55 protein-coding genes (1 of these 55 running past the window's edge) are annotated in these 55,664 nt (G+C 64.4%); 33 read left to right on the plus strand and 22 right to left on the minus strand.

The genetic code is table 11. From position 1 onward, the window contains the following. Positions 1–176 precede the first annotated feature (176 nt). Both AC0L3C_RS21115 and AC0L3C_RS21120 read left to right on the plus strand, forming a co-directional pair. The gene (locus tag AC0L3C_RS21115) at positions 177–341 is read left to right on the plus strand and encodes a DUF3309 family protein (RefSeq protein WP_007596187.1); all 165 of its coding nucleotides are present in this window, start codon (positions 177–179) and stop codon (positions 339–341) included. A 212-nt stretch (positions 342–553) separates the two neighbouring features. After that, complete coding sequence (locus AC0L3C_RS21120; RefSeq protein ID WP_007596188.1) at positions 554–847, plus strand: hypothetical protein; 294 nt, start codon at positions 554–556, stop codon at positions 845–847. A 77-nt stretch (positions 848–924) separates the two neighbouring features. Here AC0L3C_RS21120 and AC0L3C_RS21125 read toward each other — a convergent pair whose 3' ends face one another. Beyond that, positions 925–1,482: a DUF4112 domain-containing protein gene (locus AC0L3C_RS21125; protein ID WP_473264834.1), complete on the minus strand. Its 558-nt coding sequence runs from the start codon at positions 1,480–1,482 to the stop codon at positions 925–927. A gap of 61 nt (positions 1,483–1,543) precedes the next feature. Then, positions 1,544–1,969, minus strand: coding sequence for a DUF5413 family protein (locus tag AC0L3C_RS21130; protein ID WP_027519939.1), 426 nt, complete (start codon positions 1,967–1,969; stop codon positions 1,544–1,546). A gap of 133 nt (positions 1,970–2,102) precedes the next feature. Here AC0L3C_RS21130 and AC0L3C_RS21135 point away from each other — a divergent pair, with 133 nt between their 5' ends. From AC0L3C_RS21135 to AC0L3C_RS21145, 3 genes are all read left to right on the plus strand, one after another. Continuing rightward, positions 2,103–2,348, plus strand: coding sequence for a hypothetical protein (locus tag AC0L3C_RS21135; protein WP_473347590.1), 246 nt, complete (start codon positions 2,103–2,105; stop codon positions 2,346–2,348). A 37-nt stretch (positions 2,349–2,385) separates the two neighbouring features. Further along, positions 2,386–2,613, plus strand: coding sequence for a hypothetical protein (locus AC0L3C_RS21140; protein WP_007614124.1), 228 nt, complete (start codon positions 2,386–2,388; stop codon positions 2,611–2,613). A gap of 260 nt (positions 2,614–2,873) precedes the next feature. Continuing rightward, positions 2,874–3,146, plus strand: coding sequence for a hypothetical protein (locus AC0L3C_RS21145; protein ID WP_473264837.1), 273 nt, complete (start codon positions 2,874–2,876; stop codon positions 3,144–3,146). A 159-nt stretch (positions 3,147–3,305) separates the two neighbouring features. Here AC0L3C_RS21145 and AC0L3C_RS21150 read toward each other — a convergent pair whose 3' ends face one another. Then, the gene (locus AC0L3C_RS21150) at positions 3,306–4,931 is read right to left on the minus strand and encodes a hypothetical protein (RefSeq protein ID WP_473408883.1); all 1,626 of its coding nucleotides are present in this window, start codon (positions 4,929–4,931) and stop codon (positions 3,306–3,308) included. A 37-nt stretch (positions 4,932–4,968) separates the two neighbouring features. Then, the gene (locus AC0L3C_RS21155) at positions 4,969–6,261 is read right to left on the minus strand and encodes an adenylosuccinate synthase (RefSeq protein ID WP_473264839.1); all 1,293 of its coding nucleotides are present in this window, start codon (positions 6,259–6,261) and stop codon (positions 4,969–4,971) included. Positions 6,262–6,665: 404 nt separating this feature from the next. Between AC0L3C_RS21155 and mgtA the strand changes: the two genes are divergently transcribed. Together mgtA and AC0L3C_RS21165 are read left to right on the plus strand one after the other, a co-directional pair. Further along, positions 6,666–9,164 (plus strand): magnesium-translocating P-type ATPase, encoded by a 2,499-nt coding sequence (gene mgtA / locus AC0L3C_RS21160; RefSeq protein ID WP_473408884.1) that lies wholly within the window; start codon positions 6,666–6,668, stop codon positions 9,162–9,164. Positions 9,165–9,317: 153 nt separating this feature from the next. Further along, positions 9,318–10,250, plus strand: coding sequence for a DMT family transporter (locus AC0L3C_RS21165; protein WP_473264887.1), 933 nt, complete (start codon positions 9,318–9,320; stop codon positions 10,248–10,250). Between the two features lie 49 nt (positions 10,251–10,299). On the opposite strand, the gene AC0L3C_RS21170 is transcribed toward AC0L3C_RS21165, so the two are convergent. Further along, positions 10,300–10,683, minus strand: coding sequence for a DUF1330 domain-containing protein (locus AC0L3C_RS21170; protein WP_473408885.1), 384 nt, complete (start codon positions 10,681–10,683; stop codon positions 10,300–10,302). Between the two features lie 105 nt (positions 10,684–10,788). Between AC0L3C_RS21170 and AC0L3C_RS21175 the strand changes: the two genes are divergently transcribed. Then, a complete protein-coding gene (locus AC0L3C_RS21175; protein WP_473264841.1) occupies positions 10,789–11,724 on the plus strand; it encodes a DMT family transporter in 936 nt (311 codons plus the stop codon). 97 nt (positions 11,725–11,821) lie between these two features. Beyond that, positions 11,822–12,799: a Bug family tripartite tricarboxylate transporter substrate binding protein gene (locus tag AC0L3C_RS21180; RefSeq protein WP_473408886.1), complete on the plus strand. Its 978-nt coding sequence runs from the start codon at positions 11,822–11,824 to the stop codon at positions 12,797–12,799. Between the two features lie 140 nt (positions 12,800–12,939). Here AC0L3C_RS21180 and AC0L3C_RS21185 read toward each other — a convergent pair whose 3' ends face one another. Further along, a complete protein-coding gene (locus AC0L3C_RS21185) occupies positions 12,940–14,625 on the minus strand; it encodes a methyl-accepting chemotaxis protein (RefSeq protein WP_473408887.1) in 1,686 nt (561 codons plus the stop codon). A gap of 245 nt (positions 14,626–14,870) precedes the next feature. Here AC0L3C_RS21185 and AC0L3C_RS21190 point away from each other — a divergent pair, with 245 nt between their 5' ends. The 8 genes from AC0L3C_RS21190 (at position 14,871) to AC0L3C_RS21225 (ending at position 23,400) form a co-directional block, all read left to right on the plus strand. Then, positions 14,871–15,914 carry a C-terminal binding protein gene (locus tag AC0L3C_RS21190; protein WP_473408888.1) on the plus strand — a complete coding sequence of 348 codons (1,044 nt, stop codon included), beginning with the start codon at positions 14,871–14,873 and terminating at the stop codon, positions 15,912–15,914. A gap of 88 nt (positions 15,915–16,002) precedes the next feature. Beyond that, positions 16,003–17,346 carry an ABC transporter substrate-binding protein gene (locus AC0L3C_RS21195; RefSeq protein ID WP_473408889.1) on the plus strand — a complete coding sequence of 448 codons (1,344 nt, stop codon included), beginning with the start codon at positions 16,003–16,005 and terminating at the stop codon, positions 17,344–17,346. Positions 17,347–17,486: 140 nt separating this feature from the next. After that, on the plus strand, positions 17,487–18,443 hold the full coding sequence (locus AC0L3C_RS21200; RefSeq protein ID WP_027570394.1) for a carbohydrate ABC transporter permease: 957 nt from the start codon (positions 17,487–17,489) through the stop codon (positions 18,441–18,443). Beyond that, positions 18,436–19,335: a carbohydrate ABC transporter permease gene (locus tag AC0L3C_RS21205; RefSeq protein WP_473408890.1), complete on the plus strand. Its 900-nt coding sequence runs from the start codon at positions 18,436–18,438 to the stop codon at positions 19,333–19,335. The genes AC0L3C_RS21200 and AC0L3C_RS21205 overlap by 8 nt, the downstream gene beginning before the upstream one ends. 133 nt (positions 19,336–19,468) lie before the next feature. Continuing rightward, entirely contained in the window at positions 19,469–20,437 is a 969-nt protein-coding gene (locus AC0L3C_RS21210; protein WP_473408891.1) for an MBL fold metallo-hydrolase, read from the plus strand. 50 nt (positions 20,438–20,487) lie between these two features. After that, complete coding sequence (locus AC0L3C_RS21215; RefSeq protein WP_473408892.1) at positions 20,488–21,492, plus strand: alpha/beta fold hydrolase; 1,005 nt, start codon at positions 20,488–20,490, stop codon at positions 21,490–21,492. A gap of 21 nt (positions 21,493–21,513) precedes the next feature. Then, positions 21,514–21,960, plus strand: coding sequence for a DUF6130 family protein (locus tag AC0L3C_RS21220; protein WP_473264849.1), 447 nt, complete (start codon positions 21,514–21,516; stop codon positions 21,958–21,960). Positions 21,961–22,044: 84 nt separating this feature from the next. After that, positions 22,045–23,400 (plus strand): esterase-like activity of phytase family protein, encoded by a 1,356-nt coding sequence (locus AC0L3C_RS21225; protein WP_473284444.1) that lies wholly within the window; start codon positions 22,045–22,047, stop codon positions 23,398–23,400. Between the two features lie 158 nt (positions 23,401–23,558). On the opposite strand, the gene AC0L3C_RS21230 is transcribed toward AC0L3C_RS21225, so the two are convergent. Both AC0L3C_RS21230 and AC0L3C_RS21235 read right to left on the minus strand, forming a co-directional pair. Then, the gene (locus AC0L3C_RS21230; RefSeq protein WP_473408893.1) at positions 23,559–25,235 is read right to left on the minus strand and encodes a mucoidy inhibitor MuiA family protein; all 1,677 of its coding nucleotides are present in this window, start codon (positions 25,233–25,235) and stop codon (positions 23,559–23,561) included. A gap of 168 nt (positions 25,236–25,403) precedes the next feature. Next, positions 25,404–26,024 carry a response regulator transcription factor gene (locus tag AC0L3C_RS21235; protein WP_473408894.1) on the minus strand — a complete coding sequence of 207 codons (621 nt, stop codon included), beginning with the start codon at positions 26,022–26,024 and terminating at the stop codon, positions 25,404–25,406. 203 nt (positions 26,025–26,227) lie between these two features. On the opposite strand from AC0L3C_RS21235, the gene AC0L3C_RS21240 reads away from it, so the two are divergent. Continuing rightward, on the plus strand, positions 26,228–27,256 hold the full coding sequence (locus tag AC0L3C_RS21240) for an AraC family transcriptional regulator (RefSeq protein WP_473284450.1): 1,029 nt from the start codon (positions 26,228–26,230) through the stop codon (positions 27,254–27,256). A gap of 2 nt (positions 27,257–27,258) precedes the next feature. Here the strand turns inward: AC0L3C_RS21240 and AC0L3C_RS21245 are convergent, their stop codons facing one another. Next, complete coding sequence (locus tag AC0L3C_RS21245; RefSeq protein WP_473284452.1) at positions 27,259–28,470, minus strand: NnrS family protein; 1,212 nt, start codon at positions 28,468–28,470, stop codon at positions 27,259–27,261. Between the two features lie 128 nt (positions 28,471–28,598). Between AC0L3C_RS21245 and AC0L3C_RS21250 the strand changes: the two genes are divergently transcribed. Then, the gene (locus tag AC0L3C_RS21250) at positions 28,599–29,309 is read left to right on the plus strand and encodes a Crp/Fnr family transcriptional regulator (RefSeq protein ID WP_027570385.1); all 711 of its coding nucleotides are present in this window, start codon (positions 28,599–28,601) and stop codon (positions 29,307–29,309) included. Positions 29,310–29,396: 87 nt separating this feature from the next. Here the strand turns inward: AC0L3C_RS21250 and AC0L3C_RS21255 are convergent, their stop codons facing one another. Next, positions 29,397–29,594 (minus strand): DUF1858 domain-containing protein, encoded by a 198-nt coding sequence (locus AC0L3C_RS21255; protein ID WP_007596228.1) that lies wholly within the window; start codon positions 29,592–29,594, stop codon positions 29,397–29,399. Positions 29,595–29,782: 188 nt separating this feature from the next. Continuing rightward, complete coding sequence (gene hemN / locus AC0L3C_RS21260; protein WP_473408895.1) at positions 29,783–31,135, minus strand: oxygen-independent coproporphyrinogen III oxidase; 1,353 nt, start codon at positions 31,133–31,135, stop codon at positions 29,783–29,785. A 159-nt stretch (positions 31,136–31,294) separates the two neighbouring features. Between hemN and AC0L3C_RS21265 the strand changes: the two genes are divergently transcribed. The 3 genes from AC0L3C_RS21265 to AC0L3C_RS21275 all read left to right on the plus strand — a co-directional run bounded on the left by AC0L3C_RS21265 (position 31,295) and on the right by AC0L3C_RS21275 (position 33,749). After that, on the plus strand, positions 31,295–31,501 hold the full coding sequence (locus AC0L3C_RS21265) for a hypothetical protein (RefSeq protein WP_473264857.1): 207 nt from the start codon (positions 31,295–31,297) through the stop codon (positions 31,499–31,501). 236 nt (positions 31,502–31,737) lie between these two features. Next, positions 31,738–32,835 carry a copper-containing nitrite reductase gene (nirK, locus tag AC0L3C_RS21270; RefSeq protein ID WP_473408896.1) on the plus strand — a complete coding sequence of 366 codons (1,098 nt, stop codon included), beginning with the start codon at positions 31,738–31,740 and terminating at the stop codon, positions 32,833–32,835. A 50-nt stretch (positions 32,836–32,885) separates the two neighbouring features. Then, positions 32,886–33,749 carry an SUMF1/EgtB/PvdO family nonheme iron enzyme gene (locus tag AC0L3C_RS21275; protein ID WP_473408897.1) on the plus strand — a complete coding sequence of 288 codons (864 nt, stop codon included), beginning with the start codon at positions 32,886–32,888 and terminating at the stop codon, positions 33,747–33,749. A gap of 274 nt (positions 33,750–34,023) precedes the next feature. On the opposite strand, the gene AC0L3C_RS21280 is transcribed toward AC0L3C_RS21275, so the two are convergent. Beyond that, positions 34,024–34,674: a CoA transferase subunit B gene (locus AC0L3C_RS21280; protein ID WP_007596236.1), complete on the minus strand. Its 651-nt coding sequence runs from the start codon at positions 34,672–34,674 to the stop codon at positions 34,024–34,026. Between the two features lie 18 nt (positions 34,675–34,692). Then, positions 34,693–35,400 carry a CoA transferase subunit A gene (locus tag AC0L3C_RS21285; RefSeq protein WP_007596238.1) on the minus strand — a complete coding sequence of 236 codons (708 nt, stop codon included), beginning with the start codon at positions 35,398–35,400 and terminating at the stop codon, positions 34,693–34,695. A 288-nt stretch (positions 35,401–35,688) separates the two neighbouring features. Here AC0L3C_RS21285 and AC0L3C_RS21290 point away from each other — a divergent pair, with 288 nt between their 5' ends. The 5 genes from AC0L3C_RS21290 (at position 35,689) to AC0L3C_RS21310 (ending at position 42,115) form a co-directional block, all read left to right on the plus strand. Next, positions 35,689–37,617: an AsmA family protein gene (locus tag AC0L3C_RS21290; protein WP_473408945.1), complete on the plus strand. Its 1,929-nt coding sequence runs from the start codon at positions 35,689–35,691 to the stop codon at positions 37,615–37,617. 209 nt (positions 37,618–37,826) lie between these two features. Next, entirely contained in the window at positions 37,827–39,212 is a 1,386-nt protein-coding gene (locus tag AC0L3C_RS21295; RefSeq protein WP_473264860.1) for an ABC transporter substrate-binding protein, read from the plus strand. Positions 39,213–39,288: 76 nt separating this feature from the next. Then, positions 39,289–40,161 carry a carbohydrate ABC transporter permease gene (locus AC0L3C_RS21300; RefSeq protein ID WP_473264861.1) on the plus strand — a complete coding sequence of 291 codons (873 nt, stop codon included), beginning with the start codon at positions 39,289–39,291 and terminating at the stop codon, positions 40,159–40,161. Continuing rightward, entirely contained in the window at positions 40,158–41,009 is an 852-nt protein-coding gene (locus AC0L3C_RS21305) for a carbohydrate ABC transporter permease (RefSeq protein WP_106942006.1), read from the plus strand. Before AC0L3C_RS21300 ends, AC0L3C_RS21305 begins: the two co-directional genes overlap by 4 nt. Positions 41,010–41,122: 113 nt before the next feature. Continuing rightward, positions 41,123–42,115 carry a hypothetical protein gene (locus tag AC0L3C_RS21310; protein ID WP_473408898.1) on the plus strand — a complete coding sequence of 331 codons (993 nt, stop codon included), beginning with the start codon at positions 41,123–41,125 and terminating at the stop codon, positions 42,113–42,115. Here AC0L3C_RS21310 and AC0L3C_RS21315 read toward each other — a convergent pair whose 3' ends face one another. The 6 genes from AC0L3C_RS21315 to AC0L3C_RS21340 form a co-directional block, all read right to left on the minus strand. Next, entirely contained in the window at positions 42,116–42,613 is a 498-nt protein-coding gene (locus AC0L3C_RS21315; protein WP_473281124.1) for a DUF6622 family protein, read from the minus strand. Positions 42,614–42,627: 14 nt separating this feature from the next. Further along, positions 42,628–43,440: an ABC transporter permease subunit gene (locus AC0L3C_RS21320; protein WP_473408899.1), complete on the minus strand. Its 813-nt coding sequence runs from the start codon at positions 43,438–43,440 to the stop codon at positions 42,628–42,630. 4 nt (positions 43,441–43,444) lie between these two features. Then, on the minus strand, positions 43,445–44,359 hold the full coding sequence (locus AC0L3C_RS21325) for an ABC transporter permease (protein WP_063994799.1): 915 nt from the start codon (positions 44,357–44,359) through the stop codon (positions 43,445–43,447). Then, positions 44,356–45,525, minus strand: coding sequence for an ABC transporter ATP-binding protein (locus AC0L3C_RS21330; RefSeq protein ID WP_473264865.1), 1,170 nt, complete (start codon positions 45,523–45,525; stop codon positions 44,356–44,358). Before AC0L3C_RS21330 ends, AC0L3C_RS21325 begins: the two co-directional genes overlap by 4 nt. Positions 45,526–45,600: 75 nt before the next feature. After that, a complete protein-coding gene (locus AC0L3C_RS21335) occupies positions 45,601–47,061 on the minus strand; it encodes a glycerol-3-phosphate dehydrogenase (protein WP_473408900.1) in 1,461 nt (486 codons plus the stop codon). A gap of 140 nt (positions 47,062–47,201) precedes the next feature. Continuing rightward, positions 47,202–49,889, minus strand: coding sequence for a sensor domain-containing protein (locus tag AC0L3C_RS21340; RefSeq protein WP_473408901.1), 2,688 nt, complete (start codon positions 49,887–49,889; stop codon positions 47,202–47,204). Positions 49,890–50,091: 202 nt separating this feature from the next. Here AC0L3C_RS21340 and AC0L3C_RS21345 point away from each other — a divergent pair, with 202 nt between their 5' ends. Then, a complete protein-coding gene (locus AC0L3C_RS21345; RefSeq protein WP_473264868.1) occupies positions 50,092–51,195 on the plus strand; it encodes an NAD(P)/FAD-dependent oxidoreductase in 1,104 nt (367 codons plus the stop codon). Positions 51,196–51,361: 166 nt separating this feature from the next. On the opposite strand, the gene AC0L3C_RS21350 is transcribed toward AC0L3C_RS21345, so the two are convergent. Continuing rightward, positions 51,362–51,541 (minus strand): YdcH family protein, encoded by a 180-nt coding sequence (locus AC0L3C_RS21350; protein WP_247319677.1) that lies wholly within the window; start codon positions 51,539–51,541, stop codon positions 51,362–51,364. Between the two features lie 327 nt (positions 51,542–51,868). On the opposite strand from AC0L3C_RS21350, the gene AC0L3C_RS21355 reads away from it, so the two are divergent. The 3 genes from AC0L3C_RS21355 (at position 51,869) to AC0L3C_RS21365 (ending at position 52,689) form a co-directional block, all read left to right on the plus strand. Then, positions 51,869–52,075 (plus strand): YdcH family protein, encoded by a 207-nt coding sequence (locus tag AC0L3C_RS21355; RefSeq protein ID WP_007596255.1) that lies wholly within the window; start codon positions 51,869–51,871, stop codon positions 52,073–52,075. Between the two features lie 120 nt (positions 52,076–52,195). Continuing rightward, positions 52,196–52,414, plus strand: coding sequence for a hypothetical protein (locus AC0L3C_RS21360; protein WP_106941998.1), 219 nt, complete (start codon positions 52,196–52,198; stop codon positions 52,412–52,414). A gap of 23 nt (positions 52,415–52,437) precedes the next feature. Then, complete coding sequence (locus AC0L3C_RS21365) at positions 52,438–52,689, plus strand: hypothetical protein (protein WP_007596257.1); 252 nt, start codon at positions 52,438–52,440, stop codon at positions 52,687–52,689. Here the strand turns inward: AC0L3C_RS21365 and AC0L3C_RS21370 are convergent, their stop codons facing one another. Continuing rightward, entirely contained in the window at positions 52,690–53,451 is a 762-nt protein-coding gene (locus AC0L3C_RS21370; protein WP_473408902.1) for a GGDEF domain-containing protein, read from the minus strand. Positions 53,452–53,592: 141 nt separating this feature from the next. On the opposite strand from AC0L3C_RS21370, the gene purE reads away from it, so the two are divergent. Both purE and AC0L3C_RS21380 read left to right on the plus strand, forming a co-directional pair. After that, on the plus strand, positions 53,593–54,081 hold the full coding sequence (purE, locus tag AC0L3C_RS21375) for a 5-(carboxyamino)imidazole ribonucleotide mutase (RefSeq protein WP_473264871.1): 489 nt from the start codon (positions 53,593–53,595) through the stop codon (positions 54,079–54,081). Continuing rightward, positions 54,078–55,184, plus strand: a complete 1,107-nt coding sequence (locus AC0L3C_RS21380; protein ID WP_473408903.1) for a 5-(carboxyamino)imidazole ribonucleotide synthase — start codon at positions 54,078–54,080, stop codon at positions 55,182–55,184. Before purE ends, AC0L3C_RS21380 begins: the two co-directional genes overlap by 4 nt. 36 nt (positions 55,185–55,220) lie before the next feature. On the opposite strand, the gene aqpZ is transcribed toward AC0L3C_RS21380, so the two are convergent. Beyond that, a protein-coding gene (gene aqpZ / locus AC0L3C_RS21385; protein ID WP_018453820.1) for an aquaporin Z crosses the window boundary here: on the minus strand, positions 55,221–55,664 show its 3' portion. Its footprint extends 279 nt past the window's final position; only the last 444 of its 723 coding nucleotides appear in the window; its start codon lies off the right edge, out of view; it ends in the stop codon at positions 55,221–55,223.

Genomic DNA, 55,664 nt, shown 5'->3' on the forward strand with positions numbered 1-55,664 from the left:
CCGGGGGGCGCGGGGGCGGGCCCGCCTCCCCCCCCCCCCCCCGCCGCCCCCTCCCCACCAAAACCGCCCGGGGGGGCGGGGGGGCGCCCCCCCCCCCCCCGGGGGGCCGCGATGTGCTTTGCTTACCTGGTGGTGCGGCCGGCCATGGCGTTGCGGCGGCCGCCAGGGAGGATGCCATGACGCTTGGGACCATCCTGATCATCCTGGTGATCATTTATCTCGTGGGCGGCCTGTCGGGCCGCATCGGCGGCTACGGCTACGGAATGGGTCATTCCGGTATGGGGATCGGCGGCCTCGTCCTGGTGGTGCTGCTCGTGCTGCTGCTCCTTGGCAAGCTATAAACCATTCAAACCATTGATATCATTACAAATTTCTGAGTTGCGGAGCTGCCATGCGCGGATTCATCATCTCGCATCGCGGGGGTCGCAATTTTGTCAAAACGGGCTATATTAGAGGACGAAAATGACATGTGCGGCGCCCACTCCAATGGTGGCCTCTGCCCGTCCCAACCCCACGCGCTTAAAGCCCCAGAGAGATCACGAGGTCTTTGACCATGCGTCCACTGCGTCCGTTCAACTTCAACACTTCCGCCGAGCTCTTCCCCGCTGCGATCCGCAAGAAGAAGCGTGCAGGATTCACCTATCGCCGGTTCGGCACCGCGGCCGAAGCCGTCCAGTTCGCGATGGAACAGTTGCCGACGGACTCGCTGAACGGCGCCTATCTCCAGGTCGAGGAAGCGCGCTTCGACCAGAACGGCATCCGCTCGCTCTACGAGAGCGAAGCCTTCCCGCTGCCCCGTCACCGCAAGCCGGTGGAAGCCAGCACCGACGCCGCCGACGCGGCATAAGTTTTCGCGAAGCACTCCGATGTGCGCTGAGGGCGCGATGGTCGAAAGACCGTCGCGCTTTTTGCGTTTGGGGCGTGTCAGATGCGCGGCTGCTTGTCGAGCCAGCGGCGGAGCAGGCGCACGTTGCGCATGTTGGCACGGAACATGACGTCAAAGGCGTCGCCCGCGAACGGGACGATGCCGACGACGCCATCGAGGGCGACATTGCCGAGCATGCGCGCGGTGATGTACCAGGGTGCCCCGAGCGCCCTCGCCTCTCGCACCAGCCAAAGCGAGATCGCGGTGGTGATGATGTCACCGACGACCGGGATCAACCCGATCAAGCCGTCGATGCCATAGCGGATATTGGTTCCGGGCAGCACGAAGGCGACGTCGAGCAGCTTTGCGATCGCCTCGATCCGCGCGATCCGCTGCTCGCGCGTCAGATTGCCAAACGGGTTGCCCGCGAAGGGACTGTCCTTCCCGAACTCGAAGCGAAACTCGCGAAAGCCCTGCTCCAGCGTTTCGGGCCGGATCTCGTGGCCGTCCTGATCGATGATCGGCCCACGCCCCTCGGTACCCGAAGAGGCCGCACCCGAGCGGCTTCCCGGACGGGATCGACGCGGAGCAAGAATGTCGTCATCGGGCATGGTCATGGCCTGTAGGGAACGCACCAGCGCGGCGGAGGTTGCTGCGGCGTGATCGAAGGTCGCGCCTTCAAGTCTGTGCCGCCGCCGGCTGCGGCTCCGCGACATATCTATGCACGAGCCAGGATGAAATCACCGCCGGCACGAAGCCGACGAGGCCGTACAGGATGAACTGCACCGCGCCCGAGTCCGGCCCGCGCGAGCTGTAGGTCAGCGAGGCCAGGATGAAGGCGAACACGCCGACCAGCAGCATCCGCAGCACCGGGCCGATCCGGCGGATGTGGACCAGGATGTCATCGACCGCACCGATCATCAGCGAGGGTAGGAAGCCGAACAGATAACTGTATTGCAGGGATTTGAAGAACACTGCGAACAGCTTGCCGACCTCAGCGAGACTGGTCTGGGTCCAATAGCCGGACTGATAGGTCGTCGTCAGCAGCAGCAGGAATCCGCCCACGAACGGGCCAACCAGCGCAAACACGAGATAGCGTTTCATCAGGCACCCTCATCCTTCGCCCCGTTATAGCAGTGCCGCGGGAACCTTGAATAGCGGGAGGTGCGGGCTCCGCGCTGGGAACAAGCGGCATAGCGACGGACTTGAAACTCACCTGTCAGATCTGGAGCCGCCGATGTCCCGCAAACTGTTCTTCCTGGCGACGATCGCGCTGACGGCCGTCAGCGGCCTGTCGAACGCGCCCGCTTTCGCGCAAGGCCATATGGGTACGCCGCAGGAGCAGAAGGCCTGTTCGCGGGACGCCTCGCGCTTCTGCCGCAAGGACCTCGGCAACGACATGGCCGTACAAGGCTGCTTGCAAGCCAACAGGGCCAAGCTGTCGCGGTCTTGCAGCAAGGTGTTTCAGAGCCACGGCATGTGAGGACCGGAACCATCCCCCGCGAACGGAGAGTGAAGCCATGTTGCGCGACGAACAGCTCTCGATCCTCAGGGACATCAGCCAATCCATCGCCTTTGCCGACGACCGGCACGGCAAGATAGGCGAGCTGATCGCCGACGGTTACGTGATGAAGGACGGCGATCTGTTCGAGCTCACGGCAAAGGGCGTTACGGCTGTCGAAGAGCACGCAGCCCTTGGCGCAAGCGATGCGGAACAAGCGAGCGTATCCTCCGATCGATTGATCTGATCGCACGCCAGTCGCATTGTGCGTGACGTGCGCGCAACAATTGCGAATTCCTTTTCGCTTGCCATTGCGGCCGCGCGACAATGGCGCATACTTGATTCGGGCGGCGCAGCACTTTTCGATTCGAACATCACGAGAGATCGAGCAACCACATGCGGGATTGAGGTCCCGGCGTGATGGCTGAGACATGCGGCAGGTCAAGCCGCGTGCGGCGCCCCAAAATCAAGTGGCTCAAGCCCACGGAACTCGGGGACGCATTCTGCATGACACGCAATCAGACCATCGCAACTCTCTTCGCCCTCGCCACCACCGCCATCGCAATCCCGACATCGCCCGGCTTCGCGTTCTCGTCCGAAGCACAGCAGATGTGCTCGGGCGATGCGATGCGGCTGTGCTCCAGTGAGATCCCCGACATCCCCAGGATCAGGGCCTGCATGGTGCAGAAGAAAGCTCAGGTCAGCCCCGGCTGCCGCGCCGTAATGGACCGCGAGCACGCCGCCGCGACATCGCGCAAGCGGGAAGCCACGGCGCAGTAGAGAGAGCGTACCTGCGGCCATCCTTCGAGACGCCCGCCCAAGGGGCGGGCCCTCAGGATGAGGTCTCGTTTCGCGGCGAGATATCAAACCCTCATGGTGAGGAGCCCGCCAAGGCGGGCGTCTCGAGCCATGCAGGCCGAGGTCTCACGGAGTAGAGATCTAGTCGCCCCACTGCGCGAAGGCGTCGTTGAAGGCGCGCTCGCCGGGAGCGCCCTTCTCGATGGCGATGATGGCGCGGCGCTGGTTGGCGTAGACCAGGGGCACGTCGAACCAGGAGCGCTCCTTCAGGAGCTGGACGTTGCGGCTGCGGTCGGCGTCGACGTTGGAGAGGCCGACCAGGAAGAAGCCGTCGGTGACCTTGACCGCGAGGCCTGCGAGCGGCGTGCCGCGTGCCTGCTCGTTCGACTTCATCAGGATGCCCGGCACGTTGGCGACGCCGCCGCCCGAAAAGTCCGCCGGCAGGACGAAGGTCAGCTCCGCGGTGTGGCTCGCCGGCAGGGAGGAGTCGGTGTTGCGGCGGAACGACATCGTCATCTTGAACTTGCGGTCGGGGATCTCGATGTCGGCCCGCACGGCTACGTCGGCCTTCTGGTTGCCCGACGCCTTGATCGGCTCGAGCCGCCACACCACCGAGCCGACATATTGCTTGCCCTTCGGATCGGATGGATCCTCGTCGTAGAGCACGACCTTCTGCGCCACCGGCGCGACCGGCTGGTCGCTGGCCGAGGGCTGGCCGACGCGATCCGGAATCTTGGGCTTGCTCTGCGGCTGAGACGAATCCCTGGGCGCTTCCACCACCTGCGTCGGCGAAGACTTCAACAGGTTGGTCGCGGTCTGAACCAGCTGCTTGCCCCAGAGGATGCCGGCACCGACCAGGATCAGCACGATGCCGACGGCGATCGCGCTCTTAAACGGAAAGGCGGAGCCAGTGCGGGCGCGCTTCCTCTTAGGTTCGCGGTCGAGAACCGGGATGTGTGGACGTTGCGACGGCGGCTGCGACTGCGGCGCGTAGCGCTCGGCTTCCTCGATCGATTCGTCGTAGGAGTAGGGCGCGTCCGTCCCGGCGGCGCGATTCTCCAGGCTCGGCTCGAGCCGGTCGAATTCCGGCGAGGGCGAGGGCACGTTGGCGTAGGTGCGGCGCGCCGCGCGGTTGGCCTGCGCGGCGGCGCCGCCGAGATCGTTGGCGTCGGCTGTGATGTCGCGGAAGCCGCGCACGCCCGGTGCCGGCGGCAGCGGCGGCGGAGGTCCCATGTCCGGCGGACGGCGCCCACTGGCGCGATCACGTCCGGCCGGCGGAGGCTCCGGCATCCCCGGCGGTGCCGACGGACCCGGCTGCCGCGGCGCGTCGAAACGCGGAGCCCGTGGCGCACGCGGGGCGTCGCCCTGGTCATCGACGTTGAAGGAGGGCCGGTCGGCGCGCGGCGGCGGCGGAGCCGGACGGGCGCGCGGCGGGGCAGCGCTTTGGGGCGCGGGCGCGTTGCCCTCGGTGGCGCGGGTGCTGGCGCGGCGGAAGGCATCGCCGCTGCCGCTGCTGCGGGCGCCGCCACCGGGGCGCGAGGCCTCGCGGGCACGCTGGGCAGCCTCCGATTCGACCTTGCGGACAGCCTCTTCCAGCGAGAGGCGCTCGCGGGTGATCTCGGATTCGGAGAGCGGCGGCTGCACGCTGCGGAGCTGCGCGATCAGCGCCGTGCGCGCCCGCTCGTAGAGCGCGCGACGGCTCTCGCCGGGAGCGTTGGGGTCCAGGGCGGCAATAGCGCGGGCGATCAGCGGATAGTAATCAGCCATTTCTACTCAATTATACGCGCGTCCCGGTAAGAGATCGTTAAGCCTCAAACGGATTTTGTACCAGGATAGTATCCTCGCGTTCGGGGCTGGTGGAAAGCAGTGCGACCGGGCACCCCACCAATTCCTCGATCCGGCGGACATATTTGATCGCCTGGGCCGGCAGCTGGGCCCAGGACCGCGCATTGGCGGTCGGCTCCTTCCAGCCTTCGATGGTCTCGTAAATCGGCTCGACCCGGGCTTGGGCGCCTTCGCCCGCCGGGAAGTGGTCGATCTCCTTGCCGTCCAGCTTATAGCCGGTGCAGACCTCGATCGTATCGAAGCCGTCCAGAATGTCGAGCTTGGTCAGCGCCAGACCGTTGATGCCGCAGGTCCGGACCGCCTGGCGAACCAGAACCGCATCGAACCAGCCGCAGCGGCGGGGCCGTCCGGTATTGGTGCCGAACTCGCGGCCGCGTTCGCCGATCTTGCGGCCGGTCGGGTTGTCCTGCTCGGTCGGGAACGGGCCCTGGCCGACGCGGGTCGTGTAGGCCTTGCAGAGGCCGAGCACATAGCCGACCGCGGCGGGGCCGAGACCCGATCCGGTGGCGGCCTGCGCCGCCACCGTGTTGGACGAAGTGACGTAAGGGTATGTGCCGTGATCCACGTCGAGCAGCGCACCTTGCGCGCCTTCGAACAGCATGCGCTTGCCTTCGCGCCGCTTGATGTCGAGCAGCCGCCACACCGTCTCGGCATAGGGCAGGAGCTGCGGCGCGAGCGCGGTCAATTCCTTCAGGATCTCCTTGCCGTCGAACTCCGGCAGGGCGAGGCCGCGGCGCAATGCATTGTGATGCGCCAGCAGCCGGTCGATCTTGTGCGGCAGCGTGTCGAGATCGGCGAGGTCCATCAGGCGGATGGCGCGGCGGCCGACCTTGTCCTCGTAGGCCGGGCCAATGCCGCGGCGGGTGGTGCCGATCGCGGTCGCCGCATTGGCGGATTCGCGATGCGCGTCGAGTTCGCGGTGCAGCGGCAGGATGAGCGTGACGTTCTCGGCGACCCGCAGATTGTCCGGGCTGACCGCGACACCCTGCGACCGCAGCTTCGTGACCTCGTCGAGGAAGGCGGCGGGATCGAACACGACGCCGTTGCCGATCACCGACAGCTTCTGCTCGCGCAGCACGCCCGAGGGCAGCAGCGCCAGCTTGTAGGTCTTGCCGTTGATCACCAGCGTGTGGCCGGCGTTATGGCCGCCCTGGAAACGGACGACGATATCCGCCTGCTCCGACAACCAGTCGACGATCTTGCCCTTTCCTTCGTCGCCCCACTGGGCGCCGACGACGACAACATTGGCCATTCGCGGGTAATCCCTATGCAATCTGTTAGATGCGCCCAGCCCAATCACGGCCGAGGCCGCTCGAACGCGAGGCAGCCAACCGGATAAAGGATGCAGCCTCTGTAAGCAAGCAAGAACGGGGCTTTTTCGGGGCCCAATGCGCTATCCAAGCCCTTGATATCCCCTAAAAATCCGCTTTGTCGGATGGGCTTGACGACGTTAGGCCCGGATGCGGCCATCGACCACTTCGATGATGCGGCCGCAGCAATGGTCGAGCTCGAGATCAATGCGATGCAGCACCTCGTTTCAGTCGGCAGATGTCGGCGAAGCCAGGGCGCGCGGCCATCCAAATTGCGGTAGGTCAACAGGTTACGCCGAATTTCGAGGCATTTGCCTGAGGAGACATTTTGAAACGGGAGCCTTGCTTGTCGGACAGTCCAGCGCACGCCGACAACCGCTTCTGGCATCTTTCACCCGATCAATTATGCAAGCGACTGGGCTGCGGCCTCACAGGCCTGACCGCCGCAGACGCCTCCGAACGCCTCGATGGCTTTGGGCCGAACAGCGATGCGCGGCCGCGCGTCGAGGGGGCGGCGCGCGCGATCATGCGCCGGCTGCTGGAGCCGCTGTCGCTGATCCTGCTGGTTGCCGGCATCGTCTCGATGCTCACCGGCGACGATATCGGCGGGCTCATCATTGTCCTAATACTCGCGCTCTCGATCGGGCTCGACACCGTCCAGGAAGGCCAGGCGCTGCAGGCCGCGGAAGTGCTCCGCCGATCAGTGGCGCTCAAGGCCGAAGTCAGACGCGACAACGACTTCCGCGAGATCGACGTCGATCGGCTGGTGCCCGGCGACATCCTGCGCGTCCGTTCAGGCGACATCATTCCCGCGGACGCGCTCATCCTGGAGAGCACAGCCTTCACCGCGGGCGAAGCGGCGCTCACCGGCGAACCCTATCCGGTCCAGAAGCGCGCCGGCGCCACCACCGACCCAGACGACACGTCGAATGCACTGTTTCGCGGCGCCGTCGCGCAAACCGGCGAGGCGATCGCGCTCGTCGTCAGGACCGGACGCGACACGGTGTTCGGAGCGGCGGCCTCCGCGCTCGCCGAGGCCCAGATGGCTTCACCGTTCGAGCGCGACTTGCGCGAGTTCGGCCTCGTGATCGCGCGCGCCACGCTCGCGTTGGTGCTGGTCGTGCTCACCGTCCGCGTGGTGTTCGGCCGCCCGGTGATGGACTCGCTGCTGTTCGCCGTCGCGCTCGCGGTCGGACTGACGCCGGAACTGCTGCCGATGATCATCACGGTGACGCTCTCGCGCGGCGCGCTGCGCATGGCCGGCCGCAAGGTGATCGTCAAGCGCCTCGCCGCGATCCACGATCTTGGCGCCATGACCGTCTTGTGCACGGACAAGACGGGCACGCTGACCTCGGCCGAGATCACGCTGGCCAGGAGCCTCGATGCCGCCGGCGGGGACGATGCCCGCGCCGCCCGGCTCGGCGCCATCGCCGCGAAACTCGGCGGCGATCGCGGCTCGCTCGACGCGGCGCTGGTTGCCGGCCACTCGAATGCCGCACAGGGCTGGACCCTTGCCGGCAGGCAGGCGTTCGACTTTTCACGGCGGCTGGGATCCGTGCTCGCGACCGGCCCCGAAGGCGCGCTGCTCATCGTCAAGGGCGCGCCGGAGGCGGTGCTGGAGCTGTGCGTGATGGATGACGGCGCCCGGGCCCGCGCGATCGCCCGCGTGCACGAGCTCGCGAGCGAAGGGCTACGCAGCATCGCGATCGCCTCGCGGCCGTGGACCGGCGCAGCGCGTGAGGTCGAGACCGCCGACGAGACCGATCTCGTCTTCGAAGGTTTTTGCGCCTTCGCCGACCCGCCCAAGCTGACGGCCGCGGCCGCCATCGCACGGCTCGCGGCAACCGGCATCACGCTGAAGATCCTGTCGGGCGACGATCCGGTGGTGGTGAAGCGGCTCGCCGGCCTGGTCGGGCTGAATGCCGACCGCGTCCTATCGGGAGCCGACATCGCCGAGCTCAGCGACGAAGCACTGGCAGTCCAGGTTCAATCGACCGACGCCTACGGCCGGCTAGCGCCCGATCAGAAGTCGCGCATCGTGAAGGCACTCCAGGCCGGCGGCGCGGTGGTCGGCTTTCTCGGCGACGGCATCAACGACGCTCCGGCGCTGAAGGCCGCCGATATCGGCCTGTCGGTCGAAGGCGCGACCGGCGTGGCGCAGGCCGCCGCCGACATCATCCTGCTCGCCTCGGATCTCGAAGTCGTCGCCGACGGCGTCGAAGAAGGCCGGCACACCTTCGCCAACATCATGAAATATGTCCGGATGGGCGCGAGCTCGAATTTCGGCAACATGCTGTCGATGGCGATCGCCTCGATGGCGCTGCCGTTCCTGCCGATGCTGCCGACGCAGATCCTGCTCAACAACCTGCTCTACGATCTCTCCGAGCTCGGCATCCCCTTCGACCAGGTCTCGCGCGCGGCTACCGCGCAGCCGCAGGTCTGGAGCATGACGCGGCTGGTGCGTTTCGCCGCGATCATGGGACCGTTGTCCTCGGTCTTCGACTTCCTGACCTTCGGCGCCCTCATCCTGCTGTTTCAAGCATCGCCGGACGAATTCCGCACCGCCTGGTTCATCGAATCCATGGCGACGCAGATCCTCGTGATCTTCATCATTCGCACCAACGGCCGACCGTGGCGCAGCTGGCCTGATCCGGTGCTGTCCGTCTCCTCGCTGGTGGCCTTGCTGGTCGCGATGGTGGTGCCTTTCACGCCGCTCGGTGCCTGGTTCGGCTTTGTTGCGCCGCCACCGCTCATGATGGCCGGCATCGCGCTTCTGGTTGTCGTCTATCTCGCCTGCGCCGAACTGTTGAAGCCGTTTGCGATCCGTGCCGGGCTGAAGGGCTGAGCGAGGTTCCGGCCACTGCCGTGCATGGACGCGATGCACCTCGCGCCATTGATATCGGCCGGATTTCCGTGTCTTTGAACGGGCCGGGTCTGAACCGGCCCGGGTGCCGCCGGGCCGGAGGCTTGGCGCATGACGCGGGGCCACAACCATCCAATGTCCGCCACCGACGAGACCACCGGCGCGGCCACGTCCGGCCACAACTGGATCGCCAACCAGCCTTATCTGCTGCTCAGCATCACCGCGCTGTGCTGGGCCGGCAATGCCATCGTCGGACGGCTCGCCGCCGGCCACATCCCGCCGGTGACACTGTCGTTCCTGCGCTGGTTCTTCGCCTTCCTGCTGGTGCTGCCGTTTGCCTGGAAACACCTTGCGCAGGACTGGCCCGCGATCCGCGGCAAGCTCGGCCTGATGGTCACGCTCTCAATCACCGGCATCGGCGCCTTCAACACGCTGCAATATTGGGCGCTGGAGCATACGCAGGCGCTCAACACTCTCCTCTTGCAATCCGCCGCGCCGCTCGTCGTGGCGCTGTGGTCGCTGGCCATCCTCGGCGTACGCCTCACCGCGGCGCAGGCCTTCGGCGTGCTGCTGTCGATGTGCGGCGTGCTGATCATCCTGCTGCATGGCGATTTCACCACGCTGTCGAACATCGACTTCAACAAGGGCGACCTCATCTTCGTCGTCGCGCTGATCATCTTCGCGCTCTATTCGGTGCTGACCTTGAAGCGGCCGCCGATGCACGGCCTGTCGTTCCTCGCCTTCACTTTCGGCTGCGGTGCGGCCTGTCTCATTCCGCTGGAGATCTGGGAATTGTCCGCGCGTCCGGTCATGAAGCTCGACGGGCCGAACCTGCTGACCCTGTTCTATGTCGCAGTGTTCCCCTCGACGCTCGCCTATCTCTGCTTCAATCGCGGCGTCCGCCTGATCGGCGCCAACCGCGCCGCGCCGTTCTTCCATGTCGTGCCGGTGTTCGGCTCGATCATGGCAATGGCATTTCTGGGCGAGCACCCGCAGGCGTTCCACTTCATCGGCTTCGCACTGGTGCTGGCCGGCGTGTTCGTGGCGTCACGGAAGCAGGCGGCATAGGTCCTCTTTCCGCCGCAGGAGAGAGAAAAGCGAGGCGTGGCAGCCAGAGCTACTTCACTTTGAATTTGCTGTACGCTTCGTTCATCGCAATGATGACGTGCTCGGCGCAGGCATTGACGCGGTGCGGATCAGCCTCCGTCTCGTAGGCCTCCGACGTCATCATGTCGACGAAAGCCGCAACCGTGGGATAATAGACCAGCGCGACGAAATCCCACTTGTTGCCGTCGTGCGGGCCGAGCGCCACCGCCTTGGCGTCGCCGGTCCAGAGCAGAGTGCCGCCGCGCGCCTTGATCATCGGCACTGTGACCGCACTGTAGCGCAAATAGGCGTCCCAGCCGGAACCGTCTCCCGAGCGCGCGTGGAAGCGCATCAGGTTCAACATCACCACCGGTGCATCCCGATCGAGTCGCTCCAGGCCGTCGATGTTCAACATATTAACCGCCAATGCCGCCTCCTCTGGTCATGCCTGCATTGTAGCATTGCGGCCGCGTGACTTGTGTCACGACGCAAATCCGGCGCAAGCTCGTATCCAACGCCAATGACGATCGCCTCGCCCGCGCCACCGGCCTCCAATCCGGCCAGTTGGCTCAACAACCAGCCTTATCTGCTGCTCAGCCTGAGCTCGCTGTTCTGGGCCGGCAACATCGTGCTCGCGCGCCACGTCGGCGCGCATGTGCCGCCGCTGACGGTGACCACAATCCGCTGGTTCGGCGTGTTCCTGATCCTCCTGCCGTTCGCCTGGCCGCACCTGAAGCGCGACTGGCCGAATCTGCGCAAGAGCCTGCCGCTGATGCTGTTCCTGTCGCTGGTGGGCTTTGCCTTCAACAACGCGATCTCGTATTGGGCGATGCAGTACACGGAGGCGCTGAACGCGCTGCTGATCCAGTCGGCCGGACCGCTGTTCGTGGCGCTGTGGTCGCTGGTGCTGTTCGGCGTGCGGCTGACCGGTGCGCAGCTCGCCGGCATCGGGATCTCGCTTCTCGGCGTGCTGATCATCATCCTGCGCGGCGATCTCGCCGCGCTCGCGAGCATCAGCTTCAACAGGGGCGACATCATGTTCGCCTCCTCGCTGGTGGCGTTCGGGATTTATTCCGCCTTCATCCCGCGGCGACCGAAGATCCACCAACTCTCCTTTCTCTCCTTCACCACCTGCTGCGGCGCGACGATGCTGCTGCCGAGCGCAATCTGGGAGGCCTGGAGCGGCCGCGTCCTGCAACTCGACGCGGTGACGCTGGCGACGCTGGGCTACATCCTGATCTTTCCCTCGACGCTGGCCTATCTGTTCTTCAATCGGGGCGTGGCGCTGATCGGCCCGAATCGCGCCGCGCCGTTCTTCCATCTGGTGCCGGTGTTCGGCTCGGCCATGGCGATCCTGCTGCTCGGCGAAAAGATTCAGCCATTCCACCTGATCGGCTACCTGCTGGTGCTCGCCGGCGTCGTGATCGCCTCGCGCCAGGGGTCCGCGGTGAAGTAATTCCGCGCCGCGAGACGAGGCGACAAACTCGCGCCTTCCGATTTCGACGAGGAGACGCTAGGTTCCCCGCCAACGAAAAAAGAGGGAACGAACCGAGATGCTTTCAGCGTTGATCCGAAACCTGCGTGCCATCGGCACGGCCGCCCTTTGTCTCGCCGCCGCATCCGCTGCGCAGGCCGACAACTATCCGAGCCGCAACATCACGCTGGTGCTGCCGTTCGCGGCCGGCAGCGGCACCGACACCACGACGCGGCTGATCTCGCAGCATTTGTCGCAGGCACTCGGCGTCGGCATCGTCATCGAGAACAAGGCGGGCGCCAACGGCATGATCGCCGCCACCTATGTCGCGCGGGCCGCGCCCGACGGCTACACGCTGCTGGTGACCACCAACACCACGCATTCGGCCAATCCCTATCTGCTCAAGAGCCTGACCTATGATCCGGTCAAGGACTTCACCCCGATCGCGCGCACCGGCGACCTGCCTTTCATGCTGGTGATCCACCCGGAGGTGCCGGCCAAGACGGTCGGCGAACTCATCGCCTACGGCAAGGCCAATCCGGGCAAGCTGAGCTATGCCTCGGGCTCGTCCTCGGCGATCGTGTCGGGTGCGACCTTTGCGCACAAGGCCGGGCTCGACCTCCTGCACGTGCCCTACAAGAGCTCACCGCCGGCGCTCAACGACGTCATGGGCGGCCGCGTCTCGATGATGTTCGTGGACATCCTGACCGGCCTGCCGCATGTCCAGGGCAACGCGCTACGCGCGCTCGCCGTCACGACAAAGGACCGCTCGCCGCTGGTGCCGAACCTGCCCTCGATGCAGGAGGCCGGCGTGCGGGACTTCGACATCTCGTCGTGGCAGGGCTATTTCGGACCCGCCGGCATGCCCAAGGAGATCGTGACGCGACTCAATGGCGAGATCCGGAAGATCATCGAGCAGCCGGAGATCAAGGCCAAGCTCGCCACCCTCGGCATGGACGCGTTTTCGGGAACGCCGGAGCAGCTCGGTACGTTCGTGAACGAACAGCTGGTGTTGTGGGAGAAGCTGATCCGCGAGGCGGGAATCGAGAAGCAGTAGGGCGGTATCGTGTCCCGGACGCGGCGCAGCGCGAAGCGGTGCGAGGCAGAGCCGGGAACTAGAATGCGGCAGCATGGGCCCCGGCTCTGCAGCGCACCGCTGAAGAAGCGCTACGCTGCGTCCGGGGCACGAGACCTGCCTTACGCCGCCCGCATCTTGGCGAGGAAGCCGTCGACTGCGCTGCGCAGCGCGCCGGACTGGCTGTCGAGCTCGCGGGCGTTGGTGAGCACGTCGCTTGCCGCCGTGCCGGTCGCTTCCGCGGCCGAGGTGACGCTGCCGATATTGGCGTTGATCTCGTTCGATCCGGCCGCGACCGACTGGATGTTGCGGGCGATCTCGCGGGTCGCCTCGCCCTGCTGCTCGATCGATGCGGAGATGCCCGCGGTGATCTCGCTCATCTCGGCGATGGTCTGGGTGATGCCGCCGATGGCGGCGACCGCATCGCTGGTCGAAGTCTGCATCGCCGCGACCTGGGCGGAGATTTCCTCGGTCGCCTTGGCGGTCTGGTTGGCCAGCGCCTTGACTTCGGAAGCGACGACGGCGAAGCCGCGGCCGGAGTCACCGGCACGCGCCGCCTCAATGGTGGCGTTGAGAGCGAGCAGATTGGTCTGCGCCGCAATCGAGTGGATCAGCTTGACCACCTCGCCGATCTTCTCGGCGCCGGTGGAGAGTTCCTGCACCGTGGCATTGGTGCGCTCGGCGTCGTTGACGGCGCGGCTCGCCACTTCGGTCGAGCGGGTGACCTGGCGCGAGATTTCCGCAACCGAGCTCGACAGCTCTTCGGCAGCCGCGGCAACCGTGCCGACATTGCCCGACGCTCTCTGCGAGGCCGCGCCAACGGTCGCCGCACGCGAAGAGGCGTCGCTGGCGGTCGCAGTCATCGATTGCGCAGTGGCTTGCATGCCCGTCGCGGCCGAGGAGACCGAGCGGACGATGCCGTTGACGCTGCGTTCGAAATCGCTGGCGATGCCCTCCATCGCGCTGCGACGTTCCGCCGCGACACGATCCTTGGCATCGGCTTCGGTCTTTTCGAGGTCGCGAATGCGCAGTGCGTTGTCCTTGAAGATCTGGACGGTCGACGCCATCGCGCCGACCTCGTCGCCACGGCCGACACCGGGAATGTCGCCCTCGAGCTTGCCCTCGGCGAGATCCTTCATGCGGGCACCGAGCAGCGCCAAGGGACGGCTGATGCTGCGGCCGAGCAGCCAGGCAACGCTGCCGGCGACGATGACGATGCCGAGCATGGCCAAGCCGAGCAGCCAGTAGACCGGGCCCATCCTGGCGTCGAGATCGTCAAGGTAGACGCCGGTCCCGACGAACATGTTCCAGCCCGGTATTGCGACCGCGTAGGACAGCTTGCGGATCGGATCCTCCTGACCCGGCTTCACATATTCATAGCGCAGGGTCACGTTGCCGTTGGCTGCAACGCCGTCGCGCAGCTCGCGCGCGAGCTTTCTGCCGTTGGTTTCGACGTCGAGCTGATTCTGACCGATCGTCTTGAGACTGGGTGACAGGATGGTCACGCCTTCCATCGTATAGGCGAATACGTATCCGGCGCCTTTGTCATAAGTGAGCGTACTGCCACGACGGCCGAACTCCGCGATGGCCGCATCCTTGGTCAGTTGCCCCGCGTCCACCTGCTTTTGCAGTCCGAGCGCCATGTTGAGTGCCATCTCGACGATGGCGTGGCTCTGTTCAATCCGCGCGTTCAGCATTTCGCGCTTCATCAGGTAGCCGGCAAGAACCCCGGAAATGGACAGGCCGAGCAACGTGACGCCGACAAGGATGCCAAGCTTGGGGGCGATCTTCATATTGGTCAACTTCACGGGATTGGCTCCAAGCTTAACGCACGCGAGCGAAACGGTCGCAGTTGAATCAACTTTTAGTGGCGAGCCCTTAGCAACCTGTTACGGGACGCCCCGTAAAAGCCCGGAGAAAACGAGGGGGCCAGTCGCACAAATCGCCGCAACGACAACCGCCGATTGTACGCACCCGCCCCGATTTCGCGTAAAAGACGCAAAGGCCCGCGCAAAGTCCGGGTCACAACAAGAAACCAAATCGGGAGCAGGACATGTCGAAATACAGGATCGTGACGCCGAAGGGCGCGAGCTTCACGGTCGCGAGCAGCGATTATTCCTACGAGCGTGAGGCCCTCGACCCGATCGACGCCGAGATCGTCGAGGCGCCGGCCGACGAGGCCGGGTTCATCGCGGTCGCGAAGACGGCGGACGCGATCTACGCCAAGGGCATCCCGATCACCAAAACCATCATCGACGCGCTGGAGAGCTGCAAGGTCATCACGCTGGGCTCGGTCGGCGTCGACAGCGTCGACATCAAGGCCGCGACCGCGCGCGGCATTCCCGTCACCAACATCCCCGACACCTTTATCGAGGAGGTCGCCGACCACGCCATGATGCTGCTGCTCTCGGGCTTCCGCCGGCTGGTCGAGCAGGACCGGATGGTGCGCAGCGGCCGCTGGGCGGAGGGCCGACCGGCGTTGTCGAAGATCCCACGGCTGATGGGCCAGACGCTCGGCTTCATCTCGTTCGGCCGCGTCGCGCGTGCAGTTGCGAAACGCGCGGCTCCCTTCGGCCTGCGGATGATGGCCTACGATCCCTTCATCCAGGAAACGCTGATGTCAGACCACGGCGTGATTCCGGCGACGCTGAACGAGGTGTTGTCGCAATCCGATTTCGTCTCGATGCATGCCCCCGCCCGGCCCGAGGTGCATCACATGCTCACCGACAAGCACTTCCGGCAGATGAAGAAGGGCTCGGTCTTCATCAACACGGGCCGCGGCGCCACCGTGGACGAGGAAAGCCTGATCAAGGCGCTTCAGGAGGGCTGGATCGCCCATGCCGCCCTCGACGTGCTGGAGAAGGAGCCGCCCTCGCACAACAATCCGCTGCTCGGCATGGAGAACGTGACCCTGACCGCCCACGTCGCCTCCGCCTCGGCACGGTTCGACGAGGCGCGCAAGCGCCGGGTGGGCTACGAATTGTCACTGGTGCTTCAGGGCATGTGGCCGGTAAGCTGCGTCAATCCGTCGGTGCTGCAAGACACCGCGCTCCGCCGCTGGCAGCCTGTCAGCATGGACCGCGGCCCGAACAGCTAGGCGGGACGGCCGCGAAGGCGCGCCGGCAACCGGAAGGACCCTTCACCGGCGATCAACGCCGGGAAGGGAAACACATAGGGAGGAACCGATGAGGAACGACATCACACGTCGTGATGCCTTGGCGCTGGGCCTGTCCGCTGCGGCAATCGCGGCAACCGGTGCTCCGGCAAATGCCCAATCCGCGATCAAGGCGGCGGATGTCCCCACCCCGAAACTGCCGATCGAGAAAGGCGCATCCCTGCGCATGCTGCGACCGGTGCGTTTCGTCCAGGCCGACGAGGACGTGTTCCGCGCCAATGCGGCGAAATTCACCAAGGAGACCGGCGTCGAGGTCAAGGTCGACTTCGTCGGCTGGGAGGACATCAACCAGCAGACCGCGGTGACCGCGAATTCCGGTGCCGGCCCCGACATCATCATCGGCTTCTCCGACGCTCCCCACATCTATATCGACAAGCTGATCGAGCTGACCGACGTCGCCGACTATGTCGGCAAGCGTTACGGCGGCTGGCTGCCGCTGGCGCAGCGCTACGGCAAGAAGAACAAGAGCGACGCCTGGATCGGACTGCCGTTCGGCGCCACGGCGGGTCCGCTGATCTACCGCAAGTCGATCCTGCAATCGGTCGGCTTCGACAAGGTCCCGGACGACCATGCCGGAATCCTCGACCTCTGCCAGAAGCTCCAGAAGGCCGGCAAGCCGGCAGGTTTCGCGCTCGGCAATGCCAGAGGTGACGGCACCGGTTTCGCGAACTGGTCTTTGTGGTCGCACAACGCGGCGCTGCTCGACGAAGACGGCAACGTCACAATCAACAGCAAGGAGACCATCGCAGCGCTGAACTGGGTCAAGCAGCTCTACCCGACCTTCATCGCGGGCACGACGTCCTGGAATGACGTGTCGAACAATCGCGCCTATTCCGCGCAGGAGATCGGGCTGACCGCCAACGGCGTCTCGCTGTACTTCTCACTAAAGAACGATCCGGCGACCAAGGCGATCGCGGACGATAGTGAGCATCAGCTACTGCCCAAGGGCCTCGCCAAGGTCTCTCCGATGGATGGACTCACGCTCAACGCCATGGTGTTCAAACACAGCCAGTATCCAAACGCCGCAAAGGCCTTCCTGCAATACATGCTGGAAAAGGACCAGTACGAGCCGTGGCTCAACGCCAATTCCGGCTACTGGTCGCAGCCGCTCGCCGCCTATGCGGATGCCGCGGTGTGGGCGCAGGACCCCAAGGTATCGATCTTCAAGAACACCATGAATAGCACTTACTACAGCGGTTATAAGGGACCGATCTCGACCGCGAGCGGAGCGGTCACCGCCGACTACGTGCTGATCCAGATGTTCGCGTCCGTCGCGACCGGCGCTGCCACGCCGGAAGCCGCGGCCGCGGAAGCCGAGCAGCGCTGCAAGCGGTACTTCCGGCGGCAAAAGTAACGCCCGACGATAAAGCGACCGTCGTTGCGAGGAGCGAAGCGACGAAGCAATCCAGACTGTAACTGCGGAGACAGACTGGATTGCTTCGCTTCGCTCGCAATGACGGATGTGGTGACAGCCTAAAACAGGACGCCTGACCGATGTCCGTGACCACACTTCCCACTCTCGCCCTCGCACGACGGCAGCCCTCCTGGCTGGTGCGCCTGTTCGACTACAAGCCGTTCCTGATCGTGATGTGCCTCGCACCCGCGATCGGGCTGCTCACGGTGTTCCTGACCTATCCCCTCGGCCTCGGTATCTGGCTCGCCTTCACCGACACCACGATCGGCAGAAAAGGCGTCTTCGTCGGCTTCGAGAATTTCCAGTATCTGCTCACCGATTCCCTGTGGTGGAACGCGGTGTTCTACAGCGTGGTCTACACGGGCATCGCGACCTTCGGAAAGTTCGCGCTGGGCTTCTGGCTCGCGCTGCTGCTCAACAACCATTTTCCGTTCAAGAGCCTGTTGCGTGCCATCATCCTGATGCCCTGGATCGTGCCGACGGTGCTCTCGGCGCTGGCGTTCTGGTGGATTTACGATCCGCAGTTCTCGATCATCTCCTACCTTCTGGTCGACGTGCTGCACTGGCGCACCACCAATATCGACTTCCTCGGCTCGCCCTGGCCGGCGCGTTTCTCGCTGATCGCCGCCAACATCTGGCGCGGCATTCCCTTCGTCGCGATCTCCCTGCTGGCGGGCCTGCAGACCATTTCGCCCTCGCTGTACGAGGCCGCGATGCTCGATGGCGCCAGCGCCTGGCAGCGGTTCCGCTATATCACCTTCCCGATGATGATGCCGATCCTCGCCATCGTCATGACCTTCTCGATCATCTTCACCTTCACCGACTTCCAGCTGGTCTACGCCATCACCCGTGGCGGCCCCGGCAACTCGACTCATTTGTTGGCCACGCTGGCCTTCCAGCGCGGCATTGCCGGCGGCGAGCTCGGCGAGGGCGCGGCGATCGCGGTGTCGATGATCCCGTTCCTGGTGTTCGCGACGCTGTTCTCTTATTTCGGCCTGGCGCGCCGCAAATGGCAGCAGGGAGAGAGCAATGACTGATACAGTGGCGCAAACGGCCGTCGCCGACGCGAAGGCTGTGCCGGACACCATGGCCTGGGATTCCGGGCTGCGGCGGCTGATGATGATCTATCTGCCGCTCGGCTGCTTCGTGCTGATCCTGCTGTTTCCGTTCTACTGGATGGCGATCACGTCGTTCAAGCCGAACGCCGAGCTGATGAACTACAAAGAACACAATCCGTTCTGGATCTCCTCACCGACGCTGGCCCACATCAAGCACCTGTTGTTCGACACCGCCTATCCGCGCTGGCTGTGGACGACGATGCTGGTCGCGATCGGCGCGACCACGCTGTCGCTGATCGCGAGCACGCTGGCCGCCTATGCGATCGAACGCCTGCGCTTCCGCGGCAGCCCCTATGTCGGCCTCGGCATTTATCTCGCCTATCTCGTGCCGCCGTCGATCCTGTTCATTCCGCTCGCAACCGTGGTCGTGCAGTTCGGCCTGTTCGACAGCCCGCTTGCCCTGATTCTGGTCTATCCGACTTTCCTGGTGCCGTTCTGCACCTGGCTCCTGATCGGCTATTTCAAGTCGATCCCCTACGAGCTCGAGGAATGCGCGCTGGTGGACGGCGCCACACGGCTCCAGATCCTGCGCCGGATCACGCTGCCACTGGCGGTGCCCGGCCTGATCTCGGCCGGCATCTTCTCCTTCACGCTGTCCTGGAACGAGTTCATCTACGCGCTCGCCTTCATCCAGAGCGGCGCCAACAAGACGGTGCCGGTCGCGATCCTGACCGAGCTCGTCACCGGCGACGTCTACCAGTGGGGGGCGCTGATGGCGGGATCGCTGCTCGGATCGCTGCCGGTTGCGATCTTCTACTCGCTGTTCGTCGATTACTACGTCTCGTCGCTGACGGGCGCGGTAAAGGAGTAATTCGTGGCTGCGCGCAAGCGCAGCCGATCGTGCTATCGTGATAGACCGCATGCTGCATTGGCTCCACGCTCCATCGTGACAGCGGGGTCGATCATTGGCGCCGTCGATTGTCGCTCGAGAAAGCGAAAATTGCATGCGTTCGCCAAAGCTCCCATCGTTGTCCCGACGCGGTTTCTGCCTGTGTTGCGTCGGCGCCGCGACCGCCGCCGCTTCGGGATGGCTTAGCCCCAGGCAAGCCTACGCAGAGGCGCGAGGCATCGTCAGCCTGATCAAGGACAGCGCTGCAATATCGCCGATCGTCACGCACAAGCTCCGAAACAACATCACTGTGCTGGAAGGCTCCGGGGGCAACATTGCCGTGCTGACCGGGCCCGACGGCAAGGTCCTGATCGATGCGGGGATCCGCGTCTCACGCCCACAACTCACCAAAGCGCTGGCCGATCTGGGCGCCGATCCCGTCACCCATCTCGTCAACACCCACTGGCATTTCGATCACGCCGATGGCAACGAATGGCTGCATGCAGCCGGCGCCAAAATCATTGCGCAGGAAAACACCCGCAAACACCTTGCCGAAGTGCAGCGGGTCGAGGACTGGGACTACAATTTCCTTCCGCTCGGCGCGGGCGGAATCCCCAGCGAAGTCTTTGCCGACAACCGCGAACTTAAGCTCAACGGTACCTCGATCGGCCTGAAGTATTACGGACCCGCGCACACCGACAGCGATATCTCCGTCATCTTCGCAGAAGCCAACATCGTTCATGTCGCCGACATGTTCTGGAACGGCATCTATCCGTTCATCGACTATTCGACCGGCGGCAGCATCGACGGGATGATCGCTGCATGCGACGCCAATCTCGCGGCGATGGACAAGGACACGATCGTCATCGCCGGGCATGGCAAGCCGGTCGGCAACAAAGCCGAATTCCAGGCCTTTCGCGACATGCTCGTCGGGATCCGCGACAACGTTGCCCGGCTCAAGAAGCAGGGACGAACGCGGGATGAAACCGTTGCGGCCAAGCCGACCGCGGCCTTCGACGCGATATGGGGGCAATTCGTGATCGATCCCGGCTTCTTCACCCGGCTGGTCTACCAAGGCGTTTGAAAAACCCCTCGCGCCGTCGGCGAACTCATCGTTTTGAAAAGGACATTGACATGAAAACCGTAGAGGCCACACCCAAGCCATCGCTCCTCGATCGTCGCCGTCTCGTTCTTGGGTTATCCGGAGCGGCTGTCGCAGTTGCTTCGACGGCAGCATCCGCGAAGCCGGAGCGCGACGAACACACCGCCGGTGCCTATCCGGTCACCTATCATCGAACCAGGACCGTCGACGGGATCAAGATCTTCTATCGCGAGGCGGGTCCGAAGGACGCTCCCGTTGTGCTGTTACTGCACGGCTTCCCGACCTCCTCGCACATGTTCCGCAACCTGATCCCGGCACTGGCCGACAGGTACCACGTGATCGCTCCCGACTATCCTGGATATGGCCAGAGCGAGATGCCACCGCGCGCGACGTTCAAGTACACGTTCGACCGTTTCGGCGAGCTTGTCGGCGGCCTCCTCGACCAGCTCGGCGTCACCCGCTATGCGATGTACGTCATGGACTACGGCGCTCCCGTGGGCTGGCGCCTGGCGCTCAAGAATCCAGAGCGCATCAGCGGCCTGATCGTACAGAACGGCAACGCCTATGATGAAGGCCTGAAGGAGTTCTGGAATCCGATCAAGCAATACTGGGCCGACGGATCCGATACCAGCCGGCAGGCGCTGATGAAGCTGGTCACGCTGGAAACGACGAAATTCCAGTACACCGACGGCATGTCCGACATCAGCCGCATTTCACCCGACAACTGGGTGCAGGATCAGGCGCTGCTCGACCGTCCCGGCAACAGCGAAATCCAGATGGACCTGTTCTACGATTATCGGACCAATTTGCCGCTGTATCCCGCGGTGCAGGCCTACTTCCGCAAGCACAAGCCGCCGACACTGATCGTCTGGGGCAAGAACGATTTTATCTTCCCCGCCGATGGCGCCCATCCCTACAAACGCGACCTGCCCCAGGTGGAATTCCACCTCATCAACACCGGCCATTTCGCGCTGGAGGACAAGTTCGACGAAATGGTCCCGTTGATCCGCAACTTCCTCTCCCGCAAGATCGCCTGATCATCCCGGAAGGAAACGGACATGTATGCCGCTCTCGACTGCATGGCCGTTATGGCGGCCTCAACTCTGTTCGCAACAGCCGCCATCGCCCAAACCGCCAGAGACGCGCGCGGCCCATCGCCGCTGGTCGCAATCGAAAACGAGGCGCCTGCGCGGTTGATCGTCGATCCGCCGCTCGCCGAACAGTTGGCGCAGGGTCTCGTCTTCATCCAGTACAGCACGGAGAATCTCCGCGTCGTGCCGGTGTTCGGCAAGGGCGCGCTCGACGTATCGCCGCGCATCGGCCACGTCCATATCACGGTCGACGATGCGCCATGGCATTTTGTCGATGCCAGTGGCGAGACCGTGATCGTGGTCGGACTGAAGCCGGGCCCCCACAAGGTTCTGTTGGAGTTGGCCGATCCCACGCACCACGTGATCGACAGCAAGACCGTCAGCTTCGAGATTCCAACACCCTTAAAAAAATAGCCGTCGGCTGCGACGTTTGGCCCGGCTTCACAAAACTGCAATGCGCGGTCCGCATAAGACGTCCTCCGTTAACAGGAGACGCAGATGCGCGCGACTTTTCTTGGTACCGTCGCAACGATCATTCTCACCGCGAGCTCCGCGCTCGCGCAGAGCGAAGGCGAATTCCCAGCCAAGCTCGCCGGCCATGTGGTGATGCCGGCTGCCACGTTCATCGACGCGCCGGCTGACGCGCCCGCCGATCTCAAGACATCCGGCAAATACACCACCGGCAGGCGGGTCGACGCGCTCGGCACGGTGATGGGCAAGTCCTATGAGCGCGCGACCGGCGTGTCGCTGCCGTTCAAGGGCCAGCCGTTGCAGGGCCATTCCGGCATCAAGTCGATGGGCGACGGCACCTTCTGGGTCATCACCGACAACGGCATGGGCGCGCGCACCAATTCGCCGGACTCGATGCTGTACCTCAACCGCTACAAGATGGATTGGGCCGGCGGCAAGATCGAGCGGCTGGAGACCGTGTTCCTGCACGATCCCGACAGGCGCGTGCCATTCCGCATCGTGCATGAAGATACCGAGAAACGCTATCTCACCGGCTCCGACTTCGACACCGAAGGTTTTCAGATCATCGGCGACACCTTCTGGATCGGCGACGAGTTCGGCCCTTATATCCTGAAGGCCGACAAGACCGGCAAGATTCTCGGCCTGTTCGAGACGGTCGCCGACGGCAAGCCGGTGCGCTCGCCGGATCATTGGGCGGTGTCGACCCCAGGCGCCCCGGGCGCGACCTACACCAACGTCAACCTGCGACGCTCCAAGGGTTATGAGGGCTTCGCCTCCTCGAAAGACGGCAAATTCCTCTACGGCCTGCTCGAGGGCCCGCTGTGGGATGCCGACAAAAAAGACTGGGAGAAGGTCGACGGCAAGGAAGCCTCGCGCATCCTCGAATTCGACGTCGCCGCGGAAAAGTTCACGGGCCGCTACTGGCAATATGTGTTCGAGCAGAACGGCAACGCCATCGGCGACTTCAACATGATCGACCCGAGCGCCGGCCTGATCATCGAGCGCGACAACGGCGAAGGCACGCCCGACAAGGCCTGCCCGCAAGGCACCCGCGGCGAGAACTGCTTCCCTGACGTGGCCAAGTTCAAGCGCGTCTACAAGATCGAGCTCACCGACGCCAATGTCGGCAAGCCCGTGCGCAAGATCGGCTATATCGATCTGATGAAGATCAGGGATCCCGACAAGAAGGCGAAGAAGCCGCTCAATGACGGCGTCTACACCTTCCCGTTCTTCACCATCGAGAACGTCGATCGTGTCGACGAGACCCACATCATCGTCGGCAACGACAACAATCTGCCGTTCTCGTCCAGCCGCGATCCCAACAAGGCCGACGACAACGAGTTCATGCTGCTCGATGTCGCGGATTTTCTGAAGGCGAAGTGAGCCCTGCTCTCTCCTCTCCCTCTCCCCGTTCTTACGGGGAGAGGGTTGGGGTGAGGGGCTCGATCCATGAAGACGGTGAGCGTGCGACTCGCGGAGAGTCCCCCTCACCCGGCGCTTCGCGCCGACCTCTCCCGCACGCGGGGAGAGGCGAAGACTCCCTAGCCCGCCGGCACGATCACCATGCTCTTGTCCTTCGGCCAGCGAATGCGCCAGGCGAAATTGATGTCCTTGACCTCGCCTGGCTTGGCGTCGAACGACCATTCCAGCACGCCGCGCTTGTCGCGGATGTTGCTCGCGGTCGGCGGCGTGGTCGCAGGCAACATCTCGACGAGGATGTCCTCGCTCTCGCTGACAGGCAACTGATCCTCGATCGCGACCTTGATCGGGAAGTCGTGACCGTTGCGGATTGTGGTCTTGAACGATCGCTCGTCGGTCTTCGACGTCGTCACCAGGAGACCGGCCGACCCTTCGTTGCGCTTGAGCACGGCGCGCTCGATCCGGACCTTGTCGTCGGCGCCGAAGCCGAGCCGCACGATATCGTCCTTGGCCGAAGCCGAGAGCTTGCCGCGGCCGACGAAGGTTCCATCGCGATAGATTGCGACCTTGCCCGGCAGCAGACTCGTGTCGTCGGTCTGCTTGAAGCTGGCTTCGAGGAAGGCGGTGGGGTCCATCACCGGTGACGCGCGCACCATGAGATCGGCGGGCACGGTCATCGAGGCGATGCGCAGGCTCTTGGCGCCCTCGGCGGCCCCGAGGCTGACACGGCCGGGAATCTTGTAGGTGGCCTGGAAATCGCCGATCTCGGCAACCGCCTGCTGTTCTTCGGCGCGTTCGCGGATATCGTCGGCCGCCTTGGCCGCGGACGTTTCCATCTTTCGCTGCTGCATTGGCGCCGCCGCAGGCATTGCCGAATCCGAGAGCGAACCCAGCGCCCGCGGCCTCGGCACTTGCGGATACTGCGCGACCAGCGAATTCAGCTCCGGCGCGCTGCCGCCGCGGCCGATGCGGACCGTGGACACGCCGAGCGTGACGTTGGACCAGTCCTCGCCGGTCGATTGCGTGACTTCGGCACGGCGGACAAGCTCGAGCTGCGGCTTGCGGTCCTTCGCACCGGTGTCGAGGCGGGCGTCGTAGAGCGGTAGCCAGCGCGCATTGCGCACATTGTAGGTGACCTTCAACGTCGCCTTGGTTGCTGCCGGCGCGGCGATGTCCATGCGGACTTCGAGCTTGCTCGGCGGCTTGGCCTTGCGCTCGACTTCGAGCTGGACGATCTGCCGATCGATCTCGCGCATCTTGCGCGTGGCGTCGCGAACGGCGGTATCGGCGCTCGCAATTTCCTCGCCGACGGTGGCAAAGGCCGTGCGCCATTCGGAAATCGGCCGCGCTTCGCCCTTGTCGCCGATGCCCGCGGGGGACGCTTCCGCAAAATGCTCCGCGAATTTGCGCCGCGCATTGGCCGAGTCGATCGCGCCTTGCAGGTCGGCGCGCTGGTCGTTCAGCGCCTCGATGCGCTTGTCCAGCTCCGGCAAATTGACCGGCGCCGCACGCGGCGTTCGCGCATCGATCGTGCCGATGGTGAGCTTCGCTCCCCCCTCACCCTCCACCCGGATCGAGGAGGTGTCGAGACCAAGCGGGAAGTCCTTGGCAACGAGCGTCGAGTCACCAGACGGCAGGTCCACCGCGATCACGCGGGTGACGGTGGCGCCATCGGGGTAAACGGTGACGGTATCGATGGCCGATGTGGCGTCCAATTCGGCGGCCCATGACGACGACGCGAATGCCGTGGTCACCAGAACCAGGCTCGTCGTTGCCAAACATTTTGCGGTGATGCGCATCAAGTCCCTCCTCCAAGTCATCGCCGCCGCCAGCCGGACGCGCGATCCAATGCCTCGCCAACACAGTTGGACGCGGCAGGGAAGGAACTGGTTCGATTAGGGTTTCCGTGGGGCGCCGCCGCGGCCGCAGCAAGGCCCGGAACGTGTCGGCGGCCCGCGACGGAGCCCTTAGTCCCGAGCGGGCGAACCCTGCCCGAAGATGCGGCGAAGCAGGTCTGTCACGTTCTTGGCGCCAGCCTTCTTCAGGATGCCGGCGCGATAGCCCTCGACCGTCCGTGCGCTCAGATGCATGCGCCGGGCGATCTCCTTGTTGGTCAGGCCGGCGGCGAGATGCTCGAGCACGTCGCCTTCGCGCGCGGTCAGGGGTTCGCAGCCGGGCAGCCAGCGCTGCCGGCTGGAGCCGGGCTGTGCAAACTCGTCGATGGCGGCATCGATCCGGTCGACGATGTCGCGGGTGCGGAACGGCTTCTCGATGAAGTCGGCCGCGCCGCTCCTGATCGCATCGACCGCCATGGCGATGCTGCCGTTTGTCGCGGTCACCAGCACCGGCGCCATGCAGTTTTCCTCGCGCAGGCGCTTGAGCACGTCGAGCCCGGAGCGATCGGGCGGCATCTCCAGCAGCACGCAGGCCGGCATCCGCGCCTTGGCCTCCGAGAGCAGAGACGCGCCATCGGCAAAGCAGATCACGTTGTATGCGCTCTGTTGGAGCGCGGTGGACAATTGTTCGCGGGAGGCGGCATCGGTGTCGATGACGAATACCTCACCCTTGGAAAGCATGTTCCCCGGCATAATTCCGATCCAGCAATGTCTTTGGTCAAATGGTCCGAGACGGCAGCGGGGCCTCGTCGCGCCGCGCCGTCATATGCACGGCATTCACGCCCGTGCTTCGGTTTCACTTATGTATGTTCCACCCGGTTCCCGGATTTGACGGATCGGGACATAAACTTTACATTTCGGGACATCTGCGGGAATGGCTGGCAGGACCGGTTCGCATGACCGACCTCATTCGCAGCGCGGGCTTGAGCTATTACCCGGAGATCGCCCGGTCGGTCGGGCTCGACCCCAGACAGATGATGCGCAAGGTGAGGCTGCCGCTGGCCTGCCTCGACAAGCCCGATACGCCCATTGCCGTCACTGGCCTGCGACGTCTGCTCGAATTGTCGGCGGAGGCGTCCGGAGCCGAGGATTTCGGCTTGCGGCTTGCCGAGCGCGGCGGGCTGACCAATTTCGGCGCGGTCGGCCTGATCGTGCGCGAACAGGCGACCGTTGGTGAAGCGATTGAAGCCTTCTCGCGCTTCATCCCGATCCATCACGACGGCATGAAGCTGGACGTCACCCGCAACAAGCAGACAGTGACTGTCACGCTGCACCTGCGCGGCCGGCAGCCGACCGCCCCGCGCCAGTCGATCGACATGGCGCTCGGCAGCGTCCACCGCATCATCCAGTCGCTGTTCGGCAGCGATTGGCGGCCGCAGGAAGTGCACCTGCATTATCCTCCGCCGCACGACCGCAAGCGCTACCGCGAGTTCTACGGCTGCCGTGTGACCTTCAACGCGGAGGACGATTCGATCCTGTTGTCGGCACACGACATGGAGCGCCGGATCCCGAGCGCGCATCCGCTGATCGCGAGCTATCTGCGCAAGCGGATCGAGGCGATCGAGACGCGGCCGGCAAGCTGGGAGGAGAAGGTCGACGAGGTCGTGCGTCTCCTGCTCGCCGGCGGCGACTGCACGGTCGAGCGCGTCGCCGAGCATCTCGCCTGCACCCGCCGCACCATCCACCGCCACCTCGCCGAAGCCGGCACCAGCTTCTCGGCGATTCTCGACGCCCAGCGCGCCGATCTCGTGGTCCAGCTGATCGATGATCCCGGCCGGCCGCTGGCCGACATCGCCGTGCAGCTCGGCTTCTCCGCGCAGAGCGCCATGGCCCGCTGGTTCCGCAGCCATTTCGGCTGCACCATCACCGGATGGCGCAAAGGCATCCGGCCATTGGAATCACCGACCGTGGCGACCGCGGCTTGAATTCAGCGTGCCGGGACGGGCACGCCCATGATGGCGAGGGCGCGGCGACGGCTGCCGGCGAGCAGCGGCCCGAACGCGAGGGCAAAGCCGAGGAAGGCAACGATCCAGCCGCAGGCCGCAATATGCAGCAACGCGTCGCTTTGCGCAGGCCAAACCACCGCCGCGACCCGCGCCAGCGCCGCCACGATGATCGCACCGTAAATGGCTTGTGTCGCCGGCGAAGCCGTCAGCACCTGTCCGGTATGGCCGAGACTCGCACGGGTCATCACCGCGAGCGTCATGGTTCCGGCCGCACCCGCCATCCAGGCGTGGATGCCCGCGCTCGGCGGCAATGCGCCGAAGACGGCAAAAGCATGCAGGAGGAAGCCGAACGGCACGAAGACATAGCCGACATGGAGAATCAAGAGCAGCCGCTCGCGGAAGGTGCGGTCACCGGCCCAGCGCGCAAGCCGCACCAGGTGTAGGCCGCCGACGAGCGCCATCACCGCGCCGGTGAGGGTGCTCAACGGTGCGACGATCCATGAGACGAGCGCTAGCGCGCTGCACCCGATCACCACACCGTCAAAACGCCCGAACGGCACCGGAAGGCGGCCAGGGTTGAACTTGACCAGCCAGTTGCGGGTGAAGCTCGGGATGATGCGGCCGCCGATCAGCGAGATCATCACAACGACCACGCCGATGCCGACGCGGATGCTGACATCGGCCCCACCCGCATAATGCGCTTCGAGATGGAAGGCGACATTGCCGGCGAGCAGCACCAGCACCAGCACCACGACGGGCAGGTTGCGCCAGTTGCCGCCGGCGATGATCTCGCGCGTTGCAGCAGCGACGACCAGCGTCAGGAAGGCGGCATCGACGGCAAGCGCGAACGCCCAGCCGATGTCGGCAGACAGCGTCACCGCGACCCGGCCGGCGATCCAGACCGCAAGCAGCGCGCCCAGAGACGTCCCCTGGATCGGCAGCCGCCCGGTCCAGTTCGGGATCGCCGTGAACAGGAATCCCGTGATCACCGCCGGCAGGAAGCCGTAGAGCATCTCGTGGACGTGCCAGTCGCGCGGCGCGAAAGCGGACGTCACCGACAATTCGCCGTAGAACATCGGCAGCCAGGCCAGGATCGAAAGCCCTGCCTGGATGGCGGCGAGCAGGAAAAAGGGCCGAAAGCTGTTCGCAAACAGCGGCCAGCCCTCAAAGTTGCGGGATCGGGCGCCAGCCATGGGTCAACTCCAGTCGATTCAAATCGTCGTCTGGAAAAATACTGCCGTCCGGCCGGCTCGTTTTTGAGCTATCGCAAACACCCTGACGATTGCAGGTGTCATCACACTTCCAGCGCCAAGGAGGCAGAATGGCCAAGGTCGACACATCGCTGGTTGCGCATTTGCCGCTGTTTGGAGGCGTCAAACCGGAGGACCTCGAGGAGATCCTGCGCGAGGCCCGCTCGGTGCGCTATCCCAAGAACAGCGCCATTTTCGAGCAGGGCGCGGACGCGCAATCCTTCTTCCTGCTGCTGCACGGCCATGTGCGCGCGGCCAAGACCACACCGACCGGCGAGCAGATCGTGGTGCGCTACGTCGCGCCGGGCGAGACGTTCGGTCTCGCGATGGCGATCGGCGCCGCGCGCTATCCGGCCACGGCGATCGCGGTCGACGACAGCGTCGCACTGATCTGGCCGACTTCGGCCTGGCCGCGGCTGGTCGAGCGATTTCCCTCGCTTGCTGCCAACACGCTCCAGACCGTCGGCACACGGCTCCAGGAGAGCCACACCCGGATCCTGGAAATGTCGACCCAGCAGGTCGAGCAGCGCGTCGCTCATGCGCTGCTGCGCCTCGCCAAACAATCCGGCAAGAAGCTCGACCACGGCATCGAGATCGATTTCCCGATCAGCCGCCAGGACATCGCACAGATGACCGGCACCACGCTGCATACCGTGAGCCGCATCCTGAGCGGCTGGGAACAGCAGGGGCTGGTCGAAAGCGGCCGTCAGCGCATCATCCTGCGCGATCCCCATGGGATCGTCGTGCTGGCGGAGCGGAGCCCCGACAGCGGCGCGGCATAGGGCTAGTGGTGAGGGTCGCTTCCGCTTACGGCGAAAGCGCCCCTCACCCGGGAATCCGCGCGCGGCCCGCGCGAATTCCAGACCGGTTCACGCCGGCACGCGGTCGCACAGCGCGGCGAGGAATTTGTCGCGATCGATGCCATGCTCGCGGCAGGCGTCATCGACCGTGTGGAAGGTTGCGATCGGACAGCCCACGCAAGCCATCCTGAAGGCGAGAAACACGCGGATCGTGTGCGGCGCCGTGCGCATGATGTCATCGACCAGATCGTCGGATCCAAAAGGCATGGACAACAACTCCGTTCCGAAACCACGTTAGCGGAGCGGGCGGCGGTTTCTTTGTTGGAGCGCAAGCTACCTTGTCATTCCGGGGCGCGCGAAGCACAAGCCCGGAATCCATCGTACAGCAAGCCAAGAGGTGAAATGGATTCCGGGCTCGCGCCAAGGGGCGCGCCCCGGAATGACGGAAAGAGAGACTACACTGCCCGGCTATGCAGCTGCTTCGCCGGATCCAGATGCGCGTCGAAAGCGGCCGCGACGCTGCGCACGAGAAAGCGCGAGTCCTTTGCGACTGCGAGGCGGTCGCCGTCCAGTCTCACGACGCCGTCGGAAATCAGCGGCTTCAGACGCGACGCAGATTTCAGCATTGCCCCGGCTTCTGCGCCATGACGCGCGCAGATGTCGCCGAGATCGGCGCTGAACTCGCACATGATGCGTTCGATGATATCGGCGCGCAGCCGGTCGTCGTCGGTGAGCCCATAGCCTTTCGCGGTGGCCAAATGACCAGCGCCGATGCTCTGCGCATAGGCGCCGATCTGCACCTCGTTCTGGACATAGCCCTGCGGCAGATGTCCGATCGCGCTTGCGCCGAAGCCGAGCAGAACTTCGCCCTTGTCGGTGGTGTAGCCCTGAAAATTGCGCCGCAGCTTGCGTTGCTCGAAGGCCACAGCCATGGAATCGCCGGGTCGCGCGAAATGATCGAGCCCGATCTGCACGTAACCGGCCTCCTTCAACGCATTGGCAATCGCGCAGGCCTGGTTGTGGCGCGCAAGGCCGTCGGGCAGCACGGCCTCGTCGATCATGCGCTGGTGCTTCTTGAAAGCAGGCACATGCGCGTAGCCGAACACCGAGAAGCGGTCGGGCCCAAGCTCGAGCGAACGTCGTACCGTATCCAGGCACGAGGCAACGGTCTGGTGCGGCAGTCCGTAGATCAGATCGAAATTGATCCCGTTGACGCCGGCGCGCTGGAGCATGTCGACGACGGAAGCCGTCTGCTCAAAACTCTGCACCCGGTTGATCGCGCGCTGCACGACCGGGTCGAAGCTCTGCACGCCCAGGCTCGCGCGATTGACCCCGGAGAGCCGCATGGCCTCGACCATGTCGGCCGTCAGCGTGCGGGGATCGATCTCGACCGCAATCTCGGCCGACGGCAGCACGAAGAACGATTGCCGCATCGCCGCCATCAACTCGGCAAAAGCCTCCGGCGCCATGATCGTCGGCGTACCGCCGCCGAAATGGATGTGCTCGACCTTGATACGCCGGCCGATCGTCTCGGACACCTGCGCGATCTCGCTGCGCAGCGTACGCAGATAGGCCGCGATGAGACCGTCTCGACGAACGATCTGGGTATGGCAGCCGCAATACCAGCACATCTCGCGGCAGAACGGCACGTGCAAATAAAGCGACGCGCTGGCCGCCGCCGGGAGCTCCGCCAGCCACCGGGCGTAGGCAGCCGCGCCGATCGCCGGCGAGAAATGAGGTGCGGTCGGGTAGCTCGTGTAGCGCGGCAGTCGTTCCTCGCCGTAGCTCGCCGCAAGATCGGCCCTCATATCCTACCCATTCGTCAATCAATGCTGCGCAGCGGGGCGGCGCATCCCGGATGGCACGAAATTACCCGTTTTCGGGTGCGAAACCTTGCGCTCGCTCAAAGTCCGAGCACGGGATCGGAGCCATGGTGATATTTGATTGTTGCCCTCTGGAGACAGGTTATGGCGTCGTTCGCGCTCGATCTCGTTCTGTGGCTCACCGGTGTTCGCGGCCATATCCCGCGCTTTGACGATTTTCGTCCCGTCCCCACGACGCCCACCGTTGGCGCCAGCCACCTGGTACGCGTAATGGTCATCACGGCCGCCGTTCTCGCCGCGCTGTCGCTCGCGGTTTGGGGCACGGTCTGGGTTGCGATCCAGTTGCTCTAGTCGACAACAATCCATTCACAATAAACGCAATTGAACATGCGAACGATTTGCGGCCGAGGCGGCTGACGTCGGGCGCCATCGCGTCTTTGGTATCGCCGATGCGATCTACGACAAGCTCCCAAGGATTCTACCGGAGGCGAATACGGCAAAAGCTTGTCGCAGCGCAAACACGGTTGCCGGGATCGGCGCACACTGCATTCCGTCATCAAGACCATTTCAGATGAAGGATGCTTCCGATGTTCACCCGCCGAGCCGCATTGATCAGCGCCGCCGCCACCGCCCTGATGCTGGCGACACCCGCCTTGGCTGCCGACGATCTCAAACTGCCGCGCCAGAAGGTCGAGCTGGTCGCTCCGCCGCTCGTGCATGCGCATGAGCAAGCGACCAAGCAGGGCCCCAAGATCGTGGAGTTCACGCTCACGATCGAGGAGAAGAAGGTCGTCATCGACGAGAAGGGCACCACCTTCCAGGCGATGACCTTCAACGGCTCGATGCCGGGTCCGATGATGGTCGTGCACGAGGGCGACTACGTCGAAACGACGCTGGTCAATCCCGCATCCAACTCCATGCCGCACAACATCGACTTCCATTCCGCGACCGGCGCGCTCGGCGGCGGTGCTCTCACGCTGGTCAATCCCGGCGAGCAGGTCGTCTTGCGCTGGAAGGCGACCAAAACCGGCGTGTTCGTCTACCATTGCGCACCGGGCGGCCCGATGATCCCCTGGCACGTCGTCTCCGGCATGAACGGCGCCGTGATGGTGCTGCCGCGTGACGGCCTCAACGACGGCAAGGGCCACCCTCTGAAATACGACAAGATCTACTATGTCGGCGAGCAGGACATGTACGTGCCGCGCGACGAGAAGGGCAATTTCAAATCCTATGAATCGCCCGGCGAAGCCTTCACCGACACCGAAGAGGTGATGAAGAAGCTGATCCCCTCCCATGTCGTGTTCAACGGCAAGGTCGGCGCGCTCACCGGCAAGAATGCGCTGACCGCGAACGTCGGCGAGAACGTGCTGATCGTGCATTCGCAGGCCAATCGCGACAGCCGTCCGCATCTGATCGGCGGCCATGGCGACTATGTCTGGGAGACCGGCAAGTTCTCCAACGCGCCGGAGACCGGGCTCGAGACCTGGTTCATCCGCGGTGGCTCGGCGGGAGCTGCGCTGTACAAGTTCATGCAGCCCGGCATTTACGCCTATGTCACGCACAATCTGATCGAGGCCGCCGACCTCGGCGCCACCGCGCACTTCAAGGTCGAAGGCAAATGGAACGACGATCTGATGACGCAGGTGAAGGCCCCTGCCGATATCCCGCCCCCCAATACCAACTAGACGCGACGAGGGGCCGGTGATGACCGGCCCCTTTTCCTTGGGGAACGACCATGCTGATCGCATTCAAGCTGAAACTGCTGCTCGCCTGCGCCGCCGGGCTCGCGGGGCCGATCGCGGTAGCGCCGCTGGTGTCGGACATCGGGACCCACGGCACGGCGGCGGAGCCTGCCATCGTCAGGGTCGCGCCAGGCAGCCTGTCCTATCGCGAGGCCGGCGATTTCACGCGTGCCGGGCAGCAGGCGGAAGCGCCGCTGCGCGCGATGCGCTTCGAGAGGCCGCTGCACATCATGCGGCATCAGGTCTCGTCATCCGACTATCAGATCTGCGTGCAGGAGGGAGCTTGCCGCGCGCTTGATCGCGGCGTGGCCGTCGCCTCCGATCGACCCGCGGTGCAGGTGAACTGGCACGACGCCCAAGCTTATGCGGGTTGGCTCTCGCGCAAGACCGGTCACAACTACCGCCTGCCAAGCGACGCGGAATGGGCCTTTGCGGCCGGTTCGAGATTCAGGGATGACGGCCTTCCGGTGGACGCAGCAGATCCATCGAAGCGCTGGATCGGCCGCTACGAGCGTGAGTCCGAACGCGACCTCTTCGACACGACGGTCTATCCGTTCGGCAGGTTCGGTGTGAACGAGCACGGCATTCAAGATCTCGCCGGCAACGTCTGGGAGTGGACCTCGACCTGCTTCGTGCGCTCGCGCACCGACGTGGCCGGCAACACCGGCAAACCGACCGTGAACTGCGGCGTGCGTATCGCCGAAGGTGCGCACCGCGCCTATGTCACGGATTTCATCCGCGACGCCCGCGCCGGCGGCTGCGCGCAAGGCGTGCCGCCCGCCAATCTCGGCTTCCGCCTGGTGCGCGAGGAGCCGTCGTGGGTCGCAAGCGTGTCGGCGCGGTGGAGTCGGGCATAGTCGGTTAAGTCGTGATGCGATTGAGGTGGCAATGTGCCCGCTGCCTCCACAATGTCGTCCTGGCGAAAGCCTGGACCCATAGCCACCAAGCAAAGTTTGGCGAAGACTCGCGTTGACAGCCCATGGGACTATCGCCGACCGCGATCGATAGACCTCGCGGTATGGGTCCTGGCCTTCGCCAGGACGACACCGAAGATGTGGTCACGGCGGCGCCAAGCTGAAACGAAAATGGCCGGAGCGAAGCCCCGGCCATTTCGCGATATTTGCAACCGCCTTACGTGTTCTTCAGTGCGACGCGGAATTCGGCTTCGGTCTTGGCCTTGACCTCGTCGAGCGAGACGCCGTCGGCGAGCTCGATCAGCGCCATGCCTCCGCTGCCGTGTTTGTCGATGGTGAAGACGGCCAGGTCGGTCACGACCATGTCGACCACGCGCTCGCCGGTCAGCGGCAGATTGCACTGCTTCAGGAGCTTTGGACCGTCCTTGGCCGAATGCTCCATCACCACGACCACGCGCTTGACGCCGGCAACGAGATCCATCGCGCCGCCCATGCCCTTGACCATCTTGCCGGGGATCATCCAGTTGGCGAGATCGCCGTTCTGGGCCACCTGCATGGCACCGAGGATCGACAGATCCATGTGGCCGCCACGGATCATGCCGAAGGAATCCGCGCTCGAGAAGTACGAGGTGGACGGCAGTTCGCTGACGGTCTGCTTGCCGGCGTTGATGAGATCGGCGTCCTCTTCACCCTCGTAGGGGAACGGGCCCATGCCGAGCATGCCGTTCTCGCTCTGAAGGCTGACGTCCATACCGTCCGGGATGTAGTTCGAGACCAGCGTCGGGATGCCGATGCCGAGATTGACGTAATAGCCGTCACGCAGTTCCTTCGCGGCGCGCGCAGCCATCTGTTCACGGGTCCAGGCCATGTGTATCTCCTGATACGCTTAAGCGGCGGTGCGCGGGCGGGTGTTGCGGAATTCGATGCGCTTCTTGGCCGTTCCGACCTCGACGATGCGCTTGACGAAAAGACCGGGCGTGTGGATGTGGTCGGGATCGAGTTCGCCGGCCGGAACCAGATGCTCGACCTCGGCCACCGTGACCTTGGCGGCGGTCGCCATCATCGGGTTAAAATTGCGCGCGGTCTTGCGATAGATGAGGTTACCTGCAGTGTCGCCCTTCCAGGCGTGGACGATGGCGAGATCGGCGAACAGGCCGCGCTCCATCAGGTATTTCTGCCCGTCGAATTCCTTCACTTCCTTGCCTTCGGCGATCAGCGTGCCGACGCCGGTCTTGGTGTAGAAGGCCGGAATGCCGGCGCCGCCTGCGCGAATGCGCTCGGCCAGCGTGCCCTGCGGATTGAATTCGAGTTCCAGCTCGCCGGCGAGGAATTGCTGGGCAAACAGCTTGTTCTCGCCGACATAGGACGAGATCATCTTCTTGATCTGGCGGGTTTCGAGCAGGCGGCTGAGGCCAATGCCGTCGACGCCGGCATTGTTCGAGACCACCGTCAGGTCCTTGACGCCGGAGTCGCGGATCGCGTCCGACAGCGTCTCGGCGATGCCGCAGAGGCCGAAGCCGCCCGACATGATCATCATGCCGTCTTTCAGAACGCCCTCGAGAGCCGACTTGGCGTCGGGATAGACCTTGTTCATGCAAATAACCTTCGAGTGAACCTTCGGCTTGCAGGCGTCGCGCCTTATTGGCGGCGATTATTAGGCGAAATCGTCCGAAGCCGTCAATGATACGGGGTTCTCCGCTCCGCCGCTGGGTGATAGAAGCTGCCCAAGCCGTGGGCGCAACCGTTGCCGTGGCCTTGAAAGCGACAAGAAAACCCATCAAGTTGCGGCACTTAACACAATAGGTCTTGGGCGTGGGGCGCGCAGGTTTCCCGGCCCGCCTTCTGGCTCCAGCGACAACTCGATCAGGACATGCCATTGACCATGGCCCAAGGAATGAAGCGCCTCGGGACGCCGATCGCGGCGCTGCTCGGCGTGGCGCTCATCGCCCTGATCGCGACCTCATGGCTCATCAACCGCGACGCGCTGCGCAAGGCGGTGGAAACGCAGATCCGCGACGTCACGGGGCTCGAGGTCAATGTCGCAGGCGCGATCGATATTTCCGTGCTGCCGGCAAGCTACATCTCCTTCCATGACGTCGGTCTGAAGGGCGGCGGCACCAGCGACCCCGCGCTCCGTGTCGACGTGCTTACCGCGAACCTGCGGCTGCTGCCGCTGTTGCTGCAACGGTTCGAGATCGCCGACCTGATGCTGCTGCGGCCGCGCATCCATGTCAGCCTGAAGCCGGACGGCGAAAGCAACTGGACGCCGTTCATCCAGACCATCGCGCGCACCATGAAGCCCGGCGCCGAGAATCAAGTGTCGTTCTCCGAGATCCGGATCCAGGACGGCGTGCTCAACTACGAGGACGCCGCCACGCACGGCACCGAGAAGTTCGAGGACATCGACCTGTCGCTGGCCTGGCCTTCGATCTCGCGCTCCTTCGCCGCGACCGGACAATTCGACTGGCGCGGCGAACGGGTTGACGGCTCGATCAGCTTTTCCGATTTCGTCGCCGCCCTCTCCGGCGAGCGCTCGGGGTTGAAGGCACGGATCGCGAGCGCACCGCTCAAGCTCGCCTTCGACGGCAGCGTCGCCAACCGCACCAGCCCGATGATGGAGGGCACGCTCACCATCGACAGCCCGTCCTTGCGCAACGCGCTGCGCTGGACCGGACAACCGCAGCCCGCCAGCGGCGGCTTCGGCCGCTTCGCGCTGAAGGCGCGGGCCAATGTCGTCGGCGCCTCGATCGCGCTCACCAACGTCAATGTCGAGCTCGACGGCAACACCGCCGAGGGCGTGATGACCTACGCGAATAACGGCCGGCAGACGCTGCAGGCGACGCTCGCAGCCGACGCGCTCGACTTCACACCCTATATCTCGACCTTCCGCCTGCTCGCGAGCGGCGCGCGCGACTGGAACAGGCAGCTGTTCGATCTCAACGCCCTGTCGACCACCGACCTCGACATGCGCCTGTCGGCCGCCAAGCTGACGGTCGGGGCGTCCAAACTCGGCCGCACCGCGATCGGCGCGAATCTACGCAACGGCACGCTGGCGCTCTCGGTCGGCGAGGCCCAGGTCTATGGCGGCATCGCCAAGGGCTCGTTCGGCATCGCGCGCTCCGACACCGTCGCCGACATCAAGGCGCAATTCCAGTTCACCGACGTCGATCTTCAGGCCTGCGCCTCCGAGCTGTTCGGTATCAACAAGCTGTCCGGGCGCGGCAACATCAACGTTTCGCTCCTCGCGTCCGGCTCGAGCCCGTTCGGCCTCGTGCAGTCGCTCGACGGCAGCGCCACCGTGACCGGGCATGACGGCGCGATCGCGGGCTTCAATGCCGAGCAGCTCCTGAAGCGGCTTGAGCGGCGGCCGCTGTCCGGCGGCGGCAATTTCCGCAACGGCTCCACCCCTTACGACAATCTCACCATCGCGGTGAAGTTCTCCGATGGCGTGGCCACCGCCGAGGACATCCGCGTCGAGGGACCTGCGGCGAAGATCACGATGACCGGCACCGCCTCGGTGCCGGCGCGCGAATACGACATGAAGGGCGTGGCCAGCCTCAACAGTGCGTCGGGGTTCGAATTGCCCTTCGTAGTGCAGGGCCCCTGGGACGACCCCCTCGTCTTTCCCGATCCGGAAAGCCTGATCCGCCGCTCGCCGGCCTCTGCGCCCCTGCTCGACATGCTGAAAGACCGCAAGCCGGGCGACGCGGTGCGCTCCGCCATCGAGCGCATCACCGGCACCGGAAAACGTCCCGCACCGGCCGAAGCGCCGACGGCGGAGAACGCCAAGGAAGGCGCGAAGTCCAATTAAGGACGGCGATCATGCGGCACCAGCCGATCGGCGCGAATTGATCAGGGCGCATCGATGCGGCGATTGGATCGATGCGCCCATTAAGCATCTCCTCTCGCCCGACACCCCCACGACCTATGTCTGACAACAAGCCGCTAGATCGGACTACCGCCATGCGCTAGTGTTTTATACGACCGGTTAAAAACACCGGCCGTTTGAGGGAGAAAAACGTGAAATCCAAGGTTATTGGCGCAGTATCACTGGCGGTCGCTGCGGCCGGGCTGTTTGCAGCCGCTGCACCCGCATTTGCGCAGCAGAAGACGATTACGGTCTGGTGGGGCAAGGGCTTCTACCGCTCCGAAGACGACGCGCTGCTCGACACGATCAAGAAGTTCGAAGCCAAGACCGGCATCAAGGTCGAATTGTCGCAGTACGCGATCCAGGACATGATTCCGAAGACGGTGGCCGCACTCGATTCAGGCACCGTGCCCGATGTTGCCTATTCCGACACCTACGACGTGCAGGTGCAGGGCAAGTGGGCCTACGAAGGCAAGCTCGAGGACCTCTCCGAGATCATGGAGCCGATCAAGGATCGGTTCGTGCAGAACACGCTGGATGCGTCGATCCTCTACAACGACGTCACCAAGAAGAAGGCCTATTATGGCTTCCCGCTGAAGCAGCAGAGCATGCATGTCGAGATCTGGAACGACATGTTGGAGAAGGCCGGCTTCAAGCTCGCCGACATCCCGACGGACTGGGCGGGCTACTGGACGTTCTGGTGCGACAAGGTGCAGCCGGGAATCCGCAAGGCCACGGGCCAGCGCATCTATGGCGTCGGCCAGCCGATGGGCGTCGAATCCACCGACGCCTTCCAGTCGTTCTACACCTTCATGGACGCCTACCACGTCAAACTGGTCGACGACGACGGCAAGCTCACGGTCGACGATCCCAAGGTGCGCGAGAACCTGATCAGCGCGCTGAAGGACTACACCGACACCTATATCAAGGGCTGCACGCCGCCGTCCTCCACGACCTGGAAGGATCCGGACAACAACGTCGCCTTCCACAACAAGACCATCGTGATGACCCACAACTTCACGATCTCGATCGCGGCGAAGTGGTTCGAGGATTCCCAGAATCAGTCTCTGACGCAGGAGCAGCGCGACGCCGGCAAGAAGGCCTATGGCGAGGACATTATCACCGCGTCCTTCCCGAAGGCTCCGGACGGTTCGACGATCCGCTACCGCTCGGACGTCAAGACCGGGCTGGTCTTCTCCGTGGCCAAGAACAAGGCCGAGGCCAAGCAGTTCATCGCCTTCCTGCTCCAGGAAGAGAACGTCCGCCCCTATATCGAGGGTGCGCTCGGCCGCTGGTTCCCGGTGACGAAGGAAAGCCAAGAGAGCCCGTTCTGGCAGGCCGACCGGCATCGCAAGGCGGTCTACGCGCAGTTCAAGGGCGGCACCGCCCCGTTCGACTTCACCAAGAACTGGAAGTTCACCATCCTGAACAACGAGAACGTCTGGGCCAAGGCGATGAACCGCGTGGTCAGCGAGAAGGTGCCGGTGGACAAGGCGGTCGACGAGCTGATCGCCCGCATCAAGGCGGTCGCGGGCTGATCCCGGACTGCAATAAGGTATATGCTAATACCGGTCGCGGCTCTCCGCGACCGGTTGCTTTCGGTGGGTATGCGATATGGCGATCACACTTTCCGGCTCAGACACAATTCCGGCCCCTCCCCTGTCGGCGCGCCTGACCACGCAGCAGGTCTGGGGCATCTTGCTGCTTGTGCCCTATCTACTCGTCTTCCTGGCCTTCGTCCTCTATCCCGTCGGCTACGGCCTGTGGCTGGCGCGCGATCCGGCGAACTATGTCGCGCTGTACAACGACCCGATCTTTGCGCGCGCCGCGGTCAACACGCTGATCTTCCTGGTCATCGGCATCAACGTGAAGATGCTGATCGCGCTGTTCCTGTCCGGCTTCTTCGCCCAGCAGCGCCCCTGGATCAAATGGCTGTCGGTGATCTTCATCCTGCCCTGGGCGGTGCCGTCGATCCCGACCATCCTGTCGGTCCGCTTCATGCTCAATCCCGAATGGGGCATGGTCAACCATTTCATCTTCTCCCTCACCGGCGATGACGGCCCGAACTGGCTGAACGATCCGACGGTCGCGCTGACCATGGCGATCGCCGTGCATATCTGGAAGTCGCTGCCGTTCTGGACGCTGATCCTGCTGACCGGGCGGCTCGCGATCGCGCAGGACCTGTACGAGGCGTCCGAGGTCGACGGCGCCAGTCCGTGGCAGAAATTCCGCTTCATCACCTGGCCGTCGATGCAGATGCTCTACGTCACCTGCACGCTGCTCTCGATGATCTGGACGCTCGGCGACTTCAACAGCGTCTATCTGCTTACCGGCGGCGGGCCGGCCGACCTCACGCATGTGCTGTCGACGCTCGGCATCCGCTATCTCCGGCTCGACCAGCTCTCGCTCGCGATGGCCTCCATCGTCTGCGCGATACCGTTCGTGCTGCCGCTGATGTACTTCATGATGAAACGGTTGTCGCGATGAAGCTTCCCACCCTCCGCGAAGTTGGTACCGAAGCCAAGCTCCTGCTGATCGGCATCCCGGTCTTCATCTGGACCATGATTCCGATCTACCACATGTTCCTCTTCGCGATCTCGCCGAAGGAGGACGCGTTCTCGGGCAAGCTGTGGCCGGATCATCCAACGCTGCACAACTTCCACATCGTGTTCTACCAGGAGCACTATTTCCTGCGCGACTTCTGGATCCAGTTCTGGAACTCGACTGTGATCGCACTGGCCGCCGGCGCGCTGACCTTGTTCATCGCGACCGCCGCCGCATTCTCGATCTCGCGGCTTAAGGTGCCGGGCGGCCGCTGGGTGATGAATCTCGCGCTGTTCACCTACTTCATCCCGGCGGCGTTCCTCGCCGTGCCGATGTACCGCACCATGGGCAATTACGGCCTGCTCAACAATCACTGGTCGCTGATCCTGGCCATGGTGACGATCGCCTCGCCTTACGCGATCTGGGTGCTGAAGCAGGCGTCCGACAAGCTGCCGGTCGAGCTCGACGAGGCCGCCGTGATGGACGGCGCGACCACGCTGCAGCTGTTCCGCCTGGTCTATGTGCCGCTGATGATGCCCTCGCTGGTCGCGATCGGTACCTATGCCGTGCTGCTGGCCTGGAACGAATATCTCTACGCGTTCCTGCTCTTGTCCAAGGACACCGACATCACGCTACCGGTCGCGCTCGGCAACTTCCTGGCCGCCGACGACTCGCCGTGGGAGCTGTTGATGACCACCGGCTTCATCTACGCGCTGCCGCCGGCCGCGGTCTATTACGCCTTCAAGCGCTACATGGTGGGCGGGCTCACGGCGGGTGCGGTGAAGTCCTGACGAAGCAGGACGGATCGGGACGCCCCAAGCCCGGCGCTTGAGCAGGCCAGCGGACAATTGCCAGTTGTCCGCGCCTGCTCTAACTTGCAGCCCGCAAAGCCAGCGGGCTCATCATGCGCAGCAACGATGCACTCCACCTCGGCCTGATGCTCGGGGCGCTCGCCGCGTCCTATCTGGTGCCGTTCGAGCTGTTGCTGCTGGCCTATGTCGTGCTCGGCCCGGCGCACTATTTCACCGAGATCTCGTGGCTGCATGATCGCAGCTACTATCTGCCTCACCGCGGGATTGCCGCTGTCCTGGCGATTGTCGCCGTGGTCGCGGCCCTGATCGACAACGCGTCCTGGTTCGGCTTCGCAATGTGGGGCGCGCTGGTCGTGTGTGCCATGCTGGCGGCCACCACCTCGGCGATTGAAAGTATGCTGCTGTTCATGGCGGCCATCGCGCTGTCCGCGATCATGTATTCGAGCGGGTCGTCCCTCGCGGTCATCGGCATCCTGATTCCGACCCTGATCCACGTCTGCCTGTTCACGCTGATCTTTATGGTGCTCGGTGCCTACCGGTCCGGCAGCCGCGTGCAGGCCGCGCTGGTGGCCGTCTACGTCGTCGCGCTCGCGACAATTCTGCTGCTGCCGCCGACCGCCGAAGTCCGGATCACGAGCTTTGCCCGCGTCGGACAGGATTACTTCGGCAATGTCGGCCCGGCCCTCGGCCGGCTGTTCGGCGTGCCAGGTCTCGTCCTCGACACCAGGCTGACCAGCCTGCTCGCGTTCGTCTACACTTATCATTATCTCAACTGGTTCATCAAAGCCGACGTGATCCGCTGGACCGCTGTGCCAAAGGCGCGCCTGGCGGCGATGGCCGGCGCCAGCGCCGTCTCGACCGCGCTGTACTTCTACGATTATGCCTTCGGCTTCACCTTCCTGCTGGCAGTAAGCCTGATCCATATCCTGCTCGAATTTCCGCTCGACAGCCTCGCGCTGCGGCAGCTTGGATCCGCCGTCCACGGGGCGGTACGCGCGCGGTACGCAGAGCCCGCCGCGGCCTCCGGGACACGATCGCGTTCTACTGGCGCCAAAGCTGTGAAACGTGCATCCCGATCACACTGATTATCTCACCGCGCTCTTGCGGCGATACGCGATCAGCAGCGCGATCGTCGAACCGATGAAATAGCCGGCGGTGGCGCCTGAGATAGCGCGGCCGACGATGATGGCCAGCGCACGATCCCCCGCATCGATCGCCGAGATCACGCCGACCGCATATTGCGAGGCGAAGACAATCAGGTTGCGGACCAGACCAATTGGACTGCCCGGACGGATGATCTGCCCGGTCGCGTGATCCACGTCGAAAGGGCGCGGCGTCAATACACCTAGTGGCAGCAGCGCGAGTGCGGCCACGAACCATGCGACCAGCGGCCATGCGCTGTCCTGATGCCCGAAGCCGATCCGAGACATCCCCCAGACGATGAACACCACTGGCACGATCAGCGCACGCCAGATCGGCGTCGTGCGCGGCTGCATTGCCTGCACACCTTGCCAGATGAGATAGGCAAGCAGTGCGAAGACCCATACCGGGGTATGCACCAGGACCTGATAGGCGAACGTCATCATCGCCTCCCCTCTCAAAGCGGCGCAGCGCTCTCGCCCTGCGAACTCGACAGTTTCGAGGCGAGCGAGGCGATCACGATGACGACCGCGATCAAGGCGATCACCAGCGTGGAGATCGCGTTGATCTCGGGCTTCACCCCCAGCCGCACCTCCGAATAGATCCGGATCGGCAGCGTCGCCGAACCCGGGCCGGTGGTGAAGCTCGCGATCACGAGATCGTCCAGCGACAGCGTGAAGGCGAGCATCCAGCCGGCGACGATCGCGGGCGCGATCAGCGGCAGCGTCACGGCCACGAACGCGCGCACCGGGTCGCAGCCGAGGTCCATCGCGGCCTCTTCCAAGCTGCGGTCGAGCGAGCCGAGGCGGGACTGGACGACGACGGCGACGAAGCACATCGTCAGCGTGGTGTGCGCGATCGTCACCGTCCAGAAGCCCCGCTCGGCGTTCAGCGCCACGAACAAGAGCAGCAGCGACAATCCGGTAATCACCTCCGGCATCACCAGCGGCGCGTAGAGCATGCCGGAGAACAGGGTGCGGCCGCGAAACCGCTCGCCGCGCGACAGCGCCAATGCGGCGAGCGTGCCGAGCAGGGTCGCAATGGTCGCCGAGGAGGCCGCGACGCGCAGGCTCATCCAGGCCGCCTCGATCATGGCACGGTCATTGAAGAACTCGTGATACCAGCGCAGCGACCAGCCGCCCCACACCGTCACCAGCCGCGAGGCGTTGAAGGAATAGATCACGAGGATCAGGATCGGCAGGTAGAGGAAGGCCAGGCCCAGCGCGAGCGAGGCGACGTTGAAGCGTGAAAGGCGGGAGACCTTGCGCATCGCCTCACCGCCCCTGTTCCAGCTGCCGCTTCTGCAGCCGCTCATACAGCAGCAGCGGGACCAGCAGCACCACCAACAGCACGATGGCCGCGGCCGAGGCGACCGGCCAGTCCTTGTTGGTGAAGAATTCGAGCCACAGGGTCTGGCCGATCATCAGGGAATTGGAGCCGGCCAACAGATCCGGAATGACGAACTCGCCGACGATCGGGATGAAGCACAGCAGCACGCCGGCGCCGACGCCGGGCAGCGACAGCGGGAAGGTGACGAGCCAGAACACCTGCCAGCGCGGCGCGCCGAGATCGGAGGCGGCCTCCTCCAGCACCGGCTCCATTTTGGCCAGCGTGGCGTAGAGCGGCAGGATCATGAACGGCAGGTAGGAATAGACGATGCCGATATACATCGCGCTGTCGGTGGAGAGCCATACCACGGGTTGGCTGACCAGATGCAGCGCCAGCAGGATCTGGTTGAGCAGGCCGTCATGCTGGAGGATGTTGATCCAGGCATAGATGCGGATCAGGAACGAGGTCCAGAACGGCACGATCACGAGTACCATCGCCACGGCTTGCCAGCGCGCCGGCAGCCGGGCCATGCCGTAGGCGATGGGATAACCGATCAGGAGCAACAGCGCCGTCGCGGTGACCGCGACGGTGAGGCTACGCACATAGGCGAACACGTAGATGTCGTCGGAGACGAGCAGCCTGAAATTGTCGATCGACAACGCGGCAAAGGCGGCCTTCAGCGCCCCCCATCCCGCCATCAGATCGAACACCGGCTCGTAAGGCGGCTGCGCGATCGCCGTCTGCGACAGGCTGATCTTCAGCACGAAGCCGAACGGCACCAGGAAGAAAAGCACCATCCAGACATAGGGCGCGATCGCGGCAAGGCGAGCCGGTCGCGCAAAAATGCGGCGCGCGCTCATGAGGGCAGCACCATGCAGTCGTCAGGCGTGAACCAGGCGACGACCGGCTGGTTCAGGCTGTAGGCGTCGACGTCAAGGCGCGCGCTGTTGGTGACCGAGGCCTGCAGCATCCCTCCGGCATCGAGCTTCACCTTGTAAGTGGTGGTTCCGCCGAGATAGCAGATGTCGGCGATCACGCCGTCCAGCTGGTTGATCGCCGTTTCATGACCGGCTTCCCTCACCGGACCACGGCGCGACAGCTTGATCTTCTCGGGGCGGATCGCAACCGATAATCTGACCTCACCGAACGGCCCGCGCGGCTCCGCCACCACCAGCGGTCCCGCATCACGCGTGCCTATGACCAGACGATGACCGTCGCGTAATTTGGACTCGGCGTCGAACAGGTTGATGTCGCCGACAAACTCCGCGATCCAGCGCGAGCGTGGCGCCTCGTAGAGTTCACGGGGACTCGCGACCTGCGCCAGCTTGCCGTCCCTCATCACCCCGATCCGGCTCGCCATCGTCATCGCCTCTTCCTGATCGTGGGTGACGATGATGAAGGTCATTCCGAGCCGGCGCTGCAGCTCCATCAGCTCGCCTTGGGTGTTTTCGCGCAGCTTCTTGTCCAGCGCTGCGAGCGGCTCATCGAGCAGCAGCAACTGTGGCCGTCGCGCCAGTGCGCGCGCCAACGCCACGCGTTGGCGCTGGCCCCCGGAGAGCTGGTCGGGCTTACGCTTCTCGAGCCCATCGAGCTTCACCAGCGCGACCATCTCCGCCACACGCATGGCGATGTCTGCGCGCGCCATGCCGGCGCGCTTCAGGCCGAAGGCGATGTTGTCGCGCACCGACAGGTGCGGAAACAGCGCGTAGTTCTGGAACATCATGTTGATCGGCCGCTCATGCGGCAGCGCCTGCGCGATGTCCTTGCCGCCGAGCAGGATGCGCCCTTGATCCGGCGCTTCGAAACCGGCGAGCATGCGCAGAAGCGTGGTCTTGCCGCAGCCGCTGGGCCCGAGCAGTGCAAAGAACTCGCCGGCCTTGATGTCGAGCGACACGCCGTCGACGGCCCGGAAGGTCCCGAACGTCTTGGCGACGCCCTCGATGCGCAGCAGCGGCTCGCCGGCCGCGAACTGCGTCTCTCCGACCGCATCCGCAGCAGCGTCTGTTCTGGGCAACTCGTCAGTCATGGTCCCTGCCAACCCCAATCCCGCCGCACGCTAGCGGCCGATCGTCCCTCACTCAACCGGTTAGACGCGGTTCGTTCACATCCCATTCGCCATGAACGCTGCCAGCGCATCGCATTCCTGCGCTGACATCGTCAGGCCGAGCTTGGAGCGGCGCCACAGGATGTCCTCGGGAAAACGCGCCCATTCGTGGGTCATGAGATAACGCACCTCGGCCCCGGTCAGTTCGGGACCGAAGGCGGGGCCGAGATCGTCCCGGGTCTTCGCCTCGGCAAGCACGGCCGATAGCCGCGAGCCATAGGCCGCGACGAGGCGCTGGGCCTGTGTCTCCGAGAGAAAGCGCCAGCGGTCACGCGCAAGATCGACCTCGGTGTCGAAACGGTCCGAGGCAAAATCTCCGCCCGGTAGCGCCGCGCCTGCGGTCCAGGGCGGCGACATCGGATAGAACGGCGTCAACTTCGTCACCGCACGCTCCGCCCGCAGGCGCGAGGTGGTGACGTCACCGCCGAACATCGTGATCAGCGGCGCCTTGCGCCGGCGCGCGTGGAACAGCGTCGTGCCATCACGCCGGCGCGCGGACGCCAGCGTCAGGTTGACGCCGGAGACCGCGCGCACCACGTCGGTCGGGGCAACGCGCTCGCGGAAATAGCGGCTGGCCGCTTCGCAGAGATAGCCGATGTCGGCCCCCGGCATCGCGACGATCGCGGGATCGCCGGTGAAATCGTGCGTGACTGTGCCGATCAGCGTGAAGTCGCGCTCGAAAGGGCTCGCGAAGATCAGCCGGCCATCGCTGTTCTGGAAGACGTAGACGTTATCGGAATCGAACAACCGCGGGACGACGATCTGGCTCATCTGCATCGCCGCCATGGCGGGTTGCGGCTGCCGCAGCACGGTCTCCGCGACCATCGACGTCCAGCCGCCGGTGGCGTTGGCCAGTGCCCGGGCCGTGATCGTGCGGCGATGACCGCGGTCGACCACCGCGAGCCGCCAAGTGTCGGTTCGATCGGCACGCACGCAGCGCGCTCCAGTCCGAATCACGGCGCCGCGCTCGGTCGCATCCAGTGCCGTGAGCACCACCAGTCGGGAATCGTCGACGACGCAGTCCGAATATTCGAAGGCCGTGCCGAACGGTCGTTTCAGCGCGTTGCCGACCGGATGATGCGTGATGTCGAGGGTCGCCGTTGCAGGCAGGCCGCTCCGGCTTGTGAGGCTGTCGTAGAGCAGCAGGCCGACGCGCAGCAGCCATGGTGGGCGCTCCTCGGAATGCGCCGGGATCACGAAACGCATCGGCCGAACCAGATGCGGCGCGATCCGGATCCAGGTCCGGCGCTCGGCCAATGCCCGGCGCACCCGTCGGAAGCCGCGCCGTTCCAGGACCGAGAGATCGCCGTGGATCAGCCGTGGTGTTGCCGAGGACGCCGCGCCGCCCAGATCGCCCTGCTCCAACAGGATGACCCGCAGGCCGCGGCCGGCGGCATCGCGCGCGAGGCTGACACCGTTCAGGCCGCCGCCGATGATCGCAAGATCGTAATCCGCCATGAAGCCGTCGAATGGGAGCGAAAGAAACGCCCACCATCACTAGAGCCATTTCCGTTCCGATGAAATCGGAACGGGGCTCTAGATTCTAGTTTGGCGCGTTTTCTTGACGCGAACCGGCATCTACTTCGCTCGAAAACGCTCTAGCCGGTCTTGAGCGCAAGCTCCATGACTTCGGCGCGACCGACGAGGCCGGCATATTTCCCGATCGGCAGGGGCTTGCCGAGCAAATAGCCCTGCACGCCGTCACAGCCTTCCGCGGCGAGGAAGGCGAGTTGTTCCAGCGTCTCGACGCCCTCGGCGACGATCGACATTTCCAGGCCATGGCCGAGGTCGATCACCGCGCGCACGATCGCCGCCGATTGCGGGTTGCGGCCGAGATTGATGATGAAGGCGCGGTCGATCTTGATCTTGTCGAACGGGAACGCCTGGAGATAGCTCAGCGAGGAATAACCGCTGCCGAAATCGTCCATGGAGATGCGGACGCCGAGCGCCTTGAGCCGGCGCAGCAGCGCCAGACCGCGATCGAAGTCCTCGATCAGCACGCCCTCGGTGATCTCGAGCTCGAGCCGGCCGGGTGCAAGACCCGTCTCGAGCAGGATGGAATGGACGAGCCCGACCACGTCGCCGTGCATGAACTGCGCCGGCGACAGGTTGACCGCGATCTGAAGCGGCGTCGGCCAGGACGCGGCCTCGCGGCACGCCTCGCGCAAGATCCACTCGCCCATCTCGACGATCAGGCCGCTTTCCTCCGCGATCGGAATGAATTCGGCCGGAGAGACCTGGCCACGCACCGGATGCTGCCAGCGTGCCAGCGCCTCGAAGCCGATGATCTCGCTCTCGGCGACGCTCTGGCCCGCAGCTCCCTGCGGCTGGAAGGCGAGCGAGAGCTCGCCGTTCTTGATCGCCATCGAAAGGTCCTGGTGCAGTACGCGGCGATCGCGTATCTGCTGGTCCATCTCCGGCTGGAACAGGCTGATCGTGCCGCGCGATTTCTGCTTGGCGCGAAACAGGGCCGCGCCGGCATTGGCGAGCAGCGAGGCGGCGTCGGCGCCGTTGTGCGGGAAGATCGACATGCCAGTGGTGACGCCGGCGCGAACCGGGCGGCCGTCGATCTGGAATTCCTTGGCGACGGCATCACCGATCTGCTGCGCCAGCGCGAGACCTGCCTCCGGCTGCTTACCGTCAATGATCAGGCCGAACTCGTCGCCGGACAGGCGCGCCACAACACCGCCGCGCGCGGAGTCCTGCAGCCGCTGGGCCACCTCGACCAGGAGCTTGTCGCCGTGCGCATGACCGAAGACGTCGTTGACCTCCTTGAGGCCGTCGAGATCGACGCAGAGAACCGCGAACTCCTCGCCGGTGCCCTCGCAGGCCTCGATCATCTGGGTCAACGCCTGCAGGAAAGCGGCACGGTTCGGCAAATCGGTGAGGCCGTCGTGATAGGCCATGTGCGCCATGCGCGACTCGGTCTGCCGGCGATCGGTGACGTCCTCGTGGGTCTTGATCAGATATTGCGGCTCGCCGGTGTCGCTCAGCACGGTGGCGCGGCGGGTGAGGAACAGCCGCAGCCCGTCCTTGGTGGAGATCGGGTGCTCTTCGGTGATCATCCCGCGCTTCTTGATCGCGGCTTCGTCGCGCGCGATGATCAGCTTGGCTTCCTTGGGATTGAAGATGTCGGAGGCGGTCAGGCCCGTGGCTTCCTCGCGCCTGCGGTTGAGAATCGTCTCCGCGCTGCGGTTGGCGAGCAGGTAGCGGCCGTCCTTGACCTGCTCGACGATCAGGGCCACCGGGATGTTGTCGACCACGAGCTCCAGGAACTTCTTCGTGCTCTCCAGCTCCTTCGACAGCGAGCGGCGATCGGTGATGTCCTCGAACACGAGCATCAGGAATTCGGGCTTGTTGCTCTCGTTGCGGACCACGATCCGGATCGAGGCAACCATGCGCCGCTCACCGGCGCGGTCAACCTCGAATTCGTTGCGAAATTGGCCGTCCTGCGAATCGAGTGCCGCCCGGTCGGTCGCCTCGATGCTGTCCGCCGAGACTGGCGCAAACAGCTCGCGCGCGTTCTTGCCGACGACATGGTCGCGCGAGAAACCCCAGAACCGCTCATAAGCGCTGTTGGCGAAGATGTAGCGACCATCCTCGATGTTCTTCGCGGCCACGCAGGCCGGCACGTGGTCCAGCAATGTTTCCAGGAACTGCTTGGTGGAGGCGAGCTGCCGCGACAGCCTGCGCTGCTCGCTGACGTCCAGATGCGTCGTCACCGAGCCGCCATTGGGCAGCACGAAATATTTCACCAGGATGGCCCGCCCGTCCGGCAGTTCGGTGATCAAGCCGTTGGTGCTTGCCGCCTTCTCGTAGAACTCGTCGTTGGAGGCGCCGCCGAGCACACCGCGCTTGCGTCGCAGCTCGAGGAGTTCGTAGCCGTTCATGTTGGCCCAGAGATCCGACCGCGCCAGGCCATAAAGCTCGATATAGCGGTCGTTGCAGAAGATGATGCGCCGCTGCGCATCCGTCATCACCACGCCCTGGTTGAGATTGTTCATCGCGGAGGAGACGAAGGCATTGCGCCGCAGCTGCAGACGCCTGGTCCAGCGCAGCGAGGAATGGATCCACAGCGCGATCGCGACGAGGAACGAGCAAGTCACGACGCCCGCGATCAGGGCTTCCCAGATCACGTTGGGATCAAGCTCGCCGAGATAGCTCGGAGGGGTGAAGCTGTCCGAGAGGGCAAAGGCGCGCGCAGGCGCGACCGCTGCGGCCAGGCACACGGCGGCCTGCATCGCAATCGGAAGCGCGCTGCCCGCGTGCCAGTTCTTCTCAGCCATCAGCCACCCGCGATTTCAACGTCGGATTGTCTGGCCTCGTGGGTTTGGATCGGGTAAACGCCTGTACGCGCAACGGAAAAATGTGGCATCAAATACGGCAATTGCCCTGACATGATAAATTCTTCCTTAATGGAAAACGCTCCCGCGCCGCCGTTCCCAGGCGTGAGGCCTTGGTCGCTTCGAGCAGACGTCCTGCACAACCATGGATAAGGTCGACTGCGTCGTCATCGGAGCCGGCGTGATCGGGCTCGCGGTGGCTCGAAAGCTGGCGCAAGCCGGGCGCGAGGTGATCGTGCTCGAGCAAGCCGAGGCCATCGGCACCATCACCTCCTCGCGCAACAGCGAGGTGATCCATGCCGGCATCTACTACCGCGCCGGAAGCTGGATGGCGCGCATGTGCGTCGACGGCAAGCACGCGCTCTACCGTTACTGTTCCGAGCGCGGCATCCCGCACAGGAATTGCGGCAAGCTGATCGTCGCGACCAATCCGAAAGAGACCGAGAAGCTGCAATCTATCAAGGCGCATGCCGAGGCCAACGGCGTGCTCGACATGCAGCTGCTCACCGGCGATGCGGCACGCGCGCTGGAGCCGGCGCTCGCCTGCGACGCCGCGCTGCTGTCGCCGTCGACCGGCATCATCGACAGCCACGCCTACATGCTCTCGCTGCGCGGCGAAGCCGAGGAGGCGGGCGCGGCCTTCGCGTTTCACACCCCGCTGATCCGTGCCAAAGCGACCGCCGGCGTGATGGAGATCGAGGCGGGCGGCGAAGCGCCGATGACGCTGCAATGCAGCCTCCTCGTCAACGCCGCCGGGCTCTCGGCGACCACGGTGGCGCGCAACATCGAGGGCATGCCGCTGGAACGGATCCCGACGGCCTACCTCGCCAAGGGAAACTACTTCAGCTGCAATGCCAGGGCGCCGTTCTCGCGCCTGATCTATCCGGTGCCCGAGCCCGGCGGGCTAGGGGTGCATCTGACGCTGGACATGGCCGGGCAGGCCCGTTTCGGCCCCGACGTCGAGTGGATCGAGACCATCGATTATGAGGTCGATCCCTCACGCGCCGAGCGCTTTTACCCGGCGATCCGCAAATACTGGCCGACGTTGCCTGACGGCGCGCTCATGCCGAGCTATTCGGGTATCCGGCCGAAGATTGTGCCGCCAGCAGTAGCCACGCAGGATTTCTTGATGCAGGGCCCGCGCGATCACGGCGTCGAAGGCCTGATCAATCTGTTCGGCATCGAGTCGCCCGGATTGACGTCATCGCTCGCGATCGCGGATCACGTCGCCGACCTAGCAAATATGTAGTGGTTTAAGGCGAAGTGGATTCCGGTTGCGCGTAAGAACCGCGTCCAGACAAGAAGCTAGGGCCGCGCAAATCCTTGCACGGTGCGCGCCCTACAGCAGGGATGAGCGCAAAGGCTCCCATCCCTGCCTGAAAGGGTGCGATCAACTCTAAGCTGTTACGGGGTTACTAGTGGAGCGTGTCGCCGTGCCTGAGACGCTCGATCTGGTCCTTGACCATCAACTTCCGGCGCTTCAACTCAACAATTTGCAGGTCGTCTGTTGAAAGGTGCACGAGAGCGTCGTGCAATTCGTTTTCGAGAGTTTTATGCTTCCGTTCCAATTCAACCAGATGTGCCTGAATTGTCATTCGAAACCTCCTCGGTAGGGGTGAACCTTGGATTCGACCGGACGAGGAAGTGTACATCACCGATTCGTTCTGTCGATGGATATCAGTCGTCGCAGTGTCATTTTTAGAAATTCATATGTAACGAAGCGTGAGTAAGGGAACCACGCGGGAAAAATCCGTGATATCAATGCGCTTGCGCAACGCCGGAGCGACCGCAGAAATATCTCGCGGGAGATCGGCGCCCGACAGCCCGAGATCGCTTGCGATCACGGCGCGCAAGGACGATAGTTTCCACAGGGCATCCACAGCCTTAATCTCACGCCTATCGGTTTTTCGGCCACCGCAGACATGACCAATGAAGATGCGCGCGAACTCGAATCCGAGCTCGCCCGGTTGCACCAGGAACACCGAGATCTCGATGTGGCGATCGATGCACTGCATCAATCGCCCGCCCCCGACCTGTTGCGGTTACAGCGATTGAAGAAACGCAAGCTGTTGTTGCGTGACCGTATCGCGTTCATCGAAGACCAGATCACGCCCGACATCATCGCCTGATCCACAGGTAGAACTTTACGGCGGCCCCGCCGCACGTAAATCCGCTTGACTCGAAAGGAACAAAATAAGAACATTTGGACACCCAAGGCCCCCGGGGAAACCGTCCAAGGAAAAACGCAGATGTCGGCGACCGCCCTTCTCGACAACAGCCATTATGAACAAGCCTGCGATCAGGCGATCGCGATGTGCGACGGCAATCTGCGCAGCACCATCAAGGCGCTGATCATGGCCAATGAATATCTGGAGGCCGAGCTGGAGGAATTGCAGGCGGCCATTTCCGCCGGCTGCATTCCGGAGACCTCGCGCAGCAAGATGCGGAGCAAGGGCAGCGCCGCCTGAGCTGTCAGCTATCGGAGCCGACCATGTCCGATGTCACCTATTACGTTGCATTACCCTTCCTGACCGACGAGGACGGATCGCCGGTCGCAGGTGCGGCCGAGGAATGCCAGACCGCGGCGGCCGCGTTACGGCGTGCCGAGGTTATGTCGCACGGCGCCGGCCACACCGGCGCCGTCGCGTTCAGCCGCAGCGGCGATCCCATGACGGGCGAATTCGGTGACGCCAAACTGCTCCGCAGCTTCGGCAACGTACCGAAGGACCTCGGCACGCTTTAACTAGCTGCTGACGAGCCTGATGCGCGGCTCGTGCCGCCGGTGCGCCTTGCGCACATACATCGCAGCATCGGCCTCCTCCAGGGCGCGCGCGGCGTCGGACTGCACCCCAAGCAGGGCGACACCGGCGGAAGCGCCCGCACTCACGTGCTGGCCGCGAAAGACAAAGGACAATTCGTCGACAGCCTGCTCGAAGGCCGCGGCCTTCGCCTTGGCGTCGGTCTCGCTGAGATTCCAGAGCAGCAGCGCGAACTCGTCGCCGCCGAGCCGGCCGACCACGTCGGAGGCGCGTATCTGCCGCGTCAGCGTGGTGGCAATCGCCTTCAGCACCTCGTCGCCGGCCGCATGGCCGAAGGAATCGTTGATCGGCTTCAGCCGATCGACGTCGAGCACGATCAGCGCGCCGCTGGCGCGGTAGCGCTTCATGTAGGCGACGGCGCGTGCGAGCTCGCGTTCGAAGCCGCGCCGGTTCGGAATATCGAGCAGGAAGTCGGTGTCGGCGGCCGCCTCGAGCTCCGCGACCCGCCGCTGCGCCCCCTTGAGCTTGCTCCGGAGCTCGCGGATGGTCGCGTTGATGGCCGTCTTGATGACCTCCGTGGGGCCGTCATCGGCAGACGCTCCGCGTCGCGACGGTCTGGTCGGACGCTTGCCCGGACTGTTGGCCGGACTCTCGGCCGGACGCTTGAGAACAACTTTGGAACGGCCGGCGCTGGTCTTCGGGCCCTTTTTGGCCTTCGCAGCGCTCGCCCTTTTTGGTTTCTTCATGGGCATCCTGCTCAATGAAGGCTTGCGGGGATTCACCAAGACAGGATAGTTCATTCCCTTCTCCTTGCCACCGCCTTGCGAGCCACCGGCCGGAACCTTTAATCTGGCCTATCTTTCTGTTTTTCGAGCACAATTCACGTCATGACCGCGCCGATCGCCATCATCATGGGAAGCCAGTCGGACTGGGACACGATGCGGCATGCCGCCGACACGCTCGCAGGGCTCGGCGTTGCCGCCGACACCCGCATCGTATCGGCCCACCGTACCCCCGACCGGCTGTTTACGTTCGCCAAAGGCGCCAAGTCGGCTGGTTACAAAGTCATCATCGCCGGCGCGGGTGGCGCAGCCCACCTGCCCGGCATGGCGGCGGCGCTGACGGAACTGCCCGTGTTCGGCGTCCCCGTCGAATCCAGGACGCTCAAGGGCATCGATTCGCTCTATTCGATCGTCCAGATGCCCGCGGGCATCCCGGTCGGCACCCTCGCGATCGGCAAGGCCGGCGCCATCAATGCGGCGCTGCTGGCGGCTGCCGTGCTGGCCTTGTCCGACCCGGCCTTGTCCGACCGCCTCGCCGCCTGGCGCAAGGCGCAGACCGAGGCCGTGGCCGAGCGCCCGGAGGACAAGGCGTGACTGACGCAAAGCAGGTGAAGCTGAAGCCCGGCGACACCATTGGCATCCTCGGCGGCGGACAATTGGGGCGGATGCTTGCCATGGCGGCGGCACGGCTCGGCCTGCGCTGCCAGGTGTTCTCGCCCGATCCGGACTCACCGGCCTTCGACGTCGTTCTGAATGCGACCTGCGCCGAATATGCCGATGTCGAAGCACTTGAGCTGTTCGCCAACGACGTCGACGTCATCACCTACGAATTCGAGAACGTGCCGTCCGCGGCCGCGATGGTGCTGGATGCGCGCCGCCCGGTGCTGCCCAACCGCAAAATCCTCGAGACCACCCAGGACCGGCTCGCCGAGAAGGATTTCGTGACCCGGCTCGGCATCGGCACCGCAGCCTATGCCGACGTCACGTCGGTCCCGTCATTGCGCGAGGCGATCGCCAGGATCGGCCTTCCTGCGGTGCTGAAGACCCGCCGCTTCGGCTATGACGGCAAGGGCCAGGCCATCATCCGCGAGGGCGACGACATCGCGAAAGTGTGGACCAGTCTCGCCACCAAATCGGCCATCCTGGAAGCCTTTGTGCCGTACGAGCGTGAGATTTCCGTGATCGCCGCCCGCTCGGCCACAGGCCAGATCGAGTGTTTCGACGTCACCGAAAACGAGCACCGCGACCACATCCTGAAGATCTCCCGTGCGCCCGCCCGGATCCCGGACGTGCTCGCCGAGGAAGCGCGCAGCATCGCCGGCAAGATCGCGGGCGCGCTCGATTATGTCGGCGTGCTTGCCGTTGAGATGTTCGTGCTCGCCAACGGCACCGGACCCAAGGTGCTGGTCAACGAGATCGCTCCGCGCGTGCACAATTCCGGACACTGGACGCTCGACGGTGCGTCCGTCTCGCAGTTTGAGCAGCACATTCGCGCCATTGCCGGCTGGCCTCTCGGCAAGCCCGTGCGCCACGGTGAAGTCGTCACCATGACCAATCTGATCGGCGACGAGATCAACGAATATGACAAGTGGCTGAGCGTGCCGGGCGCGACCGTGCACATCTACGGCAAGGGCGCGCCGCGTCCCGGCCGCAAGATGGGCCACGTCACCGAAGTACGACCCACGACCGGCAAATAACGGGACCGCGGCGCATGCCGCGATCCCGCTTTACGACTACGCCGTCTTTGCGCCCGCGACGACGCCCGTGGGCTCTTCGCTGAGCCAACGATAGATCACCCCGCCCAGCGCGCCGCCGATCAGAGGCGCGACCCAAAACAGCCAGAGCTGCGACAGCGCCCAGCCGCCGACGAACAGCGCGGGCCCCGTGCTGCGCGCCGGGTTCACGGAGGTGTTGGTGACGGGGATGCTGACGAGATGGATCATCACGAGCGCGAGCCCAATCGCCAGCGGCGCAAAGCCCGCGGGCGCGCGGCCGTGGGTGGCGCCCATGATGATGAACAGGAACATCATGGTCATGACTACCTCGGTGAGGAAGCACACGATCATGCTGTACTGGCCGGGAGAATGGGCGTCGTAGCCGTTCGACGCGAACCCCTTGCTGACGTCGAAGCCGGGAGCTCCGCTTGCGATGACGTAGAGCAGCCACGCGGCCACGAT

This window comes from Bradyrhizobium sp. WSM4872, from assembly GCF_055811715.1.

Bases quoted from the DNA above. Each gene is read 5' to 3' on its own strand.
- AC0L3C_RS21115 (WP_007596187.1), top strand. From the start codon at position 177: ATGACGCTTGGGACCATCCTGATCATCCTGGTGATCATTTATCTCGTG.
- AC0L3C_RS21120 (WP_007596188.1), top strand. From the start codon at position 554: ATGCGTCCACTGCGTCCGTTCAACTTCAACACTTCCGCCGAGCTCTTC.
- AC0L3C_RS21125 (WP_473264834.1), bottom strand. From the start codon at position 1,482: ATGACCATGCCCGATGACGACATTCTTGCTCCGCGTCGATCCCGTCCG.
- AC0L3C_RS21130 (WP_027519939.1), bottom strand. From the start codon at position 1,969: ATGAAACGCTATCTCGTGTTTGCGCTGGTTGGCCCGTTCGTGGGCGGA.
- AC0L3C_RS21135 (WP_473347590.1), top strand. From the start codon at position 2,103: ATGTCCCGCAAACTGTTCTTCCTGGCGACGATCGCGCTGACGGCCGTC.
- AC0L3C_RS21140 (WP_007614124.1), top strand. From the start codon at position 2,386: ATGTTGCGCGACGAACAGCTCTCGATCCTCAGGGACATCAGCCAATCC.
- AC0L3C_RS21145 (WP_473264837.1), top strand. From the start codon at position 2,874: ATGACACGCAATCAGACCATCGCAACTCTCTTCGCCCTCGCCACCACC.
- AC0L3C_RS21150 (WP_473408883.1), bottom strand. From the start codon at position 4,931: ATGGCTGATTACTATCCGCTGATCGCCCGCGCTATTGCCGCCCTGGAC.
- AC0L3C_RS21155 (WP_473264839.1), bottom strand. From the start codon at position 6,261: ATGGCCAATGTTGTCGTCGTCGGCGCCCAGTGGGGCGACGAAGGAAAG.
- AC0L3C_RS21165 (WP_473264887.1), top strand. From the start codon at position 9,318: ATGTCCGCCACCGACGAGACCACCGGCGCGGCCACGTCCGGCCACAAC.
- AC0L3C_RS21170 (WP_473408885.1), bottom strand. From the start codon at position 10,683: ATGTTGAACATCGACGGCCTGGAGCGACTCGATCGGGATGCACCGGTG.
- AC0L3C_RS21175 (WP_473264841.1), top strand. From the start codon at position 10,789: ATGACGATCGCCTCGCCCGCGCCACCGGCCTCCAATCCGGCCAGTTGG.
- AC0L3C_RS21180 (WP_473408886.1), top strand. From the start codon at position 11,822: ATGCTTTCAGCGTTGATCCGAAACCTGCGTGCCATCGGCACGGCCGCC.
- AC0L3C_RS21190 (WP_473408888.1), top strand. From the start codon at position 14,871: ATGTCGAAATACAGGATCGTGACGCCGAAGGGCGCGAGCTTCACGGTC.
- AC0L3C_RS21195 (WP_473408889.1), top strand. From the start codon at position 16,003: ATGAGGAACGACATCACACGTCGTGATGCCTTGGCGCTGGGCCTGTCC.
- AC0L3C_RS21200 (WP_027570394.1), top strand. From the start codon at position 17,487: ATGTCCGTGACCACACTTCCCACTCTCGCCCTCGCACGACGGCAGCCC.
- AC0L3C_RS21205 (WP_473408890.1), top strand. From the start codon at position 18,436: ATGACTGATACAGTGGCGCAAACGGCCGTCGCCGACGCGAAGGCTGTG.
- AC0L3C_RS21210 (WP_473408891.1), top strand. From the start codon at position 19,469: ATGCGTTCGCCAAAGCTCCCATCGTTGTCCCGACGCGGTTTCTGCCTG.
- AC0L3C_RS21215 (WP_473408892.1), top strand. From the start codon at position 20,488: ATGAAAACCGTAGAGGCCACACCCAAGCCATCGCTCCTCGATCGTCGC.
- AC0L3C_RS21220 (WP_473264849.1), top strand. From the start codon at position 21,514: ATGTATGCCGCTCTCGACTGCATGGCCGTTATGGCGGCCTCAACTCTG.
- AC0L3C_RS21225 (WP_473284444.1), top strand. From the start codon at position 22,045: ATGCGCGCGACTTTTCTTGGTACCGTCGCAACGATCATTCTCACCGCG.
- AC0L3C_RS21230 (WP_473408893.1), bottom strand. From the start codon at position 25,235: ATGCGCATCACCGCAAAATGTTTGGCAACGACGAGCCTGGTTCTGGTG.
- AC0L3C_RS21235 (WP_473408894.1), bottom strand. From the start codon at position 26,024: ATGCCGGGGAACATGCTTTCCAAGGGTGAGGTATTCGTCATCGACACC.
- AC0L3C_RS21240 (WP_473284450.1), top strand. From the start codon at position 26,228: ATGACCGACCTCATTCGCAGCGCGGGCTTGAGCTATTACCCGGAGATC.
- AC0L3C_RS21245 (WP_473284452.1), bottom strand. From the start codon at position 28,470: ATGGCTGGCGCCCGATCCCGCAACTTTGAGGGCTGGCCGCTGTTTGCG.
- AC0L3C_RS21250 (WP_027570385.1), top strand. From the start codon at position 28,599: ATGGCCAAGGTCGACACATCGCTGGTTGCGCATTTGCCGCTGTTTGGA.
- AC0L3C_RS21255 (WP_007596228.1), bottom strand. From the start codon at position 29,594: ATGCCTTTTGGATCCGACGATCTGGTCGATGACATCATGCGCACGGCG.
- hemN (WP_473408895.1), bottom strand. From the start codon at position 31,135: ATGAGGGCCGATCTTGCGGCGAGCTACGGCGAGGAACGACTGCCGCGC.
- AC0L3C_RS21265 (WP_473264857.1), top strand. From the start codon at position 31,295: ATGGCGTCGTTCGCGCTCGATCTCGTTCTGTGGCTCACCGGTGTTCGC.
- nirK (WP_473408896.1), top strand. From the start codon at position 31,738: ATGTTCACCCGCCGAGCCGCATTGATCAGCGCCGCCGCCACCGCCCTG.
- AC0L3C_RS21275 (WP_473408897.1), top strand. From the start codon at position 32,886: ATGCTGATCGCATTCAAGCTGAAACTGCTGCTCGCCTGCGCCGCCGGG.
- AC0L3C_RS21280 (WP_007596236.1), bottom strand. From the start codon at position 34,674: ATGGCCTGGACCCGTGAACAGATGGCTGCGCGCGCCGCGAAGGAACTG.
- AC0L3C_RS21285 (WP_007596238.1), bottom strand. From the start codon at position 35,400: ATGAACAAGGTCTATCCCGACGCCAAGTCGGCTCTCGAGGGCGTTCTG.
- AC0L3C_RS21290 (WP_473408945.1), top strand. From the start codon at position 35,689: ATGGCCCAAGGAATGAAGCGCCTCGGGACGCCGATCGCGGCGCTGCTC.
- AC0L3C_RS21300 (WP_473264861.1), top strand. From the start codon at position 39,289: ATGGCGATCACACTTTCCGGCTCAGACACAATTCCGGCCCCTCCCCTG.
- AC0L3C_RS21305 (WP_106942006.1), top strand. From the start codon at position 40,158: ATGAAGCTTCCCACCCTCCGCGAAGTTGGTACCGAAGCCAAGCTCCTG.
- AC0L3C_RS21310 (WP_473408898.1), top strand. From the start codon at position 41,123: ATGCGCAGCAACGATGCACTCCACCTCGGCCTGATGCTCGGGGCGCTC.
- AC0L3C_RS21315 (WP_473281124.1), bottom strand. From the start codon at position 42,613: ATGACGTTCGCCTATCAGGTCCTGGTGCATACCCCGGTATGGGTCTTC.
- AC0L3C_RS21320 (WP_473408899.1), bottom strand. From the start codon at position 43,440: ATGCGCAAGGTCTCCCGCCTTTCACGCTTCAACGTCGCCTCGCTCGCG.
- AC0L3C_RS21325 (WP_063994799.1), bottom strand. From the start codon at position 44,359: ATGAGCGCGCGCCGCATTTTTGCGCGACCGGCTCGCCTTGCCGCGATC.
- AC0L3C_RS21330 (WP_473264865.1), bottom strand. From the start codon at position 45,525: ATGACTGACGAGTTGCCCAGAACAGACGCTGCTGCGGATGCGGTCGGA.
- AC0L3C_RS21335 (WP_473408900.1), bottom strand. From the start codon at position 47,061: ATGGCGGATTACGATCTTGCGATCATCGGCGGCGGCCTGAACGGTGTC.
- AC0L3C_RS21340 (WP_473408901.1), bottom strand. From the start codon at position 49,889: ATGGCTGAGAAGAACTGGCACGCGGGCAGCGCGCTTCCGATTGCGATG.
- AC0L3C_RS21345 (WP_473264868.1), top strand. From the start codon at position 50,092: ATGGATAAGGTCGACTGCGTCGTCATCGGAGCCGGCGTGATCGGGCTC.
- AC0L3C_RS21350 (WP_247319677.1), bottom strand. From the start codon at position 51,541: ATGACAATTCAGGCACATCTGGTTGAATTGGAACGGAAGCATAAAACT.
- AC0L3C_RS21355 (WP_007596255.1), top strand. From the start codon at position 51,869: ATGACCAATGAAGATGCGCGCGAACTCGAATCCGAGCTCGCCCGGTTG.
- AC0L3C_RS21360 (WP_106941998.1), top strand. From the start codon at position 52,196: ATGTCGGCGACCGCCCTTCTCGACAACAGCCATTATGAACAAGCCTGC.
- AC0L3C_RS21365 (WP_007596257.1), top strand. From the start codon at position 52,438: ATGTCCGATGTCACCTATTACGTTGCATTACCCTTCCTGACCGACGAG.
- AC0L3C_RS21370 (WP_473408902.1), bottom strand. From the start codon at position 53,451: ATGAAGAAACCAAAAAGGGCGAGCGCTGCGAAGGCCAAAAAGGGCCCG.
- purE (WP_473264871.1), top strand. From the start codon at position 53,593: ATGACCGCGCCGATCGCCATCATCATGGGAAGCCAGTCGGACTGGGAC.